Origin of the sequence: Microbacterium sp. NPDC087589, from assembly GCF_044743635.1 — a bacterium.
In the GTDB taxonomy this organism is placed as follows: domain Bacteria; phylum Actinomycetota; class Actinomycetes; order Actinomycetales; family Microbacteriaceae; genus Microbacterium.
The window spans coordinates 1-56428 of the sequence record NZ_JBIUWV010000010.1 but is presented as its reverse complement, the minus strand read 5'-3'; the positions used below and the strand labels follow the sequence as shown (position 1 = coordinate 56428).

The 56428-nt window shown below is 67.1% G+C and carries 54 protein-coding genes (1 of these 54 cut by a window edge); 18 read left to right on the top strand and 36 right to left on the bottom strand.

Annotated features, from left to right (window positions below; translation table 11 throughout):
• Positions 1–249 carry the start of a TetR/AcrR family transcriptional regulator gene (locus ACIOU8_RS18075; protein ID WP_400792578.1) on the bottom strand. The gene continues 315 nt to the left of window position 1, outside the view, so only the first 249 of its 564 coding nucleotides appear in the window; the start codon lies at positions 247–249; its stop codon lies beyond the left edge, outside the window.
• A 96-nt stretch (positions 250–345) separates the two neighbouring features.
• Here ACIOU8_RS18075 and ACIOU8_RS18070 point away from each other — a divergent pair, with 96 nt between their 5' ends.
• On the top strand, positions 346–1188 hold the full coding sequence (locus ACIOU8_RS18070) for an alpha/beta fold hydrolase (protein WP_400792575.1): 843 nt from the start codon (positions 346–348) through the stop codon (positions 1186–1188).
• A gap of 196 nt (positions 1189–1384) precedes the next feature.
• On the opposite strand, the gene ACIOU8_RS18065 is transcribed toward ACIOU8_RS18070, so the two are convergent.
• The 5 genes from ACIOU8_RS18065 to ACIOU8_RS18045 form a co-directional block, all read right to left on the bottom strand.
• Positions 1385–4153 carry a glycosyl hydrolase 53 family protein gene (locus ACIOU8_RS18065; protein WP_400792571.1) on the bottom strand — a complete coding sequence of 923 codons (2769 nt, stop codon included), beginning with the start codon at positions 4151–4153 and terminating at the stop codon, positions 1385–1387.
• A 109-nt stretch (positions 4154–4262) separates the two neighbouring features.
• On the bottom strand, positions 4263–5174 hold the full coding sequence (locus tag ACIOU8_RS18060; RefSeq protein WP_400792568.1) for a sugar ABC transporter permease: 912 nt from the start codon (positions 5172–5174) through the stop codon (positions 4263–4265).
• Positions 5174–6796, bottom strand: a complete 1623-nt coding sequence (locus ACIOU8_RS18055) for an ABC transporter permease subunit (protein WP_400792565.1) — start codon at positions 6794–6796, stop codon at positions 5174–5176. The genes ACIOU8_RS18060 and ACIOU8_RS18055 overlap by 1 nt, the downstream gene beginning before the upstream one ends.
• Before the next feature lie 64 nt (positions 6797–6860).
• The gene (locus tag ACIOU8_RS18050; RefSeq protein ID WP_400792563.1) at positions 6861–8087 is read right to left on the bottom strand and encodes an extracellular solute-binding protein; all 1227 of its coding nucleotides are present in this window, start codon (positions 8085–8087) and stop codon (positions 6861–6863) included.
• A gap of 103 nt (positions 8088–8190) precedes the next feature.
• Entirely contained in the window at positions 8191–10212 is a 2022-nt protein-coding gene (locus tag ACIOU8_RS18045) for a beta-galactosidase (RefSeq protein WP_400792560.1), read from the bottom strand.
• A 214-nt stretch (positions 10213–10426) separates the two neighbouring features.
• On the opposite strand from ACIOU8_RS18045, the gene ACIOU8_RS18040 reads away from it, so the two are divergent.
• Positions 10427–11434 (top strand): LacI family DNA-binding transcriptional regulator, encoded by a 1008-nt coding sequence (locus tag ACIOU8_RS18040; protein ID WP_400792558.1) that lies wholly within the window; start codon positions 10427–10429, stop codon positions 11432–11434.
• Positions 11435–11609: 175 nt separating this feature from the next.
• A complete protein-coding gene (locus ACIOU8_RS18035) occupies positions 11610–12020 on the top strand; it encodes a hypothetical protein (protein WP_400792555.1) in 411 nt (136 codons plus the stop codon).
• 193 nt (positions 12021–12213) lie between these two features.
• Here ACIOU8_RS18035 and ACIOU8_RS18030 read toward each other — a convergent pair whose 3' ends face one another.
• The 13 genes from ACIOU8_RS18030 to ACIOU8_RS17970 all read right to left on the bottom strand — a co-directional run bounded on the left by ACIOU8_RS18030 (position 12214) and on the right by ACIOU8_RS17970 (position 24728).
• A complete protein-coding gene (locus tag ACIOU8_RS18030) occupies positions 12214–12924 on the bottom strand; it encodes an alpha/beta fold hydrolase (protein WP_400792552.1) in 711 nt (236 codons plus the stop codon).
• Between the two features lie 108 nt (positions 12925–13032).
• Complete coding sequence (locus ACIOU8_RS18025; protein ID WP_400792550.1) at positions 13033–13671, bottom strand: ABC-2 transporter permease; 639 nt, start codon at positions 13669–13671, stop codon at positions 13033–13035.
• Entirely contained in the window at positions 13668–14516 is an 849-nt protein-coding gene (locus ACIOU8_RS18020) for an ABC transporter ATP-binding protein (RefSeq protein WP_400792547.1), read from the bottom strand. The genes ACIOU8_RS18025 and ACIOU8_RS18020 overlap by 4 nt, the downstream gene beginning before the upstream one ends.
• On the bottom strand, positions 14509–14892 hold the full coding sequence (locus ACIOU8_RS18015) for a GntR family transcriptional regulator (protein ID WP_400792544.1): 384 nt from the start codon (positions 14890–14892) through the stop codon (positions 14509–14511). The genes ACIOU8_RS18020 and ACIOU8_RS18015 overlap by 8 nt, the downstream gene beginning before the upstream one ends.
• A 215-nt stretch (positions 14893–15107) precedes the next feature.
• Complete coding sequence (locus tag ACIOU8_RS18010; protein WP_400792541.1) at positions 15108–16064, bottom strand: siderophore-interacting protein; 957 nt, start codon at positions 16062–16064, stop codon at positions 15108–15110.
• A complete protein-coding gene (locus tag ACIOU8_RS18005; protein WP_400792538.1) occupies positions 16054–16854 on the bottom strand; it encodes an ABC transporter ATP-binding protein in 801 nt (266 codons plus the stop codon). Before ACIOU8_RS18005 ends, ACIOU8_RS18010 begins: the two co-directional genes overlap by 11 nt.
• Complete coding sequence (locus ACIOU8_RS18000; protein WP_400792607.1) at positions 16851–17921, bottom strand: FecCD family ABC transporter permease; 1071 nt, start codon at positions 17919–17921, stop codon at positions 16851–16853. Before ACIOU8_RS18000 ends, ACIOU8_RS18005 begins: the two co-directional genes overlap by 4 nt.
• A gap of 5 nt (positions 17922–17926) precedes the next feature.
• Positions 17927–18949: a FecCD family ABC transporter permease gene (locus ACIOU8_RS17995; RefSeq protein ID WP_400792604.1), complete on the bottom strand. Its 1023-nt coding sequence runs from the start codon at positions 18947–18949 to the stop codon at positions 17927–17929.
• Positions 18950–19002: 53 nt separating this feature from the next.
• Complete coding sequence (locus ACIOU8_RS17990; protein ID WP_400792535.1) at positions 19003–20037, bottom strand: iron-siderophore ABC transporter substrate-binding protein; 1035 nt, start codon at positions 20035–20037, stop codon at positions 19003–19005.
• 478 nt (positions 20038–20515) lie between these two features.
• The gene (locus tag ACIOU8_RS17985) at positions 20516–20719 is read right to left on the bottom strand and encodes a cold-shock protein (protein ID WP_042538190.1); all 204 of its coding nucleotides are present in this window, start codon (positions 20717–20719) and stop codon (positions 20516–20518) included.
• A 77-nt stretch (positions 20720–20796) separates the two neighbouring features.
• On the bottom strand, positions 20797–23682 hold the full coding sequence (locus ACIOU8_RS17980) for an AAA family ATPase (RefSeq protein ID WP_400792531.1): 2886 nt from the start codon (positions 23680–23682) through the stop codon (positions 20797–20799).
• Positions 23683–23750: 68 nt separating this feature from the next.
• Positions 23751–24089, bottom strand: coding sequence for a hypothetical protein (locus ACIOU8_RS17975; protein ID WP_400792528.1), 339 nt, complete (start codon positions 24087–24089; stop codon positions 23751–23753).
• Between the two features lie 183 nt (positions 24090–24272).
• Entirely contained in the window at positions 24273–24728 is a 456-nt protein-coding gene (locus ACIOU8_RS17970; protein ID WP_400792525.1) for an SRPBCC family protein, read from the bottom strand.
• 121 nt (positions 24729–24849) lie between these two features.
• Here ACIOU8_RS17970 and ACIOU8_RS17965 point away from each other — a divergent pair, with 121 nt between their 5' ends.
• Positions 24850–25884 carry an aromatic acid exporter family protein gene (locus tag ACIOU8_RS17965; RefSeq protein WP_400792523.1) on the top strand — a complete coding sequence of 345 codons (1035 nt, stop codon included), beginning with the start codon at positions 24850–24852 and terminating at the stop codon, positions 25882–25884.
• 112 nt (positions 25885–25996) lie between these two features.
• Here ACIOU8_RS17965 and ACIOU8_RS17960 read toward each other — a convergent pair whose 3' ends face one another.
• The gene (locus tag ACIOU8_RS17960; RefSeq protein WP_400792520.1) at positions 25997–26185 is read right to left on the bottom strand and encodes a hypothetical protein; all 189 of its coding nucleotides are present in this window, start codon (positions 26183–26185) and stop codon (positions 25997–25999) included.
• 104 nt (positions 26186–26289) lie between these two features.
• Here ACIOU8_RS17960 and ACIOU8_RS17955 point away from each other — a divergent pair, with 104 nt between their 5' ends.
• The 3 genes from ACIOU8_RS17955 to ACIOU8_RS17945 all read left to right on the top strand — a co-directional run bounded on the left by ACIOU8_RS17955 (position 26290) and on the right by ACIOU8_RS17945 (position 30397).
• Entirely contained in the window at positions 26290–26958 is a 669-nt protein-coding gene (locus ACIOU8_RS17955) for a DNA alkylation repair protein (protein WP_400792517.1), read from the top strand.
• Between the two features lie 34 nt (positions 26959–26992).
• Entirely contained in the window at positions 26993–27706 is a 714-nt protein-coding gene (gene deoD / locus ACIOU8_RS17950) for a purine-nucleoside phosphorylase (protein ID WP_400792514.1), read from the top strand.
• A gap of 129 nt (positions 27707–27835) precedes the next feature.
• Positions 27836–30397 (top strand): DEAD/DEAH box helicase, encoded by a 2562-nt coding sequence (locus ACIOU8_RS17945; protein WP_400792511.1) that lies wholly within the window; start codon positions 27836–27838, stop codon positions 30395–30397.
• A 69-nt stretch (positions 30398–30466) separates the two neighbouring features.
• Here the strand turns inward: ACIOU8_RS17945 and ACIOU8_RS17940 are convergent, their stop codons facing one another.
• From ACIOU8_RS17940 to ACIOU8_RS17925, 4 genes are read right to left on the bottom strand one after another with little or no spacing between them, the layout of a single operon-like run.
• Positions 30467–31501 carry an acyltransferase family protein gene (locus ACIOU8_RS17940; RefSeq protein WP_400792508.1) on the bottom strand — a complete coding sequence of 345 codons (1035 nt, stop codon included), beginning with the start codon at positions 31499–31501 and terminating at the stop codon, positions 30467–30469.
• Entirely contained in the window at positions 31498–32454 is a 957-nt protein-coding gene (locus tag ACIOU8_RS17935) for a D-alanine--D-alanine ligase (protein WP_400792505.1), read from the bottom strand. Before ACIOU8_RS17935 ends, ACIOU8_RS17940 begins: the two co-directional genes overlap by 4 nt.
• Entirely contained in the window at positions 32451–33608 is a 1158-nt protein-coding gene (gene alr, locus ACIOU8_RS17930) for an alanine racemase (protein ID WP_400792502.1), read from the bottom strand. The genes ACIOU8_RS17935 and alr overlap by 4 nt, the downstream gene beginning before the upstream one ends.
• On the bottom strand, positions 33605–34213 hold the full coding sequence (locus tag ACIOU8_RS17925; RefSeq protein WP_400792499.1) for a M15 family metallopeptidase: 609 nt from the start codon (positions 34211–34213) through the stop codon (positions 33605–33607). The genes alr and ACIOU8_RS17925 overlap by 4 nt, the downstream gene beginning before the upstream one ends.
• A 102-nt stretch (positions 34214–34315) precedes the next feature.
• Here ACIOU8_RS17925 and ACIOU8_RS17920 point away from each other — a divergent pair, with 102 nt between their 5' ends.
• Entirely contained in the window at positions 34316–34987 is a 672-nt protein-coding gene (locus ACIOU8_RS17920; protein ID WP_400792496.1) for a response regulator transcription factor, read from the top strand.
• 28 nt (positions 34988–35015) lie between these two features.
• Positions 35016–36164: a sensor histidine kinase gene (locus ACIOU8_RS17915; RefSeq protein WP_400792601.1), complete on the top strand. Its 1149-nt coding sequence runs from the start codon at positions 35016–35018 to the stop codon at positions 36162–36164.
• 322 nt (positions 36165–36486) lie between these two features.
• Here ACIOU8_RS17915 and ACIOU8_RS17910 read toward each other — a convergent pair whose 3' ends face one another.
• The gene (locus ACIOU8_RS17910) at positions 36487–37140 is read right to left on the bottom strand and encodes an FMN-dependent NADH-azoreductase (protein WP_400792493.1); all 654 of its coding nucleotides are present in this window, start codon (positions 37138–37140) and stop codon (positions 36487–36489) included.
• A gap of 79 nt (positions 37141–37219) precedes the next feature.
• Between ACIOU8_RS17910 and ACIOU8_RS17905 the strand changes: the two genes are divergently transcribed.
• Positions 37220–37558, top strand: coding sequence for a helix-turn-helix domain-containing protein (locus ACIOU8_RS17905; RefSeq protein WP_363572730.1), 339 nt, complete (start codon positions 37220–37222; stop codon positions 37556–37558).
• 370 nt (positions 37559–37928) lie between these two features.
• Here the strand turns inward: ACIOU8_RS17905 and ACIOU8_RS17900 are convergent, their stop codons facing one another.
• Positions 37929–39449: an SDR family NAD(P)-dependent oxidoreductase gene (locus ACIOU8_RS17900; RefSeq protein ID WP_079112081.1), complete on the bottom strand. Its 1521-nt coding sequence runs from the start codon at positions 39447–39449 to the stop codon at positions 37929–37931.
• Between the two features lie 221 nt (positions 39450–39670).
• Here ACIOU8_RS17900 and ACIOU8_RS17895 point away from each other — a divergent pair, with 221 nt between their 5' ends.
• The 4 genes from ACIOU8_RS17895 to ACIOU8_RS17880 all read left to right on the top strand — a co-directional run bounded on the left by ACIOU8_RS17895 (position 39671) and on the right by ACIOU8_RS17880 (position 41765).
• Positions 39671–40735 carry a M4 family metallopeptidase gene (locus ACIOU8_RS17895; RefSeq protein WP_400792488.1) on the top strand — a complete coding sequence of 355 codons (1065 nt, stop codon included), beginning with the start codon at positions 39671–39673 and terminating at the stop codon, positions 40733–40735.
• A complete protein-coding gene (locus ACIOU8_RS17890) occupies positions 40710–41015 on the top strand; it encodes a protealysin inhibitor emfourin (protein WP_400792485.1) in 306 nt (101 codons plus the stop codon). The genes ACIOU8_RS17895 and ACIOU8_RS17890 overlap by 26 nt, the downstream gene beginning before the upstream one ends.
• 78 nt (positions 41016–41093) lie before the next feature.
• Positions 41094–41423 (top strand): hypothetical protein, encoded by a 330-nt coding sequence (locus ACIOU8_RS17885; RefSeq protein ID WP_400792482.1) that lies wholly within the window; start codon positions 41094–41096, stop codon positions 41421–41423.
• A gap of 105 nt (positions 41424–41528) precedes the next feature.
• On the top strand, positions 41529–41765 hold the full coding sequence (locus tag ACIOU8_RS17880; RefSeq protein ID WP_400792479.1) for a hypothetical protein: 237 nt from the start codon (positions 41529–41531) through the stop codon (positions 41763–41765).
• A 20-nt stretch (positions 41766–41785) separates the two neighbouring features.
• Here the strand turns inward: ACIOU8_RS17880 and ACIOU8_RS17875 are convergent, their stop codons facing one another.
• Positions 41786–42841: a mechanosensitive ion channel family protein gene (locus tag ACIOU8_RS17875; protein WP_400792476.1), complete on the bottom strand. Its 1056-nt coding sequence runs from the start codon at positions 42839–42841 to the stop codon at positions 41786–41788.
• A gap of 84 nt (positions 42842–42925) precedes the next feature.
• Here ACIOU8_RS17875 and ACIOU8_RS17870 point away from each other — a divergent pair, with 84 nt between their 5' ends.
• Positions 42926–43795 (top strand): ribonuclease H, encoded by an 870-nt coding sequence (locus tag ACIOU8_RS17870; RefSeq protein WP_400792473.1) that lies wholly within the window; start codon positions 42926–42928, stop codon positions 43793–43795.
• 58 nt (positions 43796–43853) lie between these two features.
• Here the strand turns inward: ACIOU8_RS17870 and ACIOU8_RS17865 are convergent, their stop codons facing one another.
• On the bottom strand, positions 43854–45038 hold the full coding sequence (locus ACIOU8_RS17865) for an FAD-dependent oxidoreductase (protein WP_400792470.1): 1185 nt from the start codon (positions 45036–45038) through the stop codon (positions 43854–43856).
• A 38-nt stretch (positions 45039–45076) separates the two neighbouring features.
• Here ACIOU8_RS17865 and ACIOU8_RS17860 point away from each other — a divergent pair, with 38 nt between their 5' ends.
• Positions 45077–45634, top strand: a complete 558-nt coding sequence (locus ACIOU8_RS17860) for a TetR family transcriptional regulator (RefSeq protein ID WP_400792467.1) — start codon at positions 45077–45079, stop codon at positions 45632–45634.
• A 25-nt stretch (positions 45635–45659) separates the two neighbouring features.
• Complete coding sequence (locus ACIOU8_RS17855) at positions 45660–46076, top strand: DoxX family membrane protein (protein WP_400792464.1); 417 nt, start codon at positions 45660–45662, stop codon at positions 46074–46076.
• A 104-nt stretch (positions 46077–46180) separates the two neighbouring features.
• On the opposite strand, the gene ACIOU8_RS17850 is transcribed toward ACIOU8_RS17855, so the two are convergent.
• The 7 genes from ACIOU8_RS17850 to ACIOU8_RS17820 all read right to left on the bottom strand — a co-directional run bounded on the left by ACIOU8_RS17850 (position 46181) and on the right by ACIOU8_RS17820 (position 53951).
• Positions 46181–47158 carry an SRPBCC domain-containing protein gene (locus tag ACIOU8_RS17850; RefSeq protein ID WP_400792461.1) on the bottom strand — a complete coding sequence of 326 codons (978 nt, stop codon included), beginning with the start codon at positions 47156–47158 and terminating at the stop codon, positions 46181–46183.
• Position 47159: 1 nt separating this feature from the next.
• Complete coding sequence (locus tag ACIOU8_RS17845) at positions 47160–47564, bottom strand: ArsR/SmtB family transcription factor (protein ID WP_400792458.1); 405 nt, start codon at positions 47562–47564, stop codon at positions 47160–47162.
• A 542-nt stretch (positions 47565–48106) separates the two neighbouring features.
• On the bottom strand, positions 48107–49561 hold the full coding sequence (locus ACIOU8_RS17840; RefSeq protein ID WP_400792455.1) for a glycoside hydrolase family 43 protein: 1455 nt from the start codon (positions 49559–49561) through the stop codon (positions 48107–48109).
• Between the two features lie 188 nt (positions 49562–49749).
• Positions 49750–50793 (bottom strand): LacI family DNA-binding transcriptional regulator, encoded by a 1044-nt coding sequence (locus ACIOU8_RS17835; protein WP_400792452.1) that lies wholly within the window; start codon positions 50791–50793, stop codon positions 49750–49752.
• 60 nt (positions 50794–50853) lie between these two features.
• Positions 50854–51636, bottom strand: a complete 783-nt coding sequence (locus tag ACIOU8_RS17830) for a carbohydrate ABC transporter permease (protein ID WP_400792598.1) — start codon at positions 51634–51636, stop codon at positions 50854–50856.
• A gap of 56 nt (positions 51637–51692) precedes the next feature.
• A complete protein-coding gene (locus tag ACIOU8_RS17825; protein ID WP_400792449.1) occupies positions 51693–52634 on the bottom strand; it encodes a carbohydrate ABC transporter permease in 942 nt (313 codons plus the stop codon).
• Between the two features lie 87 nt (positions 52635–52721).
• Positions 52722–53951 carry an ABC transporter substrate-binding protein gene (locus ACIOU8_RS17820; protein WP_400792446.1) on the bottom strand — a complete coding sequence of 410 codons (1230 nt, stop codon included), beginning with the start codon at positions 53949–53951 and terminating at the stop codon, positions 52722–52724.
• Positions 53952–54269: 318 nt separating this feature from the next.
• On the opposite strand from ACIOU8_RS17820, the gene ACIOU8_RS17815 reads away from it, so the two are divergent.
• Positions 54270–55874: a glycoside hydrolase family 31 protein gene (locus ACIOU8_RS17815; protein WP_400792443.1), complete on the top strand. Its 1605-nt coding sequence runs from the start codon at positions 54270–54272 to the stop codon at positions 55872–55874.
• A gap of 137 nt (positions 55875–56011) precedes the next feature.
• Here the strand turns inward: ACIOU8_RS17815 and ACIOU8_RS17810 are convergent, their stop codons facing one another.
• The gene (locus ACIOU8_RS17810; RefSeq protein ID WP_400792440.1) at positions 56012–56374 is read right to left on the bottom strand and encodes a hypothetical protein; all 363 of its coding nucleotides are present in this window, start codon (positions 56372–56374) and stop codon (positions 56012–56014) included.
• Between the last annotated feature and the right edge of the window lie 54 nt (positions 56375–56428).

Sequence of the window (56428 nt, the reverse complement as noted above, 5' to 3'; positions counted from 1 at the left end):
CAGTCGATCGCGCGGGTCAGCGCCGGCATCCGCCACCGCTCCCGTCAGACCTGACTCCCACTCCCCATGCTTGCGGGCGAGGACTGCCGTGACGATGTCGGTCTTCGACGGGAATAGCGCGTACAGGCGCCGCAATGACACGCCGGCCGCGGCCCTCAGCTCGTCCATGCCGACAGCCGCGTATCCCTTGCGGTAGTAAAGCTCGTCCGCCGCCGCAAGGATCTGTTCACGCACCGTTTCTTCCGTCATGTTCTCAGTGTACTTGACATGAGAACGATCGTTCTCTACAGTGAATGACATCAGCCGAGAACGACCGTTCTCATCAGACCGAAAAGGATCAGGATCATGGGTTACATCACAGTCGGAAACGAGAACAGCACCCCGATCGAGCTCTACTACGAAGACCAGGGATCGGGCCAGCCCGTCGTCCTGATCCACGGGTACCCGCTGAACGGACACAGCTGGGAGCGCCAGACCCGCGAGCTGCTCGCACAGGGCTACCGCGTCATCACCTACGACCGCCGCGGATTCGGCCAGTCGTCGAAGGTCGGCACCGGGTACGACTACGACACGTTCGCCGCCGACCTCAACACGGTGCTCGAGACCCTCGACCTGCGCGACGTCGTGCTCGTCGGCTTCTCGATGGGCACCGGTGAGCTCGCCCGCTACGTCGCGAAGTACGGCCACGACCGGGTCGCCAAGCTCGCGTTCCTCGCCTCGCTCGAGCCCTTCCTCGTGCAGCGCGACGACAACCCCGAGGGCGTGCCGCAGGACGTCTTCGACGGCATCGAGGCCGCAGCCAAGGCCGACCGCTTCGCCTGGTTCACCGACTTCTACAACAACTTCTACAACCTCGACGAGAACCTCGGCTCGCGCATCAGCCAGCAGGTCGTCGACGCCAACTGGAACCTCTCGGTCACCAGCGCCCCGGTCGCGGCCTACGCCGTGGTCTCGTCGTGGATCGAGGACTTCCGCGGAGATGTCGACGCCGTGCGCGATGCGGGCAAGCCCACGCTGATCCTGCACGGCACGAAGGACAACATCCTGCCGATCGACGCCACCGCCCGCCGGTTCCACCAGGCCGTTCCCGCCGCGACGTACGTCGAGGTCGAGGGCGCCCCGCACGGTCTGCTCTGGACCCACGCCGACGAGGTCAACGCCGCACTGAAGGACTTCCTCAGCAAGTAGTCCGCGACAACGGCGGCATCCCATCCCGAACCGGATGTCGCGGTGCTCCTCGTGCAGCGCTCGGCGCCGAACGAAGACAGGACGACCGCTCCAGGTCAGGACAGAATCGCGCAGATTCTCCTGATCCGGGGCGGTCGTCCTGTGGTCAGCAGTGTCAGCGGAAGGATGCCGCCGGGCAGGAGCCGGCCGGATGCCGTCAGCGCTCGACGGTCACCGTGAGCGTCTTGCTCTGGGTGCTTCCGGCGGGGTTCACGAACTCGACGCGGTAGGTGTGCGTCCCGACCGCGCGGTCAGCGACCGGCACTGTCACCCGCTGCGCGGCGGGGCTGTTCGCGACCATGTCGCCCTCGGAGATCAGCACGCCGTCTTCGTACAGTCGGTACGAGGTCGCGTTCGTGCCCCACCACATGTCGGCGGTGAGAGTGTACGAGCCGTCGCCGTCCCAGTTGTCGGCCGAGAGCACGGGCACGCCGGGGGCCGCATCCTTCACCTTCACCGTCACGGGCTTCACCGCCGTCACGCCCCTCGAGTTGACCAGTTCGCCGGTGTAGGAGTAGCTGCCGTTCGCCTTGCCGGTCACGGCGACCTGCGCGGTCTGCGCACCGGTTCCGCCGAAGGTGAGCGGCACCGTGTCGATCAGCACGCCGTTCTCGAACACCCGCAGCTTCGTGGCGTTCTGCCCCCACCACACGTTCATGGTGAGCGTGAAGTCGCCGTCGAGCAGGCCGGTGTCGTGGCCGTTGTCGTGCGACAGCACTCCCCGAGCCGGGGCAGCCGTCGCCGCATCCTGAAGCACGAGCGCGTCGACCGCGGCATCCAGAGCCGCCAGAGCTCCCGTCACGGCATCCACACTCGGGCTGGTCGCTGCGAGCACGATGTCAGCTCGCGCGATCGCACCCGGCACCGCATCCGTCGACACCTCGACATACGCCGTCATGTCGAGAGCCGCGGCCGCATCGCGCCGCTCGCGCAGCTGCGAGGTGTCGGCACCCGGCACCGGTTCGCGCACGAGTTCGAGGTCGTCGATCGTTCCCCACGCTCCCGCGGGGAGGGCAGCAGAGATTTGCACGGTCGCCGTGCCGTCGGCTTCCACCTGCACGGCCTCAGTCGTCGGCGTCGACCACACCCGCCAGCCGTCGAACCCGAAGACGGCATCAGCACCCGCAGCAGACGGTGCCGAGAGCGACAGCGACGCCCGCCCGTCGGCGCCCTCCCCGTCGCCCTGCAACGAGGCCCGCGCGACATACGACCCTGCCGGCAGCCCACTGACGGTCTGCGACAGGTCGAAAGAGTACCCGGATGCCGAATAGAAGTGCGCCGAGTGAGTCCCGCTGCGCGGATCGTCCCAGGCGCGCAGAGTGAGCCCGGTTCCGTTCACGCTCCACATGCTCGTGTCCGGGTCCTCGAACCCGGGGTTGCGCAGGAAGTTCCGCGCGGAGACCGTGACAGTGGCGATCGCCGCGAGGCCCGCATCCGTCACACCCGGGATCGCGTACTCGCCGATGCCCTCGATGAACCCCACGGCCGACGACCACGTGACCGCCTGCTGCTCCGACGACCCGTCGTTGTAGAGCACGGACACCTCGCCCGGCAGCTCGACGGCATCGCCCTCGACCAGCTGCAGCGCCACGGGCTGCACCGATTCAACCGAGCGCGGAGCCTGTGCCCCGGTGCGCACGTACGAGAAGATGTTCAACGCATCGGATGCCGTGCCGTCGAAGCCGAAGAGCGCCTGGTTGTCCCACGCGGATCCACCGAACCACTGGCCCGCATCATGGGGCTCGTACTCACCGGCGAAGCTCGATGCCCAGCCCGACCCGTCGCGCTCCCACAGCACCTTGTTCTGCTCGAGCTCGGCGGGCGGCCCGACCGGCAACCACGCGGGCTCCCAGTAGTAGACGCCGATGCCGGCTTCGCCCACGTCGGCCACAGCCTGCACGACCGCGCGCACCGCATCAGCCTGCCCCTGCACGCTCACGGGGTACTGCGTCGCCTCGGCGGGCAGGTCGACCACGTTGCCGTGGCCGTCTCCGTCGTCGAGCGTGAACGCCCATGAGGTCTCGGCGACCATGACCTTCTTGCCGTAGGTCGTGGCGACGTGCGAGAGCACCGACGTGAGGTTTTCGGGAGTGCCGTGCCAGAACGGGTAGTACGACGACGCGAACACGTCGTAGTCGACATCGCGGCGATCGAGTTGGGCGGCGACGTCGGCATAGAAGCCTGCCCGTTCGGGGTTCGTGAAGTGCACGGCCACGAGAGTGTCGGGCGCCTCCGCGCGCACGGCGGCCGAGCCGGCCGAGAACACCTTCGCCATGTCGTCCCAGCCGCGCACCCCGGCGACTCCGCCGTTGGTCTCGTTGCCCACCTGCACCATGCGCAGGTCGACTCCGGCATCCACCAGTCGTCGCACGGCATCCTGGGTGAAGGAGCCGACCTCGGCGGCGACCTGGTCGGCGGTCATGCCCTCCCACGCCTTGGGCACCTGCTGCTTGGCGGGGTCGGCCCAGAAGTCGGAGTAGTGGAAGTCGACGAGCACGCCGAGTCCGGCATCCGTCGCGCGCTGCGAGATCTCGATCGCGCGGGCCACGTCGACGTCGCCCCCGCCGTAGCCGTTGCCGTTCGCGTCGAACGGGTCGTTCCACACGCGCACCCGCACGTCGGTGACCCCGGCGTCGGCGAGGATCTCGAACAGATCGCCCGGTGCGCCGTCGGCGTCGCGGAAGACGACCCCTGACGCCTCGAGCGACAGAACCGACGACACATCGACACCGCCGATGAAGTCAGCGGGCAGGTTCTCGACCCGAGGGACGGTGATGGTGGCATCCACCGGCTCGACGGATGCGACGGCCGCGGGCACGGATGCCGGGTGCGACGCCGCCGATGCCGGCACCGAGACGCCGATCAAGGCGACGGCGGTGACCGCTGCGAGGGCGGTGGAGAGAAGGGAACGCGTGCGACGGTGCATGACGGCCTTTCGAGCGGTGTGGCCCTTCGACAAGCTCAGGGACCGGAGAGGAGGAAGGGACCGGAGAGGAGGAAGGGACCGGAGAGGAGGAAGGGACCGGAGAGGAGGATCAGCCCTTGACGGATCCCTGGGTGAGCCCGCCGACGATGTACTTCTGCAGCGAGAAGAACAGCGCGAGCACGGGCACGGCGGCGACCACGACACCGGCGGCGAACAGGCCCCAGCGCGAGGTCAGCTGGTTCGAGACCCACTGGTACATGCCGACGGCAAGGGTCCAGTTGTCCTCGGACGTGAGGATGATCTTCGACAGGATGAAGTCACCGAACGCGGCGAGGAATGCGAGCAGCGCGACGACCGCGAGGATCGGCACGACCAGCGGCATGATGAGCCGCCAGAAGATCTGCGCATGGCTGGCGCCGTCGATCTTCGCCGACTCGTCGATCTCGACGGGGATCGTGTTGAAGAACCCGTACATCAAGAAGGTGTTCGCACCGAGCGCGCCACCGAGATAGACGCAGATCAACGCGATCTTCGAGTTGATCCCGAGTGCGGGCACCACGTCGCCGATGGTCTGCAGCATCAGGAAGATCGCGATGAAGGCGAGCGCCTGCGGAAACATCTGCAGCACGAGCAGCGTCGTGAGGCTCGCGCGTCGCCCGCTGAAGCGGAACCGAGAGAACGCGTAGGCGCCGCAGGCCCCCATGAGCACCGAGCCGACCGCGGTCACGCCGCCGATCAGCAGCGTGTTGCCGAACCACACCCAGTAGCGGGATTCGCCGAGCGCGATGTAGTTCGCGGGGTCGAACGCACTGAACAGAGCGCTGGATGCCGCGAGGCTGCCGTTCGGGTTGAGCGATGCCGACAGCACGTAGACGAGCGGGAACGCGGCGAAGAACAGCACCCCGGCGGCCAGGATGTACTTCCAGCCGACCTCGCTCCACCAGCGACGCCGACGGGCGCCTGCGCGCGCGGCATCCGCACCCTTCGATGAACCGGTCACGATGACTCTGGTCTCACTCATCACTGGTACTCCTCGAGCTTGCGGGTCTGTCGGAAGCTCAGCGCTGAGATGAGACCGACCACGATGAAGGCGATGATCGACAGCGCGCTCGCGAGGCCGTAGTCGGCCGCACCACCCGAGACGCCCGAGACGTCGTAGATGGCCGAGACGAGGATGTCGGTCGAGCCCAGTGCATACGGAGCGCCGGCGATGGCCGGCCCTCCGTTGTTGAAGGTGTAGATCACGGTGAAGTTGTTGAACGCCACTGCGAACGAGGCGATCAGCAGGGGCGCGGTCGACACGAGCAGCAGCGGCAGCACGATCGCCCGGAAGCGCTGCAGCTTGTTGGCACCGTCGATCTCTGCGGCCTCGAGCGTCTCGCCCGGCAGTGACTGCAGCGCGCCCGTGCACACGAGGAACCAGTACGGGTAGCTGAGCCACACGTTCACGAAGATCACCGCGGCTCGGGTCAGCCACGGGTCGCCGAGCCAGTTGATCTGCGAGCCGAAGAAGATCAGGTCGTTGATCACGCCGAACTCGGCGTTGAACATGCCGCGGAACAGCAGCGCGGCCATGAACGCGGGGAACGCGTAGGGAAGGATGAACAGCGCCCGCAGGAACCGGCGACCCTTGACGCGGGGGTCGTTGTAGACGATCGCGAGACCGAGTCCGACGGCGAAGCTGAGCACGACCGAGAGGATCGCGAAGGCGAAGGTCCACACGGTGACGCTCAACAGGGTGCCTGCGAGGTTCGCGTCGGTGAAGAGCTTCACGAAGTTGGCGAAGCCGACGTTCACCGACCAGCCGGTGGGCAGGGCCGTGCCGTCTTCGGCCACGAACGCGCCGAGATCCGTGGCCGTGTAGACCGTGCCCGACTGCGTGTCGGTGATGGTCTGCGCCGCGGCATCCCACACCAGCGTGGGTTCGTAGACCGAGCCGGTGGATCCTTCGCGGGTGCGGATCGACCCGTCGTTCGGATCGTCGGAGACCGGCACCCTGAGGTCTTGGATCGTCGCGCCGAGTGTCGAATCGGTGAGCACCGACGCCCGCGGAACGACCGTCCACCCCGGCACCTCGCTGGGCGCGCCGTTGGTGCCGACCTCAGCACCGGAGATGTCGGCCAGCGGTTCGGTCGCGGATCCGACCTGCACGTCGCCGTCGTCGTCGACGATCGCGAAGCCGAGCTCGCCGCCGCGCTCGACGATCGACAGCGGGTACTCCGACGAACCCTCGATGCGACGCTCGCCCTGGATCAGCGCGGCTTCGACCGCCTGCTCCTGCGTGCCGACATGACCGGTTCCGTAGTTGGTGAAGGCGATGTATGCCGTGTAGCCGAAGATGAAGACCTGGAACACGAGCAGGAAGATCAGCCCGGGCAGCAGGTACTTCAGCGGCAGCGCCTTGCGGGTGAAATACACCCAGTCGGCGATGATCACCAGCAGCACGACGACGCCGAGCACGATCCACGATTCGGCGCTCCAGGCCGAGATCGCGGTCATGATCCCGAAGGCGTTGACCAACGCCATCAGCGCGAGCTTGATGAGGAAGCCCCAGCCGAGGCCGCGGAAGCGGCGGGCGTGGGATTCGCGCGAGGGCTTCACCACGGGGGTGGGGGCCTCGGCCGGAGGTGCCTGGATCGTCATGTGTGCGTCCTGTCTGAGGATCGCGAGACGGGGAGGGTTTCGGGCCCCTCCCCGTCCGGCGGGGTCAGCCGGCGAGAGTCGCCTCGAGGTCGGTGACCATGGTGTTCCACGTCGACACGGGGTCGGCGCCGTTGATGATCTGCGCCTGCGCGGCGTTCCACAGATCCCAGACCGAGCCCATCTCGGGGATCGACGGCATCGGGACGCCGGACTGAGCGGATGCCACGAAACCGGCCGTGATCGGGTCGGACGAGACCTCCTCGGCGAGAGTCGACCACGCGGGGATGCGAGGGTCGGCCTCGTAGAGTGCGCGCTGCGCGTCTTCGGTGCCGAGGTAGTTCACGAGGAACTCCTGCGCGAGCAGAGCGTTCTTGCTCTTGCTCGAGAGGTAGAAGCCCTGCACGCCGACGAACGGCGCCGCGGTCTCGCCACCGGCCGACGGGATGGGGTTCACGGCGACGTCGATGCCCTCGAACGCGCTGATCGCCCACGGACCCTGGATCGTGTACGGGGCCTTGCCCGACGCGAAGAGCTCGTTGTTGATGTCGTAGTCGATCGTGGTCGAGATGTAGCCGGTGCCGTTGGCACCGTTCGCGCCGAGCCAGCTGGCGAATGCTTCGCCGGGAGCCCCGCCCATGCCGACCTCGCTCGTGTACGAGCCGGTGTCGTCCTGCACGAAGACGGGGGCGCCGAACGAGGTCTGCAGTCCGTACATCGTGTAGCCGTCGCCTGTCTCGCCGGCTGTGTTGATGACGAACGGACGCTCGGTGCCGGCACCGACACCCTTGGCGATCATGTCGTCCCAGGTGGCCGGGGCCTCAGCGCCGACGAGGTCGACGTTCTGCACGAGGGCGATGGTCTCGAGGGAGTACGGCATCGCGTAGAGCTGGCCGTCGTAGGTCATGGCGTCGAGCGCGACCTGTTCGAACTCCGACGCCTTGTCGCCGAGGTCGATCGTGTCGACGACACCGGCGGCGACCATCGCGCCGAGCCAGTCGTGGGCGCCGACGGTGATGTCGGGTCCCTCGCCGGTCGGGACCTGTGCGATGAAGTCGTTGCGGAGGTCTTCGAAGTTCTTCTGCACGAGCGTGACCTTCGCGCCGGTCTCCTCTTCGAAGGCGTCGGCGGCTGCGGTGATGGCGGCTTCGCGCTCGGCATCCGTCCAGATGACGAGCTCAGCGCCGTCGCCGGATGCGGCGTCGTCGCCGCCTTCAGGTGCGCCGGCGGAGCAGCCCGCGAGGACCACGGCCGCGGCCAGAGCGAGTGCGCCGACTCCGATGTGCTTGCGCATGCGTTTTCCTATCTGTCGTGGCCGACGATGCGCTGCGCGTCATCGCGACCGGGGTGGGTGTTGCTGTGTGATTCGAGGTGGTGCAGGGTGTCCTTCGACAAGCTCAGGAACCCGACGAAGGAGTGGACGTGCGGATGACGGCGACGCCGCCCGCCGCGATGGTCAGGGCGCCCGAGATCTCGGCGCCGCTGAGGAGCTCGACGCCTGCGGCTTCGAGCTCGACGTCGTCATCACGGTGGTTCACGGCGATGCGGTACACCGCGTCTGCGCCGTGGCGGGTGATGACCTCGAGGCCGTCGGCGACAGTCGACGGGGTGACGTCGGCATCGGCGTAGACCTCGTGCAGGAGTGCGCGCATGCCCGCGCCATCCAGACGCGTGCCGACATACCAGCCGGTGCCCGCACCGTGGCGGTGCCGCGTGATCGCCGGCTCGCCCTCGCCGGGGCCGCCCGAGAAGTTGGCGACGACCTCGGCTCCTTCGAGCGCGATGTCCTCCTGCCAGACGTCGGCGACGATGCCCTCGTGGTCGACCCAGTCGAGTCCGTGGCTCTCGCCCTCCCGCAGCGGCAGGAACTCCTCGACCGTGAGGCCGAGCGCCTCGCGCAGCGGGGCGACGAAGCCTCCCGCGTGCACGGCGTCGTTCTCGTCGACGATCGCCGAGAAGAACGACACGAGCAGCGTGCCACCGTCATTGACGTAGGCGGTGAGGTTCGCGGCATCCGCGGTGCTCAGCAGGTACTGCGCCGGTGCGACGACCAGGCGGTAGCCCGAGAGGTCCTGCCCCGGAAGAGCGAAGTCGACCGTGATACCGTCACGCCAGAGCTGCTCGTAGAAGCGACGAACCTGGGCCGCGTGCGTGACGTCTTCGGACGGGCGCCATTCGAGGTCCTGTGCCCAGAACGACTCGAAGTCCCAGAGGATCGCGACGTCGGCCTTGACCGTGCTGCCCTGCACCTCGTCGAGGCGGCCGAGCGCGGCCCCCAGATCGACCACCTCGCGGAAGACCCGCGACTCGGTGCCGGCGTGCGGCAGCATCGCGGAGTGGAACTTCTCGGCCCCCGAACGGCCTGCGCGCCACTGGAAGAACAGGATGCCGTCGGCCCCACGGCCGAGGTGCGTGAAGGAGTTGCGCTTCATCTCGCCGCGACGCTTGGCGATGTTGCGCGGCTGCCAGTTGACGGCCGAGGTCGAGTGCTCCATGAGGATCCACGGCTTGCCGCCGCCGACCGAGCGGCTGAGGTCGGCCGCGATCGCCAGGCCGATGTGCGCGTCTTCGTCGGCGGCCCACAGGTAGTGATCGTCCGAGACGATGTCGACCTCGCGGCCCCAGGCCCACAGGTCGGTGGTCCAGCTCTGGTTCGCCATGAAGTTCGTCGTGACGGGTTGCGTGGCGTGCGCGCGGATCGCATCGCGCTCGGCGATGAAGCAGGCGCGCAGCTGGTGATCCGTGAAGCGTGCGAAGTCGAGGCGCTGGGCCGGGTTCACGACGCTGGGGGCGATGGCCGGGGCTCCGACGTGCTCCCATGCCGAGTAGTGCTGCCCCCAGAAGGCGGTGCCCCATGCGCCGTTCAGCGCGTCGAGCGAGCCGTACTTCTCCTGGAGCCAGAGTCGGAAGGCGGCGACCGCGTTGGGCGAGTAGTCCTCGCCGACGGGAACGCCGTATTCGTTGTGCACGTGCCACAGCACGACGGCCGGATGCTGCGCATAGCGCGCCGCGAGAGCATCCGCGATCCGCACGATCGCCTCACGGTAGGCCGGCGACGAGTGCGAGGCCATTCCGCGCGAACCGAAGCCCATCGTGCGACCCTCGCGGTCGATCACGTGAGCGTCGGGGTGGTTCGCGAAGAACCACGCGGGCGGGGATGCCGTGGGGGTGCCGAGGTCGACCTTGATGCCGTTCTCATGCAGCAGGTCGAGCAGCTCGTCGAGCCAGGCGAAGTCGAATTCACCCTCGGCGACCTCGATGAGCGCCCACGAGAAGATGCCGACGCTGACCAGGTTGACCCCGGCCTCGCGCATCAGGATGACGTCTTCGCGCCACGTCTCGGGCGACCACTGCTCGGGGTTGTAGTCGCCGCCATAGGCGATTCCACCCAGATCGGGCCAGGCGTGGGGGGAGGTCATCGGCACTCCATCGGGTCGGTGCGGTCGTGGTGCGGTCCCGGCGTGCTGTCGCTCATTCGACTGGGACCGGTCTCAGTCTGACTCAGGAGAGCGACTGGGACCGGTCTCAGTTCTACCCCAGGTTCGTCGTCGATCACAACCGTCGTTACCGAACTGAGACCGGTCCCAGGTTGGACTACCACTGGACGGGATGCTGTGGGTAGAGTCACAGGCGATGAGTGATGTCAGCGCGAAGCGCAAGCCGACGATCCGCCAGATCGCGGCGCAGGCGGGGGTGTCCCGCAGCACGGTCTCGCGCGTGATCAACGGCGGGCACTGGGTGTCCCCCGACGCCAGGCAGGCCGTAGAAGAAGCGATCCTCGCCACCGGCTACACCGCGAACCACCACGCCCGCAGCCTCGCGACCGGTCGCGCCGGTTCACTCGCCTTCCTGCTCACTGAGCCGCAGCAGCTGCTGTTCGACGACCCGACCTTCGCACTGCTGCTGCGCGGGGCCGCCGAAGCTCTGGCACAGCGGGCGATGACGCTGGTGCTGCTGGTGGCCGGCACTCCCGCCGAGCGCGAGAGCGTCGCACAGTTCCTCAGCGCCGGCCACGTCGACGGCGTCATGCTGATCTCGTCACACGAGTCCGACCCGCTGCTCGACCAGCTGATCGACGTCGGCATCCCGACCGTCTGCTGCGGCCTGCCGCTCGGTCACGAGCGCGAGCTCTCGACGATCTCGGTCGACGAGGTCGCCTCGGCCCGCACGATGGCCGCCCACCTCGTGGCGCAGGGCCACCGCCGCATCGGCATGATCACGGGCCCCGACGACACCCCCGGCGGGCGCTACCGTCTGGTCGGATTCCGCGAAGAGCTCGGCGAGCAGTTCGACGAGAGCCTGGTCGAGGTGGGCGACTACTCGTACGAGTCAGGACAGGCGGCCATGACCCGGATGCTCGCGCACGACGTCGACGCCGTGTTCGCGGCATCCGATCGAATGGCCGCAGGCGCTATCGCCGCCGCCCGCCGCGCCGGACGCCGGGTGCCCGAGGACATCGCGATCGCCGGGTTCGACGACTCCGGACTCGCGGCGACCCATGAGCCGCCGATCACGACCATGCGCCAGCCCTGGGATCAGATCAGCGCGAAGATGGTCGCCGTGCTGCTCGAGGTCATCGCCGGCGCCTCCCCCCGCTCCGTCATCCTCGACACCGAGCTCGTGGTGCGCGAGAGCGCGTAGGCTCTGGAGTCGAGTCCGCTCACGCGCCGACTTCCATCGGCGGGGCCCCGCCCACCAGCGGACACCGATGTCGGGCGCGCAGCGGAGATTCGCCACCGAGACTCGCCCAGGCTCCGCTGATGACGGGGCCTCCGAAGCTGTCGCGCCAGCACTCAGCATGCGACAGGATGGGGCGATGCGCCATCCTTCATTGCTAGTCGCTTGTGTGTTCGCCGTCATCGCGGCCACGACCATGACGGGTTGCAGCTTCTCGTCTTCCTCCCTGTCGGTTCTCGAGACCGACCGGGCGGCCGAAGATGAACTGCCACTGCTCGAAGCCCATGCCTACGAGTCGGTCGACACCGCGACGAGTCGCTTCGTCGGAGAGCACGAGGGCGTGTTGCTCTGGGTCGCACAAGGCACGGAATCACCGGCCTGTCTGGTGGCCGTATTGAATGATGGTGATGCCGGACCCGACTGGATCCTCAGCTGCGGCGGACTGCCGATTCGGATGAGCGGGGTCGGCCACACCTTCGAGCTCCGACCCGACGGAGCACCCACGACTGAAGACCTGACCCGCGTCTCGGAGAACGTCTTCGCTGACTAGCTGAGCCTCATCCGAGGTTCCCGTCCTGCCGCAGCTGTCACGCCCGGTCGAGCACCTCGCGGAGCTTGGCCGCGAAGGCCACGGGCTGACCGGCATAGCCGAACTCTCCGCCCATGAAGCCGCCATGGTGACTGGGGAAGACCGTCACCTGCTGGCCGAGCTGCTCGGCCAGGGCGATCGCAGTGCGACCGGTTTAGACCTTCAGCGACTCCTCGCCGACGGCCACGACGATCCGGGTAGGCGACGCCTTCAGAGCATCGATGTGGGGCTCATAGAGGGGCACCGCCCACGACAGTTCTGACAGCAACGGGTCATCCCGCGAGCCGTCGTCTTCGGTCGGCATCCCGAATGCGGCGGGGTCAGGTGCGGGCTGAGAGAGGTAGTCGTCGGTGACTTCGCCCTCCCACGACGTCATCGCGATGAACGCCGCCATCCCCGCTCCCCAGCCCTTGTCCTGATACACCTGCGTGTAGGCCACCCGCGCACGATGGACGGCGTCGGCATCCGGCAGCACCCTGTCGATCGGCGGCTCGTGCGCGACCAGAGTCGCCACGTCGTGTGGGTGTGCGGTGACCAGAGCGAGGGCGCTCACTGCCCCGCCGCTGCTCGCGAGCATGTCGACGGGTCCAACGCCGAGCGCCTCGATGATCGCGTGGACGTCCTCGGCCTGAGTCTCGGGCTCGTTGGTCACGCCGCCGTCCTTGCGCGTGCTCCGACCCAACCCCCGCGGGTCGTAGGTCACGACGGTGCGATCGTCGAACAGCTTCACCTGGGCCCGGAATCCGCTCGCGTCCATCGGCTGCCCGATCATCACCAGCGGAGGGCGGCCATCCACGGTCGGAAGAGGCCCGTGAACGTCGTAGACCAGATCGACCTCCGGTAGCTCGAGCGTGTGCTGCGTCACTGCGGCCTCCTCCATCGGCGAACGATCTCACTGGATGCTACGGCGGGGAATCGTCGATGCACCAGGGGCCTTTGCGTGCGGTCGCTCGACCTGCGTCGCGCGCAGCCCTCAGCCGAGCTCGCGCGTCGAGTACAGGCGGACGGCCAGGACCGTGCCGACGATGATGCCGAGGGCGCCGATCGCGGCGCAGACGCCCACGACGAGTTCGAGCGGGATCGAGGCGAGGGCGGTGCTGTCGATCAGCCCCAGACTCTGCGCGGCCCACGCGGAACCGCCGATGAGGAGGGTCGGCGCGTAGACCATGAGTCGGCCTCGGGAGTATCCGACGCGGAAGAGCACCGGCAGCTGCACGCCGAGCGACAGACCGACGACCGCGAACGCGGCGGCATAGCCGATCGCCAGCAGCTCGGGGGCGATCGCGGTGCCCCGGGCAGCTGCGACGCCCAGCGTCGCGACCGTCGCGATGATCATCGCGACGACGCCGTAGAGGAGGATCGAGAGCGCCCTGCCGACGACGACGGCGCGGCGCGAGATCGGCAGCACACCGTAGAGCGTGTCGAGGTGATCGCGTTCGTCGCCGAGGAACGGCGCCGAGAGCATCAATGACGTGACGAACGCGGATGCGGCGATCGCCATCCCGGGAACCGGCAGGAGGATCCCGACCACCACGATGAACGCCAGCGGCAGCAGTGTCTGCCTGCGAGGGAACCAGGACATGAGGTCGAAGCGGGTGAATGCGAACGTCATGCTGCTGCCTCCTCGTGCGCGGCGGCCAGGTGGATGATGATGTCGTCGATGGTGGCCTCGTCGATCACGACCTCGGGTCCGAATTGGGCCGAGTCGTCGGTGCGGATCAGAGCGGTCCAGTGCTCTCCGGTGCGCTGAGCACCGAGAACAGCGCCCGGCACCTCGCCGGTCCCTCGCGCCATCGCGAAGTCCTCCTTCGCGTCGGGAAGCACACCCTGGTGGGCGATGCGGCCACCGACGAACACGATGAGCTGGTCGGCCAGGTCGTCGAGGTCGGTCGTGATGTGGGTCGAGAACAGCACCGCGTGTTGCGGATCGACCATGAACTGCCGGATGACATCGCTGACCTCGCGGCGCGACGCCGGATCGAGACCGCTCGACGGCTCGTCGAGTATCAGCAGCTCCGGACGCTGCGCGAGTGCGGAAGCGAGCGAGAGTTTGACCCCCTGACCGCGGGAGAGCTCACCGACGCGTCGATCGCGCGGCACGCCGAGCCTGTCGAGGAGCTCGGTGAACTGCGCTTCATCCCAGTCCGGATAGAACGGCGCGAGGCGGCGCCCGATGGAGCGGACCCGCCACTCACTCGCGGCAGTCGGCTGGTCCAGCACGATGCCGATCCTGGCGAGGGCCGTGCTGGCACCCGCCGGCTCGCCGAGCACCTCGATCTGCCCTGCATCCGGAGCGCGAAGCCCGAGGAGTGAGCGGATGACCGTGGTCTTGCCGGCTCCGTTCGGACCGACGAGTCCCACGACCTCCCCACGCGGGATCGTGAATGAGATGTCGCTGACCTCGAAGGCCCGCCGGGTGATGCGCAGATTCGACACCTGCACCATGTGATCAGTCATCAGTTTGCGTCCTCCATACCTCGTCGAGGCGTCGGTGCACCTCATCGATGTCGATGCGGGCGTGGCGCGCAGCCACTCGCAGTTCGGTCAGCGCTGCTTCCACGCGCTTCTCCAGCCCGCCGGCGGCGACAGCCGGGTCGATGTCGCGCACTACGAACCCGCGTCCGTGCTCGTTGCGAACCAGCCCCTCGGCCACCATGTCGTTGTATGCGCGAGTGACCGTGATGACGCTCACCCGCAGGTCGGCGGCCAGCTGTCGCAGCGACGGGAGCGTGCTGCCTGTCGGAACATCTCCGGACAGGATCGCCGAGCGTACCTGGGTCTTGATCTGTTCATAGATCGGTACCGTCGTGCTCGACGAGATCACCACGCGCATAGGTGCTCCTTCTGTATATAAACACCATAACACCAGAACAGTGCGCGACACCATGCCGCCCTCACGCAGCGATGGTCACTCCGGGTCGTTCTCGCTGTGCGGCGACTCGACGCTGAAACGCCGAGAGAACGACTAGCGTGCCCCGATCCGGCATCCGGCTCGCACAGCGAAGGACGAGCGCAAGCGCGAGCCGGAGCGAACCTGGAGGAGACTCCTCAGCCGCGCATGGCGACGCCGCGGCGCCAGTAGCCCATGAAGGCGACCTGTGAGCGATCGATGCCGAGATCCTTGACCAGGTGACGGCGCAGCGTCGTGACGACGCCGCTCTCGCCGGCGATCCAGAAGTAGCGCTCGGCGGGAGCATCCGCCGCTGCGATCTCCTCGCCCAGACCCGAGTAGTCAGGCGTCTCCCAGAGCAGGTCCTCGGACTCGATGTCCGTCACGTCGAGCTCGTCAGAGGCATCCGCATCGCCGAGGTACTCGAGCACGGCGGGGATGAGCCGCACGCCGTGGGGCTCGCCCGCATCGCGGGGCAGCCAGTGCACCTCGACTCCCGCGGGAGCGTCGATGCGCAGGATGTCGGCGGGCGACGGCACCTCGATGAAGGCGCAGCCTCGCAGGCCGCGCGGGGCATCCTCGAGGATGCGGGCGATCGCGGGAGCCGCAGTCTCGTCACCGGCGAGAAGGACCGACACCGCGGTGCCGGGTTCGTACTCGGCCCCGCCGTGAGCGGCCGCGGCGACCCCGCGACGGGGTCCGACGATGAAGAGCTCATGTCCGAGGGCGGCAGCATCCGCCCAGCGCGATGCGGGTCCCGTGAGGCCAGGGGCCAGGTGCAGCACGAAGTCGACGTCGAGCTCGGTGCCGGCATCCGTCACCCGCAGCTCGCGCACCGAGTAGGTGCGCATGGATCCGCGCTCCTCCTCGGGCACGGCGAGGAACGACCCCCACCAGTCGTCGGTATCCCGATCGAGTTCGGGAAGGATGCCGGATGCCGGCGGGAACACGATCTTGATCCGCGAGTCGAAGACATCGCCCGGCGTGCCGAACTCGACCAGGTCGTCACCGCCGAACGTGACGCGCACGAAGTTCGGCGACACCCGTTCGACCGCGCGCACCTCGGCGCGGGCCAGCACGTAGGTGGGGCGTTCGGTCGTCGTCTCAGCGGACATGGTGCCTTCCGATCGGGGTGACCATCGGCTTTCCCGAGACCGGGTCGATGGTGATCTGGTTCGCGAGGTCGAAGACCTCTTCGACGAGCTGGGCGGTCACGACATCCTGCGGAGCGCCGGTGGCGTGCACCCTGCCCTCCTTCATCGCGACGAGCTCGTCGGAATAGCGTGCGGCGAGATTCAGGTCGTGCAGCACCATGACGATGGTGGTTCCGCGCGAGACGCTGAGGTCTGTGAGCAGGTCGAGCACCTCGACCTGGTGCGCGACATCGAGGAACGTCGTCGGCTCGTCAAGCAGCAGGATGTCGGTCTCCTGCGCGAGAGCCATCGCGATCCATACGCGCTGACGCTGGCCGCCCGAGAGCTCGTCGACGCTCCGGTCGGCGAGCTCGGTGGTGCCGGTCGCCGCGAGGGCATCAGCCACGATCTCGTAATCGTGAGTGCTCCAGCGGGCGAGCATTTTCTGATGCGGATGCCGACCACGACCGACGAGGTCGGCGACGGCGATGCCCTCGGGCGCGACGGGCGACTGCGGCAGCAGACCGAGAACGCGAGCGACCTCTTTGGTGGGGCGGGCGTGCACCGACTTGCCGTCGAGCACGATCTGGCCGGCGGTCGGCGAGAGCAGACGCGCGAGCGAGCGCAGCAGTGTCGATTTTCCGCATCCGTTCGCCCCGACGATCGTCGTGATCTTGCCCGGGGCGATCGCGAGGTCGAGGCCGTCGATGATCGTGCGGTCGCCGTAGGCGAGGGTGACGGACTCGGCCGTCAGGGTGTGCGCCTCGGTCACAGGGAGCCTCCCGAGCGGTTGGTGCGGATGAGCAGATAGATGAGATACGGGGCGCCGAGCACACCGGTGATCACGCCGACCGGGTAGCGCTCGCCGAACGCGAACTGGCCGATGAGGTCGCCGCCGAGCACCAGCACGGCACCCACGAATGCGCTCGGAAGCAGCAGGTTCGCGCCGGGGCCGGTGATGCGGGCGGCGATCGGACCGGCCATGAACGCGACGAAGGCGATGGGGCCGCAGGCCGCGGTCGCGAAGGCGAGCAGGGCGACGGCACCCAGGATGAACAGCAGGCGGGTGGTGTTGACCCGCACTCCGAGACCGGATGCCGAGTCGTCGCCGAGCTGCATCGCGCCGAGCGCCCGCCCCTGCGAGAGCAGCAGCGGCATCAGCACGGCCGCGGCGATCGCGAGTGGCATCACACGCTCCCACGAGGCATTGTTCAGGCTGCCGGTGAGCCACTGCATCGCGGTCTGGATGTCCCAGCTCGCCGCTCTCGACAGCATGTACGAGATGATGCTCTGCAGCATCGCGGCGATGCCGATCCCGATCAGGATCAGGCGCGTCCCCGCGAAGCCGTTCTTGATCGACAGCAGGTAGATGGCCCCTGCCGTGACGATCGCGCCGCCCAACGCGAGCAGAGAGACGACCGGGCCGTTCAGCGACAGCACCACGATGCCGAACACGGCGGCAGCGCCCGCACCGTTCGAGATGCCGATGATGTCGGGCGAGGCGAGCGGATTGCGCAGCAGCGTCTGGAACGAGACGCCCGCGATGCCGAACGCGAACCCGGCGAGGATCGCGAGCACCGCACGGGGAAGGCGCAGCTCGCCGACCGTGAATGAGGCTCCGGGAACCGTCTCGCCGAGGATGACACGGATCACCTCGTCGAGCGGATAGAACGTGTTGCCGATCATCAGCGCGACAGTGAACAGCACCACGAGCATCGCACCGAGCACGATGGTGGCGACAGCGTGGCGGCGGTGGCGCGAACGACGGCCGGCGACGATGGCTGCGATCTTGTCGCGCGCGTCGGCGACGGGCGGGGTCTCGGAGGCAGCCCGGTCGATGGTGCTCACAGTTCACGCACCTTCTGACGACGGACGATCCAGATGAAGAACGGTGCGCCGATGATGGCGGTGATGATGCCGACCTGGATCTCCTCCGAGGTCGGCGAGATCACGCGGCCGACGATGTCGCTCGCAAGCAGCAGCGCCGCGCCTGCCATGGCGGAGAACGGCAGCAGCCAGCGGTGGTCGGTGCCGATCAGCATCCGGCACACGTGCGGAATGACGAGACCGACGAAGCCGATCGGCCCCGCGATGGCGGTGGCCGCTCCGGCGAGGATCACGGCGCCGAGTGCCGACATGAGGCGCGTGCGGAACACGTGCTCACCGAGCCCCTTGGCCATGTCATCGCCGAGGGCGAGGGAGTTCATGCCGCGGGCGCTGATGAAGCAGATCAGCGCTCCGAGTGCGAGCACCGGTGCGGTGATCGCGATGCGCGGCCACTCAGCACCGCCGACGCCGCCGATCTGCCACGACTGGAAAGCCTGCAGCAGATCGACGCGGGGCAGCATGACGGCGCTGATCAGCGAGGCGAAGGCGGCCGAGGTGGCCGCGCCCGCGAGCGCGAGCTTGAGAGGTGTGGCGCCGCCGCGTCCGAGCGAGCCGACCGTGTAGACGAAGGCCGCGGCGAGGGCGGCGCCGATGATGGCGAGGGCCATCTGGCTGTAGGCGTCGGTCAGGCCGATGAACGCGAGTCCGAGGACCACGGCGAGCGAGGCGCCGTTCGAGACGCCGAGGATGCCAGGGTCGGCGATCGGGTTGCGGGTGACCGCCTGCATCGTCGCGCCGGAGAGGGCGAGAGCCGCGCCGACGAGGATCGCGAGCACGGTGCGCGGAAGGCGCTTGATGATCGCGGCCTGGGCGAGAGTGTCATCCTGCCCGCTGAGCGCCGCGAAGATCTCGTCGACGCTGACGGCGCGCACGCCGAAGCAGATCGACAGGATGGAGAGCGCGAGCAGCACTCCGAGGCCGACGAGCAGCCAGATCGAGCGCGCCCATGCCGGACGCCGCAGATCTGCGGCGCCCGGCATGGGCATGGTGACAGCGGTCACGGGAATTCAGTGCGCGAGGGTGACGCTGAAGGTCACTTCGCGGCGAGCGGTGCCGCCAGCAGGCCGAGGTAGTCGGAGAGACCCCACGGGATGGACAGCGGCGAGGGGTTCGCCGACGCGGCGATCGGAGTGGCATCGGGGAGGATCGCGATGCGGCCCTCGGCGATGGCCGGGATCTTCGACAGCAGGGGGTCTGCCTGCAGGGTCGCGATGAGCGAGTCGTCGCCGTAGGTCACGAAGACGTCGACGTCGGCGAACTTGTCGGCCTCTTCAGAGCTCACGGTCAGGTAGAACTGGTCGCTGTCGGCGTTCTCCTCGACGACGGACGGCAGCGGAAGGCCCAGGTCGTCGTGCAGGTAACCGGGGCGCGTGTCGATCGCGGTGTAGTAGCCGACCTGGCTCAGGTCGCTCGGGTCGATGTAGGCGAACAGGACTTTCTTGTCCTTGAGCGCGCTGTTCTCCTCGAGAGCGGCCTCGGCGTCGGCGTGCAGGTCCTCGATGAGGGCCTCACCCTCGGCCTCGAGACCGAGCGCCTTGGAGTTCATCTCGATCATCTCGTCGACCGGGGTGCCCCAGGCGACCTCGGGGTACGCGACGACCGGGGCGATCTTCGAGAGAGTGTCGTACTCCTCCTGCGTCAGGCCGGAGTACGAGGCGAGGATCACGTCGGGCTGGGTGTCGGCGACGGCCTCGTAGTCGATGCCGTCGGCCTCGTCGAACAGCACGGGCTCTTCGCCACCGAGCTCGTCGAGCTTCTCTTCGACCCAGGGCAGGATGCCGTTGTCGTCGTCGTCGCCCCAGCTCGCCTTGCTCATGCCGACCGGCACGATGCCGAGAGCCAGCGGCACCTCGTGGTTAGCCCAGGCGACCGTCGCGACGCGCTCGGGCTTCTCCTCGATCGTGGTCTCACCGTAGACGTGCTCGATCGTGACGGGGAAGGCGCTGTCATCAGCAGGGCTTCCGCCGGCGGAGTCGGAGTTCGAGTCGTTCGACGACGTCGCGCAGGCCGTGAGGCCGAGGGCGAGGGCGGCGGCGACACCGGCGGCGAGAAGACGAGAGGTGCGCACAGGCATTCCCTTCGGGTTGGGATGAGGGGGTGCGGCGCGGAGGGGCGCCAGGGCTTTGGTAAGCCTGGCCTAATCTAACAGAAAGTTAGGCAAGCCTCATCTCGAGTCTGGGCGTCGGGCGGCATCCGTAACCCGCGTGCGGGGTCAAAAACGCATCCCCCACGCCCGATTCGGATGCGTTGTTGACCACGCACCGGCATCCGGATGCGGAACTGACCCCGCACCGGCGTCGCGCGGGGTGCGTCCCGCACCGACCGGCACCCTGTCCCGCGTGCGGGGTCAAAAACGCATCCCCCACGCCCGATTCGGATGCAGTTTTGACCACGCACCGGCGTCCGGATGCCGAACTGACCACGCACCGCCGCCGGAGCCGCGCGGAGTGCATTCCGCTCATGCCCGCGTCGGAAAAGCCCCGGGGCATGCAGAAAGCCGGCCGGATCCGTGAGGATCCGACCGGCTTCAGGAAGTCTGCTCGCGCTCAGAGAGCGCGGATGTTCGCAGCCTGCATGCCCTTGGGGCCACGCTCAGCGTCGAATTCGACCTTCTGGTTCTCACGGAGCTCCTTGAAACCGGAGCCGGTGATTGCCGAGTAGTGGGCGAAAAGGTCGTCCGTGCCGTCATCGGGAGCGATGAAGCCGAAGCCCTTTTCAGCGTTGAACCATTTCACAGTGCCAGTGGCCATGTGTTTTCTACTTTCTGTTTTCAAACGGCCGCTTGCGCGGCCTGCGCCGTGACGGAACGTCCGACATACGCGCAAGCTCAACGTACCACGGCATCCTGACGTGAAACCCCGAAGTTCTGATTCTTTTGAAGAACCGCCGCTTCGGTGCGTGTGCTGACGCCGAGTTTTCGCAGCACAGCCGACACATGAACGCTCACCGTCTTGACGCTGATGAAGAGCCGCTCACCGATCTGGCGGTTGCTCAGCCCCTCGGCGATCAGGTCGAGCACCTGCCTCTCGCGCGCCGTGAGCGGGTCGGCATCGGCCGCGGCACTGACGACGCCGGATGCTGCGGAAAGTCCCGCAGCCACGGAGAACGCACTCACCATGCGCAGGAGCGGAACGTGACCGAGCCGCTCGGCCTCCTGCAGAGCACGGCTGAGAACGGCGCCCGCTTCGGCCCGCTCTCCTGCCCCGACCAGCAATCGCGCGAGTTCGAGCCGCGTACTCACACGGAAGATCACCGGCACGTCGTCTGAATCCGCCACGTCGACGGCGGCCCGCAGCGCCGGAGCCGATGGCGACAGCAGAGCATCGAGAATCGACCACCACGCATCGTCGAGCAGCTGCTCCGGCTGAGCGAGCCACGCGGCTCGGACTTCGTCGCTCGGCTCACCGACGTCGTCGCCCGCCGCCCGGAGCTCGGCGATCAACCGGCCCGCCTCGAGAAGAAGCCTTCTCTGGTGCAGGAAGACCGGACCCTCGTCGGCGAGCATCGCGCGGATCTCGCCGAGCGCACCCGCGAGGTCACCCCGCCCCTCGGCCACGGCGACGCGCATCATCACCTCGTCGTACCAGATCTGCCGCTCGACCCGACCGGTCTCCTCGAACGCGGGGTGCCACTCGCGCAGTATCTCGGCCGCCTCGTCGTATCGCCCTCGCCACGAGAGCACGCGCACTCGGGTCATCGTGGAGTACATGTGAGAGATGCGCAGCGTCCTCTGTGCGCTTTCGCGGGCCAGCAGCGCCTCGACGCGCTCGATCTCGCCCATCTCGAGAAGCGGCACGGCCATGTTCTGCGCCATGATCGCACCGGTTGTGCGCTCGACGCCGAACGCTCGCGCTCTGGCCAGACCGTCTTCGGCGACCGAGACGGCATCGCGGTAGCGCCCGAGCAGCCCGAGCAGGTCGGAGTAGTTGACGCGATATCGCATCTCGGGGCTCGCACCGCGCGCCAGACGGAGTGCGACCGCATACTCCCGGTGTCCGGCCTCGAGATCACCCAGGTGTGCCCGCGCACCGCCGCGCACGTTCGCGGCGATCGACGCCTCGTCCTCGGCGCCTGACCGCTCGGCGCGCTCGCCCGCTTCGGTCGCCAGGGCGATCGCCTCATGGAGTCGTCCGGCGATCATGTAGCGACTCGCGAGCTGGTTGAGCACCGATGCGCGCAGTCGATCGTCATCGACCTGCCTCTCGAGGATCTCCAGTGAGTGCTGCAGCAGCTGAATGGGCCCTGATCGACCGAGGTGCATCATGTAATAAGCCTTGTCGCGCAGCAGTCTGGCGTACATCCGCGGGTCGACGGCGTCGGGATCGACCTCGTCGAGCGCGAGATTGACCACGGCAAGTGCCCGCTCGCCGTCTCCGGCATTGCGCAGCACCGAGCCCAGAGTGCGGAGGAGCTCGATGCGATCGAGACCCACGACGCTCTCGGCGTCTGGCACTTGGATCCACAGATCGAGAGCGAGCTCTCCGAAGCGGGCAGCGCTCGCGAACGCGAACCGCGACTTGGCATCGAACATCGCGGCGACGGCCGCGGCGAGCGCGCGACGGTCGTCTTGCGCGAGCTGCCAGTGATACGCGAGCGCGGCCGAATCGGCCGTGTCGGAGCCGTCGCAGTTCTCCTCCAGCGCCTCGGCATACGCTCGGTGCAGCCGCGCCCTCTCGCCCGGAAGCAGATCGTCGTGCACGGCCTCGCGCAGCAGCGCGTGCCGGAATCGATAGTCGTCGTCGGCCACGACGAGGATGCCGCTGAGCGTCGCCTCGCGGATCGCCTCATCGAGGCGCGTCTCGGTCAGACCTGCGAGCTGGGTGACCAGCGGATGCGTCAACGGGCGCTCGGCCCCGGAGACCACCTGCACCACCCGCCTCGCGTCATCTCCGAGTCGGTCGAAACGGGCCAGGAGCAGATCACGCAGACTGCCGGGGAGCGGCCCCGAGGAGCATCCGGCGAGCTCCTCGACGAAGAAAGGGACTCCTTCGGCGCGGTCTTGGATGCGCTCGAGTGCCGCGTCGTTGAGGGGCAGTCCGGTGATCGATTCGGCGAGCTGGCGAACCGCCGACGGCTCGAGCCGTTCGACCGCGACCCGCTCGAGCAGGCGCGCGCGAGTGGCCTCGCCGATGAATCGGCTGACCGCGTCTCCGCGACGGACGTCGTCGGAGCGGCAGGTGAGCAGCAGAAGGATGCGCCCGCGCGTCAGTGTGCGCAGCAGGAAGGAGAGCAGGGCGAGGGTCGATTCGTCTGCCCAGTGCAGGTCTTCGACGACGAGCACCTGCGGCGCGTGCTCGGCAGCGGCCTCGATGAGGGCGGCGATCGCATCGCGCAGCCTGTCGGGGCTGGTCTGCGAGCGCTCGGTGGGATTGAGTTCGGGCAGCAGCATGCCCAGAGCCTCGACGCCGACGCCGAGCTCTTCGCGCACGCGATCCGCGCCCATGCGCGTGACGATCGAACGGAGGATGCCGGTGATCGGCCCGAACGGCGTGCGCGACGCTCCGAGATCGAGGCACCAGCCGACATGCACATCGGCTCGATTGACCACCTCGGCGCCGAACTCGCGCACGAGCCGGGACTTGCCTATGCCGGCCTCGCCCTCGATGAGCGCGGCGAGTGGAACCTCTTCGGCGACTCGGTCGAAGAGCCCGCGCATCACTGCGATCTCGGCCTCGCGGCCGACCATCGCAGCGCCCGCGGCGGAGAGTGACATGGACTCATCGTCCCATTCCCCTCCGACATTCGGGCGGGGTGCCGCGGCCTGCGGCAAGGGTGTCGAACTCACCGAGCCGGCACGGGGTCGCAGCCGATGGCGGCGCACCGGTCGACTGGTGCGCCGGTCGTGATCGCGGGGATCGCGGCGGGCGCGGCGACCCGCGCCACTCGCGGAGCGATCGCGACCGAATCGTGCGCGGCATCCGCGACAGCATCCGGCGCATTCGACCGCGGACGGGCGATGGCGCGCAGCATCCGGCGTCCCAGACGTCTGACCGCGCCCGGAGCCCGCGGGACGATCTGATCGGCGTGCTCGGCGAGGAAGCGACGGCGTTCGGCCGCCCGCTCCAGACGCTCGTTCTCGAATTCGGCGACCTTCTCGGTGAAGTAGGGGTGCTCGTACATGACATCTCCTCGGTTGGGATGTCCCTACACTCCGCTCTGAGGTGCCCCGGCGACATCGGGAGGATGCCCTATCTTCTGAGTCGCGAGCGCCCTAGACGACTGCAGGCCGGCAGCGAGCAGACAACGAAAGAGGCCCGGGCGGTGATGGGGGCACCACCGCCCGGACCTCGGATCAGGGGTCGATCAGGCGTCGACGTCGCCGCGCCAGGCACCGGTCTCGGCGCCGCGCTTCTCGATGAACTCCTTGAAGTTCTTGAGGTCCTTCTTCACGGCGTGCGAGCCGGCGCCCACGAGCGAGCCGACCGTCTCGAGAAGGCCCTCGGGCTCCCAGTCGATCTGCACCGTCACACGAGTCGTGAGCTCCTCGAGCTTGTGGAAGGTCACCACGCCCGCGTGTGCGGTGTCGCCGCCGACGCTCTTCCAGGCGACGCGCTCGTCGGGGTGCTGCTCGGTGATCTCGGCGTCGAACTCACGCGTCGCACCGCCGACCTTCACGGTCCAGCGGTTGTGGGTGTCGTCGATCTGGACGATCGACTCGACCTCATCGAGGAAGTGCGGGAAGCTCTCGAACTGCGTCCACTGGTTGTAAGCGATGTCGACCGGAACGTGTACGTCGATGGTCTCGATGATCTGCGCCATGTGATGCTCCTCACTGTTCGTCCTTCGTGTGACCCCATTCAGCTGCATGCGCCTGGGATGCGCGACGGGGTTGACATCGACGGCGCCACGACCGAGCATGCGCACGAGTAGCGTTGAGTGCATGCGCATCCATGCCGCGATCCGCGCCTCGAAGCGCTCGCCCCTGCTGCAGGTGGTGAAGTCCGCCGCGGCGACGATCGCGGCGTGGCTGCTCGCGGGATGGGTCGTGCCGGGACAGCTGCCCGTCTTCGCAGCGATCGCCGCGTTGCTCGTCGTGCAGCCGAGCGTCAACCAGTCGCTGTCGAAGGCGCTCGAACGCAGCATCGGCGTGATCGTCGGCGTGCTCATCGCCGTGGCACTCGGCCTGCTGCTGGGTTCGCCGAGCTGGATCGTGCTGCTCGCGATCGTCGTTGCGATGCTCGTCGCGTGGGTGTTCAAGGCGACCCCCGGCACCGGCAACCAGGTCGCGATCTCGGCGATGCTCGTGCTGGCGCTCGGTTCGACGCCCGACTACGCGATCGCGCGCATCTTCGAGACCCTGATCGGCGTCGCGATCGGCATCGTCGTCAACGCGCTCATCGTGCCGCCGGTGCTGGTCGCCCCCGCCCGCCGCGATCTCGGACTGCTCGGCGCCGAACTCGCCGCGAGCCTCGATCGGCTCGCCGAGGCGCTGCCCGAACCGCAGACCCCGGCCCGATTGCAGGAACTCATGCTCGAGGTACGGCTGCTGCGCCCGATGAAAGAGGCTGCAGAGGCGTCCATCGCGGCGGGCGAAGAGTCGCTCACCCTCAACCCTCGGCGCTCGACGCACCGCGAGGAGCTCCGCGAGATGCGGGAGCTCCTCGAGCGGCTGTCGCCGATCGTGACGCAGACCATCGGCATGACCCGCGCGTACTTCGACCACTACGACGATTCGATCGGCGAGGAACCGGCGGTCGCGGCGATCGCGGAGCAGCTGCGGCGTGCGGGCCACGACGTGCGACTCGCGGTGCAGATCGCCGATGTCTCGCCCGAGCCCGAAACACTCACCTCGGCGATTCCCGCACTCACTGCGCCGCTCGTCATCCGGCCGCCGTCGTCGACGCACTGGATCCTGATCGGCTCGCTGATGGAAGACCTCCGGCGCATCCGCGGCGAGCTCGTCGACGAGGAGTGAGCGCCGGTTCGCGTTCACAACTCAGGACATCCGTCGGCAGCCGGGACCTTTCGGGGCGATCACGGCGCGAATCGCGCGATCGATCCTGAGTTGTGAACCGGCAACCAGGCGTTCAGTCCTGTTCGGGGTCGTCGGCGAGCACGTCGCCGTCGTCGTCAGAGGCCGGGCCGGAGGGGACGGCCGTCGTCGGCTCGCCCTTGTTGTCCTCGCTGCCGAGGTTGTCGTTCTCCTCGGCACCGGGCGACGGCTCGGTGCTGATGTCGTTGCGGTCGGTGCTGATGTCATCGCTGTCGCGGGTCATGCGCGTTCCTCTCGTCGGCGTTCGGTCTGCGTGCACGCGAGATTAGAGCCCGATGCTCGCGGAAGCCCGGGCCTTGACAAGCGCCCGAGGCCTACCCTGGTCTCATGTCTGACCTCACCGTGCCCGAAGCCCTCGCCGAACTGGCCGCGCTCGAGGACCCGAAGATGCGGGCCGCCAACGAGAAGCGCGGCGACGACCATGGCATGAATCTCAGCCGGCTGCGCACTGTGGCCAAGCGCATCAAGACCGACCAGCCCCTTGCGAAGGAGCTGTGGGCGACCGGCGAGACATCCGCGCGCCTGCTCGCCCTGCTCATCTGCAAGCCTCGTGACTTCTCCGCCGATGAACTCGACGCGATGCTGCGCCAGACAGAGGCTCCCAAGGTCAACGATTGGTTCGTCAACTACGTCGCCAAGAAGACTCCGCTCGCTGAAGAGCTGAGGCTGCGCTGGTTCGACGACTCAGACCCCACAGTCGCCGCGGCGGCGTGGTCGCTCACGACCGTGCGCGTGGCGAAGAATGCCGACGGCCTCGACCTCGACCACTTGCTCGACGTGATCGAGCGCGACCTGGTGGGTGCGCCGAAGCGCCTGCAGTGGGCGATGAACGAGACGCTCGCGAACATCGGCATCTTTCACCCGGCGCTGCGCGCCAGAGCGCTGGAGATCGGCGAACGCCTGCAGGTGCTGGCCGACTACCCCACCGCCCCCGGCTGCACCTCGCCGTTCGCGCCCGCCTGGATCGGCGAGATCGTCAGGCGACGCGAGGGCTGAGCATCCTCATCGGTTGCCCTCGTACGCTGATCCCATGAGCACGCACATCGCCGCACAGCCCGGTCAGATCGCCCCCATCGTCCTGTTCCCCGGTGACCCGCTGCGCGCGAAGTGGATCGCCGAGACGTTCCTCGACGACGCCGAGCTATACTCCGAGACCCGCGGGATGCTGGGCTACACCGGCACGTGGCAGGGCCACCGCGTGTCGGTGCAGGGGTCGGGCATGGGCCAGCCGTCGATGGCGATCTATGCGAGCGAGCTGTTCGAGGAGTACGACGTGCAGACGATCGTGCGGGTCGGCTCGTGCGGTGCGCTGACCGAAAAGCTGAAGGTGCGCGACATCGTCATCGCGAACGGTGCCTGCACGGATTCGGGCATCAACCGGGTGCGCTTTCACGGGCTCGACTACGCACCCGTCGCGGACTTCGGCCTGCTACGAGCCGCAGTCGAGGCGAGCGAGGCAGAGTCGCTGGACTCGACCGTGCACGTCGGTCTGGTGTTCTCCAGCGACCAGTTCTACAGCACACGCCCCGAGCTGACCGAGCCGTTCGTGCAACACGGCGCACTCGGGGTCGAGATGGAGGCCGCGGGCCTCTATACGCTCGCCGCGTTCCACGGGCGCCGTGCCCTCGCCATCTGCACCGTGTCGGATCACATCGTCACGGGTGAGCAGACCACGGCTCAGGAGCGCGAGCAGACGTTCGGCGACATGATCCGCATCGCGCTGCACGCCGCGACCTCGGTCTGAGGCGTTCAGAACTCAGCATGAACGTCGGCTGATCGCTCGGGTTCGCCCGATCACGGTGGCATCCGACGGTTCCATGCTGAGTACCGAACGCGGCCAGCGGGCGACTCGAGATGGGATGATCAAGGGACCATGCCTGCGATCCTCGACCACACCACGCTGACAGACGGATCCGATGCGGATGCCGTCTACACGGCGTTCGTCGAGTGGGCGGAGTCGACCGGCATCAGCCTGTACCCCGCGCAGGACGAGGCGGTCATCGAGATCGTCTCGGGTAACAACCTGATCCTGTCGACGCCCACCGGCACCGGCAAGTCCCTCGTCGCGGTGGGCGCGCACTTCGCCGCGCTCGTCGAGGGTCGTCGCTCGTTCTACACGGCACCGATCAAGGCGCTGGTCAGCGAGAAGTTCTTCAGCCTCGTCGACGTGTTCGGCGCCTCGAACGTCGGCATGATCACCGGCGACTCCTCGGTCAACCCCGATGCGCCGATCATCTGCTGCACCGCGGAGATCCTCGCGAACCTCGCTCTTCGCCAGGGCACGGATGCCGCGGTGCACCAGGTCGTCATGGACGAATTCCACTTCTACGCCGATCCCGACCGCGGGTGGGCGTGGCAGGTGCCGCTGCTCGAGCTGCCGCAGGCGCAGTTCATCCTCATGTCGGCCACGCTCGGCGATGTCTCGCAGCTGTCGAGCGACCTCACCCGCAGGACCGGCCGCGACACGGCATCCGTCACGGGCGTCGAGCGCCCGGTGCCGCTGCACTACTTCTACGAGACGACGCCGATCCACGAGACGATCGACGACCTGCTGGGCACCGGTCAGGCTCCCGTCTACGTCGTGCACTTCTCGCAGGCCGCCGCGATGGAGCGGGCGCAGGCTCTGTCGAGCACCAAGGTCGCCACACGGGAGCAGCGCGACGAGATCGCGGCGCTGATCGGCGGATTCCGGTTCACCACCGCCTTCGGCAAGACTCTCTCGCGCTTCCTGCGCGCAGGCATCGGCGTTCACCACGCGGGGATGCTGCCGAAGTACCGACGCCTCGTCGAACAGCTGGCTCAACGAGGACTGCTGCGCGTGATCTGCGGCACCGACACCCTCGGCGTCGGCATCAACGTGCCCATCCGCACGGTGCTGCTCACGGCGCTGACCAAGTTCGACGGCACCCGGATGCGGCAACTCAGCGCCCGCGAGTTCCACCAGATCGCCGGGCGAGCGGGCCGCGCGGGCTTCGACACCGCCGGCACCGTGGTCGCGCAGGCGCCGGAGCATGAGAGCGACAACATCGCCGCGATCAAGAAGGCCGGCGACGACCCGAAGAAGAAGCGGAAGATCATCCGCAAGAAGGCCCCAGACGGTTTCGTGTCGTGGGGAGAGCCGTCTTTCCGCAAGCTGATCGACGCCGAGCCCGAGACACTCACCTCGCATATGCAGATCACGAGCGCCATGATGCTCAACGTGATCGGCCGCGGTGGCGACGTGTTCGGCAATATGCGTGCCCTGGTCTACGACAACCATGAGCCACGGAAGAGACAGCGCGAGCTCGCCCTCCGTGCGATCGGCATCTACCGCACGCTGCTCGAATCCGGCGTCGTCGAGCAGACGGATGACGGTGAGATCCGCCTGACGGTCGACCTGCAGCCGAACTTCGCGCTGAACCAGCCGCTGTCGCCTTTCGCCCTCGCGGCATTCGAGCTGCTCGACCCTTCGACAGGCTCAGGGACCCACATCCCTTCGACAGGCTCAGGGACCGAAGAGGCGACGAGGGGAGTCGGCACCGGGTCGTACGCTCTCGACATGATCTCGATCGTCGAGTCGACGCTCGACGATCCGCGGGCGATCCTCGGACAGCAGGAGTTCCTCGCGCGAGGAGAGGCCGTCGCCGCGATGAAGCGCGAGGGCATCGAATACGACGAGCGCATGGAGCTGCTCGAGGAGATCACCTACCCGAAGCCCCTCGATGAACTGCTCACGGCCGCGTTCGAGACCTTCAGCGCCGCGCAGCCGTGGATCCGCGACTTCGAACTGCATCCGAAGTCCGTCGTGCGCGACATGTACGAGCGGGCCATGTCGTTCGGGGAATATGTCGCGTACTACAAGATCGCCCGCTCCGAGGGCGTCGTGCTGCGATACCTGTCGGACGCGTATCGGGCGGCGTCGCAGACGATTCCCGAAGAGGCGAAGGACGAGGATCTCCGCGACCTCATCGAGTGGCTCGGCGAACTCGTGCGCCAGGTCGACTCGAGCCTGCTCGACGAGTGGGAGGAGCTCGTCAACGGTGTGCTGCACGGACCGGACGACGAGCCCATCGTGCCGCCGGCCCCGAAGCGCCTGACGTCGAACACCCGTGCCTTCCGCACCCTCGTGCGCAACGAGCTCTTCCGCCGCGTACAGCTCGCCGCCCGCGAAGACGTCTCGGCGCTCGCAGAGCTCGACCCGTCCTTCGGTGCGGATGCCTGGTCGGACGCACTCGACGGCTACTTCGCCGACCACGACGAGATCCTGACCGGGGCGAACGCCCGCAGTGCACAGCTGCTGCTCATCACCGAAGGCGCGACCGAGTGGTCCGTCCGTCAGATCCTCGACGACCCGGCGGGTGACCACGACTGGGGCATCTCTGCCACTGTCGACCTCGGCGCCTCCGACGCTGAGGGGGCCGCTGTGCTCACGGTGACGGGCGTCGATCGGCTCTGAGCCGGCCGGATGGCCGGCCTTCGCGCGGATGGCTGACCGCCCACGCCTGTTCAGTCAGCCATCCGGGCTTCAGCCAGCCATCCGGCCTTCAGCCATCCGGTCGATCGGCTGCAGCGGGTCGAACAGCACCCCGAGCCCCACGCGCACGAGCACCGCGTGCACCGCGAGACAGATCGTGATCACCACCGCGGTGAGCACGATCGGCCAGACGACCTCAACCACCGGGGTCGCGACCCAGCCCGCCCCGCGCAGTGCGCCGTCGATCATCGCGAGCGGGATCATGTGGATGACATAGATGGGCAGCGTGCGCTGCCCCACCCACCGCAGCGGACGAGCGACGACATCCAGGCGCCGATCGATCATCGCGCACGCCACGACCCCGAACGCCACCGCGACGATCGCGAGCAGCGGCCAGACGCCCGGCCACTGACGCATGCCGAGAACCCCGACCGCACCGGCAGCGGCGACATATGCTGTTCCGAGCATGAGCGTGCGCAAGCGACTGGATCCGGCGGCGAACCTCTCGATGACCGACCGCATACGCAGCCCCGCGAGGAAGAAGAACAGGTTCTGCACGAGCTGCCACAGGTTGCCGAGGTCGGGGATGACCCCCGCGGCTGCGACCGCAGCGAGCACGAACGCGACCGGCAGCACTAGGTCGGTCGGCACGTGACGCACCAGGCGCGCGACGAGCAGGTACACCGCGAGGGCGAGCAGATACCAGAGGTTCGTCGGGCTGATCGTGACCTGCGCGAGCAGCTGCCATCCGTTCTCGGCTCTGGCGGTGTCGAAGTCCGGAGTGAGGGCGAGCACGAACGTCTGGATCACGACCCAGATGACGTAGACCGCAGCGAGCCGCCCGGCCCGACGCCGCCATGGGGTCCCCGCGGGAGCGTTCACGACGCTGCCGGCGAACATCCCCGAGATCAGGAAGAACAGCGGCATCCGCAGCGGCAGCAGCTGTGCGTTGAGCGTCGCCCAGGCCTCTGTGATCGCACCCGCGCCGTGGACCTCGACCGCGTGCTTGGTCACCACATGCCAGAGCACCACCAGGATGATGCAGACGCCCTTCGCGACATCGGGCCAGCCGACGCGCGCGCTCACCGCCCCGGCACCTCGGCGGCGCGCACGAGGCGCGACACCAGCTCGACGTACGACACGTCGGCTGCCGCGAACATCCGCGGCACCTGGGATGCCGCGGTCAGCCCCGGCATCGTGTTGACCTCATTCAGCACCGGCCCCTCGGCGGTGAGGAAGAAGTCCATGCGCGCGACGCCGGCGCATCCCAGGGCGTCGAACATGGTCAGCGCCGCACGCGTGAGCGACGTCGTCTCGGCAGCCGAGAGCTGCGCCGGCACCGTGAACTGCGCGCTGCCGTCGTACTTCATCGCGGTGTCGAACAGCCCTGCCGCGTGGATCTCCAGCGGCGGTGCGGCCCAGCGCACTCCTCCGTCTTGTTTGATCACGGCGACGTCGATCTCCCTGCCGTGCACAACCTCCTCGACCAGGATGCGTCGATCGAACCGCGCCGCTTCGCGCAGCGCGGGCGCGAGTTCCCGCTCCGAACGCACGAGCAAGACGCCATAGCTCGACCCCGCCGACACGGGCTTCACGACCACGGGCCCCTCGAACTCGGAGTCTCCGCAGTCGGCCGCATCGATCAGACGTGCCCTGGCAATGCGCAGTCCCGCCGCCTCAGCGACCAGCTTCGTCGCCCACTTGTCCATCCCGATCGCCCCGGCCCGCGGACCCGATCCGACCACTCGGACCCCCGCGAGAGCGCACAGCGCCGCGAGAACCCCGTCTTCACCCAACGCTCCATGCACCGCGGGGAATACGACATCCGCGGCGGCCACCAGCGGCATCGCGAGCGCCAGGGATTCGGCGGCGGTGGCACCCTCCGAGACGCCCGCCACCCCCCAGACTCCCTCCCGAGAGATCGTGACCTCGCTCACGTCGTGTCCGCCGGCACGCAGAGCCTCTGCGACCGCCGCTGCCGATGCCAGCGAGACCTCGTGTTCGGCGTTCTGCCCTCCTCCGATGACCAGCACCCTCACGCGATCGCCCTCTCGACTCGAGATCCGATGCCCGTCACGATCGTGTGAGGAATGGTGCCCGCCCACCTCGCCCACTCCTGCACGCTCGGCACCGCGCCCCCCTCGGGTCCGAACACCACGGCGGTCGTGCCCCGTGGCACGGTCGCATCACCCGTGTCGACGACGATCTGGTCCATCGAGACCCGCCCCACGATCGGGCACCGGATACCGTCGATCGCGACGGCGGCTCCGTCGGCGAGTTCCCGTGGGATGCCATCGGCATACCCGACGCCGATCACGCTCAGGCGAGTCGTGCGCTCGGTCACATACGCGCCGCCGTACCCCACGGGAGTTCCCGCCGGTGCGAGGCTGCTGTGCACGACGGATGCTGTCAGCCGTGCGGCCCCGTTCAGCGCCACCGTCTCGGACGGATCGATGCCCACGAGCCCAGCGCCAATCCTCACCATGTCGAAGTGCGTCGCCGGGTCGGTCAGCGCGCCCGAGGTCGCCGCAAGGTGCACGATGAAGGGTCCGAATCCGGCGCGCAGCACGGCATCCCGTGCCTGTCGCATCCGCAGCACGGCAGGAGCGTTGGCCGCAGGATCAGCGGCGTCGGCGCAGGGCAGATGACCCATGACCCCGACCACCTCGATGCGGTCTCGGCCCGATCGGGCGACCCGTAGCAGCTCGGCCCAGTCCTGCAGCGGCACCCCACCGCGCGACATCCCCGTGTCCATGTGCAGGTGCACGCGCACCCGACCTGCGGTGAGCGCCACCGCATCAGCGAGGAGCTGTCTCAGCTCTTCCACCGAGCCGAGGGCGATGTCGACGCGTTCGATGACTGCGCGCGCGACGTCGATCCCCGATGGGTTCAGCCACGCGAGAATCGGCACGTCGATACCCGCGGCGCGCAGCTCGGCGGCATCATCCACGTCTGTCACGCCCAGCCACTGCGCGCCCGCGTCGATCGCCGCGCGCGCCACCGTGACGGCACCGAGACCGTATCCTTCTGCCTTCACGACGGCCATGATGCGCGCGGCGGTGACCGATCGCATCCGCTCGACGTTCGCTGCGACAGCCGTGGGAATCGTGTGCAGCGTGGGCGCGTGCATACGCGAGAGCGTCATGCTCGTGGTCGCTCGTGTGGGGCGCGGAGTGACGGGTGCGATGGTCATCGCTGGGTCCTCGGGTCGGCGGTCGGGTCGTCGTACATCAGTGGGCAGCCGTTCGCGACGGCGGCCGGGCGCAGCTCGAAGTGCCACCGCTCGTTCGCGTAGATCTGACAGAGGCCGAACTCGTCGCCGTGCTGCGCCAGCCAGTCCTGCGCGGTGAGCGGACCGAGGTCGATCGCATCCCCCGACACGTGCTCCGAGTTCTCGGGAGTGGCGACCCAGCGCGCTGCCTCCTCTTCGGAGCCGTATTCTGCGACAGCATCCTGCCGCAGCACCTGCTGGTACTCGGCCGACCGCCATCCGCTGTTCACATGCATGCGCACGCCGTCGCGTTCGGCGGCAGTAGCGGCGGCACGCACGGCAGCGAGCAGATCGGAGTCGAGGTTGGTCACGGCGGGGGTTTCGTCGAACACCGACACGGCGCCCTCATTGCGGATGATTCCGTCGGCCTCGGTGAGAGATGCAGGCGAGACGGTCGGAGGGACGGATGCCGACGCCAGCGACTGCTGGCCGATCAGCACGGCCGAGCCCGTGACGGCTGCGGCGAGCAGAGCGACACCGATGATCGCGGTGAGGCGCCGCTGTCTGAGGGCAGTGCGTGTGTTCATGTCATCAGTCAAGAAGGGGGCCTGTTGCGAGGGCGTATGCGCTTTTGCATATGCTCCCGATATGTCGGGGTGCGTAAGCTCTGAGCACATGGGAGCTGTGTCGTGAGGGTGCTGATCGTCGAAGACGAGCCCTACCTCGCAGAGGCCGTGCGCGACGGACTGCGGCTCGAGGCGATCGCCGCAGACATCGCCGGCGACGGAGACACCGCACTCGAACTGCTCAGCATCAACTCCTACGATCTCGCCGTGCTCGACCGAGACATCCCGGGCCCGTCGGGAGACGACGTCGCCCGCTCGATCGTCGCGTCCGGCAGCGGAATCCCGATCCTCATGCTCACGGCCGCCGATCGTCTCGACGACAAGGCGACCGGCTTCGAGATCGGCGCCGACGACTACCTCACCAAGCCGTTCGAACTGCGCGAGCTCGTGCTGCGACTGCGCGCCCTCGATCGCCGACGCCAGCGATCTCGACCACCTGTGCTCGAGGTGGCTGGTTTGCGTCTCGATCCGTTCCGCCGTGAGGTGTTCCGCGACGGCCGCTACGTCGCCCTCACCCGCAAGCAGTTCGCGGTTCTCGAGGTGCTCATCGACGCGGCCGGTGGAGTCGTCAGCGCCGAGCAGCTGCTCGAGAGGGCGTGGGACGAGAACGCCGATCCGTTCACGAATGCCGTGCGCATCACGGTCTCGTCGCTGCGCAAGAGACTGGGCGAGCCGTGGCTGATCCTCACGGTGCCGGGCGTCGGCTACCGCATCGGGACGGATGCCGATGGCTGACCCGACCCGCCCGAAGCGGCGCCGCGGCATGAGCGCCCGCTGGAAGCTCACGCTGAGCTATGCGGGCGTCGTCGTGGTGTCGGGAATCGGGCTGCTCGCTGCCGTTGCGCTGTACCTGCTGCGCTACGTGCCCGATGTGAACATCGCCAGCGACTTCTTCGTGCCCAACCGCTCCGACCTCATCCGCGCATTCGTCCCGGTCGCGATCGTGATGATGCTGGTGCTGCTCGCTCTGGGGCTGGGCGGCGGCTGGATCATCGCAGGGCGCATGCTGGCGCCCCTCGAGCGTATCGGGCGCGCGGCCCAGCTCGCCGCCCGAGGGTCGCTGTCGCACCGCGTCGCGCTCGAGGGCCCGCGCGACGAGTTCCGCGATCTGGCCGATGTCTTCGACTCGATGCTCGAACAGCTCGAAGCGCACCTCGCCGAGCAGCAGCGATTCGCCGCCAACGCCTCGCATGAACTGCGCACACCCCTGGCGGTCTCACAGACCATGCTCGAAGTCGCTCGCAACGATCCCGACCGCGACGTCGACGCGCTGATCGAGCGGCTGCACGAGGTCAACGCGCGAGCGATCGAGTTGACCGAGGCGCTGCTGATGCTCAGCCGCGCAGAGCGCCGCACGTTCACTCGCGAGCCGGTCGACCTCTCACTGCTGGCCGAGGAATCGGCCGAGACGCTGCTTCCGCTCGCCGAGCGTCGCGGCGTGGCGATCGACGTCGGCGGCGACACCGCGAACGTGCTCGGCTCGCCGGCGCTGCTGCAGCAACTCATCACCAATCTCGTGCACAACGCCATCGTGCACAACCGCCCCGTCGACGGGACGGTCGTCGTGCGGACGCACGCGCTGCCGCACGCCGTGGCGCTCGTGGTCGAGAACACCGGCGCCGTGCTGCCGGCACATCTCGTGGCGACGCTCGCCGAGCCGTTCCAGCGGGGCACCGAGCGTGCGCGTGGCGTGGGAAGTGTGCGTGGTGTGGGGAGTGGGCGCGATGACAAGCCCGCGCGCGACGCCGGACCCGGGCGCGATGACGATCACGCGGGCGTCGGTCTCGGCCTCGCGATCGTGCAGCGCATCGCGCAGGCGCACGACGGGTCGCTCGTGCTCACGGCTCGCGAGGGTGGCGGGATGAACGTGACGGTGTGGCTGCCGCATCCGTTCCCCGGTCCGCTCGCCTGACGGGACATCCCCGCCAACCCCGTACCGAATGCAGGACCGACGCACGGATGCAGGACCAGAAACCGTGTTCCGATCCCGCATCCGTGCCTTCGTCCTGCAGACGGCAGGGCCCCTGCCACCACACCCCACCCACCCCACACCCGACGTCTCGTCACATCACGTCACGTCACGTCACGTCACATCACGTCTGCCAACCCGTACCGAATGCAGGACCGACGCACGGATGCAGGACCAGAAACCGTGTTCCGATCCCGCAGCCGTGCTTTCGTCCTGCAGACGGCAGGGGCAAGACCTCGGTTCGAGGTTCGATCGTGCCAGGAGGTCAGGCGACCTCGCCCCGGAGTGCGGCGAGCTCGCGGCCGTAAGTGCGCGCCGACTGCTCGGCGTTCTCCTTGAGCTCACGGGCGGTGTCGGCGAAGGCGTCGAGCGCGGGGTTCACGCCCACGAGAGTGAAGGGCCGCTCGACGATGCGCAGGTCGAGACCCCAGACGTCCTCGAGCACGCGGCGGAGCCATCCGGTGGAGTGGTCCCAGCCCTCCTTCGGGGTTCCCGGCGCGTAGTTGCCGCCGAGCACGGTCACGAGGGTCGCCGGCTTGCCGCGAAGCGCGGTGCCCTGCGGGTCGATGCGCGGGTCGGTGTAGGCGAGGTCGAACCACGTCTTGAAGTGCTGCGAGACGCCGTAGTTGTAGAGCGGCACAGCGAACAGCAGCGCGTCCGCGCCGATCAGCTCGTCGGCGAAGGTGGTGGCGAGCGCGCGGGCTGCACGCTGGGCCTCGGTGCGCTGGGCCTCGTCGACGAAGCCGCCGGTCACGGCATCCGCCCACGCGGTCGCGGGCACGGGGTCGGCGGCGAGATCACGGCGGGTCACGGTGGAGTCGGGGTGGGATGCGGTCCACTCCGCTTCGACGAGGTCGGCGAGCGAACGACTGGCGGACGACGCGGGAAGGATGCTGGCATCCAGGCGGAACAGGGACATGGGAAGTGCCTTTCGTTTTTCGTAGTCACTCTGTTTTTCTTAGCGACTCGCGTTAACGTAGCACAGGTAGGATGGTCGCATGGCCGAGATCGACGAAGAGCGTCACGTGTGCGACGCCGCCGTCACACTGGCCTTCAGCGTGCTCGGCAAACGCTGGAACGGCATGATCGTCTCGTCACTCGGGGGCGGCCCTTCGACCTTCGTCTCTCTGCGACGCGCAGTCTCGGGCATCAGCGACACAGTGCTCTCCGACCGCCTGGCCGAGCTCGCCGAGGCAGGACTCGTAGCCCGCGCGGTCGATGCTGGCCCTCCGGTCACCGTCTCGTATTCGCTGACCGACAGCGGTCGCGGACTGCTGCCGATCCTCGACCAGCTCGGCACCTGGGCTTCTGCCAACCTCGAGATCCGCGCGCGCTGACGCCACTGCTGTGGACGGCTCCCGCCCATATGGCTGGCCGAATCCCGCACGGCTGGCCGGAACTCGTCTGGCTGACCGGATCCCGCCTATCGGGCTGGCCGGATCCCGTCTGGCTGATCGGTGCGCCCCACTCAGCCAGCCATCCGGGGAATCGTCAGCCGGATCACCGTGGACAAGCCGTGGTCTCCTGGGGCTGGCTGGCCCCCGCCCATATGGCTGGCCGAATCCCGCACGGCTGGCCGGAACGACATGGTCGGCCAGCCATCCGGGGAATCGTCAGCCGGATGACCGGATGCCGGATGCCGGATGCCGGACGCCGGACGCCGGACGCCGGATGCCTGACGCCGAATGTCCCTCGGACCCGCCGGGGTCACCAGGGACTGGGCTCGTAGTCCTTCAGGAAGACGCCGTGGATGTCTTCGCCGGCCTCGCCGCGCACGATCGGATCGTAGACGCGAGCGGCTCCGTCGACGAGGTCGAGCGGGGCATGGAAGCCCTCTTCGGCCAGACGCACCTTCGTGTAGTGCGGGCGCTCGTCGGTGATCCAGCCGGTGTCGACGGCGGTCATCAGGATGCCGTCGGTCTCGAGCATCTCGCCGGCGCTGGTGCGCGTGAGCATGTTGAGCGCTGCCTTCGCCATGTTCGTGTGCGGGTGTCCTGGGCCTTTGTAGCGACGCGAGAACTGCCCCTCCATGGCCGAGACGTTGACCACGTATTTGCGGTTCGACGACGACGCGGCCATCGACGCGCGCAGGCGACTGATCAGCAGGAAGGGTGCGGTCGTGTTGGCGAGCTGCACCTCGAGCATCTCGAGCGGATCGACCTGATCGATCGACTGCACCCAACTGTTCGACGTGTTCACGTCGGGCACGAGACCGCCCGCGTCGATCGCAGTGCCGTCTGCGTGCTTCTCGAGCGACGACGATCCGGGAGCCATCGCGAGACGCGCGAGGTCTTCGGCCGTCAGCGCTTGGCCGCCCTGCTCGGCGACGGTGCCGCCGAGGGCCGCGACCGACAGCAGCGGGTGCGAGTCGACCGACGCCTGCAGCGCCTGCGGATGCGGGTCGACGGTGTGACCGAACGTCTCCATCTCGGGCAGCGGGCCGTCGGGAAGCGGCTGCAGCTCGGCATCCGCCAGCAGTGAATAGGAACCCGGAGAGCGGCGCACGGTCTGCGCGGCGTTGTTGATCAGGATGTCGAGCGGCCCCTGGGCCGCGACCGAGTCGGCGAGTCCGATGACCTGGGCAGGGTCGCGCAGGTCGATTCCGACCACACGCAGGCGGTGCAGCCAATCGCCCGAGTCTGGCAGCGCCGAGAAGCGGCGAACCGCGTCGCGAGGGAATCGCGTCGTGATCGTCGTGTGCGCACCGTCGCGCAGCAGCCGCAGCGCGATGTGCATGCCGATCTTGGCGCGACCGCCGGTGAGCAGCGCACGCTTTCCTGTGAGGTCGGTGCGGGCGTTGCGCTTGCCATGGCTGAAGCGCGCGCAGTCGGGGCAGAGCTGGTGATAGAACGCGTCGACCAGCGTGTACGGCTGCTTGCAGATGTAGCAGTTGCGGGGCTTGAGCAGCTCGCCGGCGATCGGTGCGTCGACGACGCTGGTCGCCAGGTCGTGTCCGCGGGTCTCGTCGTCGATGCGGTCGGGGGCGCCGGTGGCGGTGCGGGCGACGACGGCCCTGTCGGCGTCGGCGATCGCATCGCGGATCTCTTTGCGACGCACGCGCTTGACGGCCTTGAACATCGCGGCGGTCGCGTGGCGGACGGCCACGAAGTCGGGGTGCTCATTGTCGATCTGGTGCAGTTCCGAGAGCACCCGCAGCGTGGTGGCGAGGTCTTCGGGGTCGATGCCGGGTCCGAGGTCGGGTGCAGCGTCGGAGGGAGCATCGGTCATTGTGCCGATTTTACGCGAGTTCGGGGAGTCTGTTCCTGGGAGCGCGAGGGCGGCGTCGGGCGGTTCCGGTTCACAACTCAGGAAGAACGTGCGGGCTCGATGACGGGCGCCTCGGAACGGCGCGAACCGGGTCCCGACGCCTCACGATCTTCCTGAGTTGTGAACGGCGAAGCCCCGCCCGCCCTTGCCAGAACGTCGGACCCCCGGCGTAGGGTCTGAACATGAGCAGCCACACCGAAGCACCAGGAGTCGTCCCGTCCTACCTGCTCGCGCGCCTCGCCGAGTCGGGCCGCTACCCCCGTGCCGCCGCCGCCGCGCGGCAGACGCTCACGGCCGGCAGACCGCCGTTCCGTGCACGGCTCGACCTTTCGATCGACGAGAACGGCGACCTGGTCGCCGAGTTGTCAGACGCACCGAACCGCACGATCAGCGACGCCGGCAACACGCAGAACCTCCCCGGTGCGATCGTGCGCGGTGAAGACGACGGACCCGTCGACGACGTGTCGGTCAACGAGGCGTTCGACGGACTCGGGGCCACGTTCGAGATGCTGCTCTCCGCTTTCGGCCGCAATTCCCTCAATGACGCCGGGGCACCCCTCGACGCGACCGTGCACTACGGCGTCGATTACGACAACGCCTTCTGGGACGGCGAGCGCATGGTGTTCGGCGACGGCGACGGCGAGGTGTTCGTCGGCTTCACGTCGTCGACCACCGTCATCGGTCACGAGCTCGCGCACGGCGTCGTGCAGTACACCGCCAACCTCGAGTACCAGGGGCAGCCGGGCGCACTGAACGAGTCGATCGCCGACGTGTTCGGCGCGCTCACCGAGCAGCACCTTCTCGCGCAGAGCGCGGCCGAAGCGACCTGGCTCATCGGGGCCGAGATCTTCACGGATGCCGTCCAGGGCAGCGCGCTGCGCTCCATGATCGAGCCTGGCACCGCCTACGACGACGACGAGCTGGGCAAGGATCCGCAGCCGGCGCACATGAGCGACTTCGTCCGCACGACCGAAGACAACGGCGGCGTGCACATCAACTCGGGCATCCCCAACCGCGCCTTCGCCCTGTTCGCGATCGACCTCGGCGGCAACGCGTGGGAGACCGCAGGCACCGTCTGGTACCGAGCGCTCACGGGCGGTCTGTCGAGCACCGCGAACTTCACCGAGTTCGCTGACGCGACGGTCGCTGCGGCATCCGCCATCGACGATGCCACGGGCGCAGCCGCTCGACGTGCGTGGACGACCGTGGGAGTCTATGAAGATGAGCGAGTCCCCCGCACCGACTGACCCGCAGGTCTTCATCGCGGTGGTGCGCACGGGCGGCATCGCCGGCATCCGTCGCCAGTGGCGGGTCGAACCCGACCCGGCCGAGACGAACCACTGGATCGCGATGATCGACAGCTGCCCGTGGGATGCCGACGGCGACGCCGATGCGGGCGCAGACCGCTTCGTCTGGCTGATCAGAGTGCGCACGCCGTCCGAAGAGCGCGAGCGAGAGCTTCCCGACTCCGCACTGGACGGCCCCTGGCGAGAACTCGTCGACGCGGTTCGTGAGTCATCCGCCTGACGAACCGCTGTCGGGCGAGCCCACCACGACGAACCATCGTCGCTGTGGATGATGGAATGACGACACGAGGGGAACACCATGCCGACGCAAGAAGAGGCCAACCGCCTGCTGCAACTGTCACGCGAGGCCTATGACCGAGGCGATGCAGTGCTGCACCTGCAGGCCGAGGTCAGCCGACTCACCGGCCAGCCGTCGTCGTGGGGTTCTGCAGAGAACGACTTCGTGAGTGACGACCACGTCGGCTACTTCCTCAGCGAGATCGAGCGCATCGGCTGGCGTCTCGAGCACACCGGCTACACGTTCGTGGAGTCCGGCGCGACGACCTCGGCACGCATGCTGAGCACCGGCACGGGCGTCGTCAACCACGGCCACGTCGCGGGCTATTTCACGTTCCGTCGCGTCGGCTGACGGCATCCGCCTGCGCCTGAACGACCGCCTGAACCGACCGCCCGAACCGATCAATCCGGTGTGAATCCGGCCGACCCGCCGCGCAGCAGGTCGAGAATGGGACCCATGGGACTTTTCCAGCAGCGCACCGACGAAGAAGAGAACCAGTGGACTCTGCCCTCTGAGCCGCTCGAACGCTCGGAGTCCGAGGTGCTCGACGAGGTGCCGGCCGTCGACCCGCTGTCGATCGGCCTGGGGCTGGGCTCAGGAGTGTCGGTCAGTTCTGTCGCCTTCCCCGTCGCGCCGCCCGCGCCCGAGTCGTTCTCGATCGAGGACCGCGAGCCCGAGCCCGAAGAGGACTGACCCCGCCGACCGCGCGTCGATCAGTCAGCGTCGCGCGAGGCGCTCAGGTCTACGCGCGTCCGCGGCAGCGCTTCGGGATGCTCTCGCTGCAGCCAGCCGATCATCTTCTCCCGCACCTCGCAACGCAGCGTCCACTGATCACCCGAATCCTTCGCCGACATCACGAGACGCACGGTGACGAAGCCGCCCTGCGCCTCGGTCACGGCCGCGTCGAGCGAGCGGCCGTCCCAGGCCGGCGAGGCCTCGACGATGCGCTGGAACTCCTCGCGCAGCTCGTCCATCGGCACCCGCCAGTCGAGATCGAGATATACCGTTCCGAGGATCTTGTCGGACTTTCTGGTCCAGGTCTCGATCGGCGTGGTCGTGAAGTAACTGCACGGCACGACGAGTCGCCGCTCATCCCAGATGTAGACGACCACGTACGAGAGGTTGATCTCGCCGATACGCCCCCACTCGCCCTGGATGACCACGACGTCGCCGACCTTGACGGCGTCGGTGAATGCCACCTGCACGCCTGCGATCAGGTTGCCGAGGATCGACTGCGCAGCAAGGCCCGCGATGATGCTGACGATGCCGGCTGATGCGAGAAGGCTCGTGCCGACCGCACGCATCTCGGGGAACGTGAACAGTACGGTGCCCAGCGCGAGGACGCCGATCGTGACCAGCACGAGGCGATGGATGACGAGGAGCTGCGTGCGACGACGACGCGCCTCCGGCCCCACGAGCACGGTCTCTTCGCGGTCGATGAGTCTTTCGAAGCCGAACGAGACCGACGCGGCGAGGAGCCACGACCCGGTCAGGATCGTGGCGATCAAGAAGATCCTCGACACCGCCGGCCACCACGACTGCTCTGCGGGTTCGGTGACGGACGCCGCGATCCAGATCGCGACCACCGCTGCCGTCACGATCATCGCGTTGCGCACCCGACGGGCGAGATCACGCACCCACGGCACTCGCCGGCTGATCAGGGCAGCGACCAGAGCAAGCAGCGCGAGTGCGGCTGCGGCGACGACGATCGCGGTGCCGATCGCCACCGCGCTGCCGATCCAGGAATTCCAGGTGAAGTCGGAAGGCATCACTCCACACTATGCCGCGGCAGGGCAGCACGCGAAAGGCGCAGGCCAGCGGGCGGTGTCGCCGGTCGCGGCTACGGTTGAGGGATGACGATCACCGCCGCCGCAGACGGCTCCGCCCTGGGCAACCCCGGCCCCAACGGCTGGGCCTGGTACATCGACGACGACAACTGGGCTGCGGGCGGTTCGCCGCACGGCACGAACAACCAGGGCGAGCTGCGAGCCGTGCTCGAGCTGCTGCTCGCGACATCGGGCATCTCGGAGAAACTGATGATCGAGTGCGACAGTCGCTACGTGATCGACTCGGTGACCAAGTGGATGCCGGGGTGGAAGCGCAAGGGCTGGCGCAAGTCAGACGGCGGACCGGTGCTCAACCGCGACCTGCTCGAGGGCATCGACGAGGCCATCCGGGGCCGCGACGTCGAGTTCTCGTGGGTCAAGGGCCACGCAGGTCACCCGCTCAACGAAGCGGCCGACGAGCGCGCGAACGCGGCGGCCAAGGCTTACCAGGCGAAGCAGGAGCCCCGCCGCGGGCCCGGTTTCACGATGGCGACGGATGCCGGGGCAGCCGTCGCGGCATCCGCCCCCATCGCCGCGGCCGCAGGACGATCGGACTCGGCGGGCAACCCGACCGATGATGACACCGCGTGGGCTGACGCCGTCGAGGCGGATGCCGCACTGGTCGCGTCGAGCGACGCCGGCACCGACCCGTGGGCCACCGCATCGCAGGGCACAGGCTCCGCAGCGCCATCCCGCACATCTCCCGCCGCAGCCGTCTCGGCCGCCGAGCCGCTCTGGGCCGAGGCCGCGGATCTGTTCGACGGGCTCGACGACGAACCGGCGATCGACCCGGTCGAGTTGACGATCTCGCTGTCGGGTGCCGAGCGCGCTCGCCTCTCCGACCGCGCAACGGCGCAGGGCATCTCGCTCGAGGAGGCGCTCCGCCGTCTGATCTGACGACGGAACGCACGCCGTGTCCCGCCCACGCAGGCCGACTCGCGACCGAACCGACGCCTCAGCGGAGTCGCTCGGATCGCACGCCGAGGCCGACGAAGCGGCCGGTCAGCCGGGTCAGGGCAGGATGCCGACGCAGCATCCGGAGCGGCAAGGGCAGCGGCGCTCCCGGTCGAGTCGTCGACAGGAGCGGCCGCTGCAGCGCGCGTTGCACGGCCTGGGTCACGACGACCGGCCAGGCGCGGCGGCGCTGGACGCGGCGCAGATCGGCGACGTCGGGAATGCCTCGGGCGAGCGCGGGTCCGAGGATCCGGGCCGCCGCGACGGCATCCTGAATCGCGAGGTTGATCCCCACGCCACCCGCGGGCGACATCGCGTGTGCGGAGTCGCCGATGCACAGCAAGCCGTCGAGATACCAGCGACGGAGCCGTTCGAGCCGCACCCGCAGCAGGTGCACGTCATCCGCGACGAGGTCCGTGGCAACCCGACCGAGTCGAGGCGAGATCGAACGGATGCGCTCCTTCATGTGCGCGAGGTCGTCGTCCGACCTCGTCCAGGTCCCTGCAGGAATGACGTGCGCGATCTGGAAGAACTGCTCCCGGTCGATGGTGATGAGCATCCCGGCGCCGGCCTGCACGAACGGGTAGGCCTCGTCGCCGTTCTTCGGCAACCGGAACCAGAGCACGTCCATGGCCGCGGCGACGCCCGACGGCGTGAGCCCTGCCGCGTCGCGCACGGCCGAGTCGCGCCCCGACGCGTCGACGACGAGCCGTGCGCGGATGTCGAGCGAGCCGTCGACACCGGTCGCGACGACGCCGCCGATGCGCCCGCCGTCATGAGTGATCCCGTCGACGCGGGTCGACCGCAGCAGATGGAAGCCGGGATATCTGCGTGCTTCAGCGGCAAGCAGATCGAGGAAGTCCCACTGCGGCATGAACGACATCACCTTGCGAGCCGTCGGCAGGTGCGAGAAATCGGCAAGGGTGAGTTCGATGCCGTGCCAGCTGAGCATGACCCGCTGCATGTCGGCGTGCGGCTTCGCGAGGAACTGATCGAGCATGCCGAGCTCACCCAGCAGCTGCTGGCTCGAGGGGTGGATGGTGTCGCCGCGGAAGTCGCGCAGGAAGTCGGCGTGCTTCTCGACCACGGTGACATCACGACCCTGACGGGCGAGCAGCAGACCGAGCATGAGCCCGGCGGGGCCGCCGCCGACGATGACGCAGTCGGTGTCGATTCGCGTGTTCATGGGTAGAGCTTCACGCCGCGGAGTGCGACCATACGAGCATGGTCAATAAAAGACCCGGTCGCCCTCGCGGCCATGCCACCGCGCGCCAGCGCCTGATGGACGCCGCACAGAGACATTTCGACGCGGGTGATCTGGCCTCGGTCTCGTCGCGCGAGCTGGCCGCGGAGACCGGCGTCAGTCATACTCTGGTCAATTATCATTTCGGCTCTCGCGACGGACTGGTGGCGGCAGCGATCGCTCTACGGGTCGCTCCGCACGACGTCATCGCCCTGTCTCGCGACAGCCACGGGCGTATCGACGTCGACCGCCTCGCTCACGGCGTCCTCGCGGTGTGGGAGGATCCGGAGCACGGCGCTCGACTCGCCGGATCCGCCCGCCAGCTGGCATCCGGCAGCGGGTCGTCCGAGGCGATCAGCGACTACATCCAGAACTCCGTCTTCGAACCGCTGGTCGACGACTTCGGCCGCGCCCGTGCGCACCGGATGGCGACCGCCATCGTCGGGTTCCTCTTCGGCCGATATGTGCTCGCGCTGCCGATGTTCGCGAATCTGTCGCGAGACGACGCAGGAAACCTGCTTCTCTCGATGCTCCGCTGACGTCGCCCCCGCGTACACTCGCACCATGTCGAAGAAGAGTGTCGCGCGTACCGTCGGTCGGATCTTCCTCGGTTCCTTCCTGCTCTTCGCCGGCATCTCGCACCTGACGTTCGCGAGAGACGAGTTCCAGGCGCAGGTGCCGGATTGGGTGCCGCTGGATCCGGACGTGACGGTGCTCGCCTCGGGTGTCGTCGAGGTCGGTCTCGGTGCGGCCCTGCTCGTCGCGCGCAAGCGTCGCGGGCTGGTCGGGGTGATCACCGCGCTGTTCTTCGTCGCGGTCTTCCCCGGCAACATCGCGCAGTGGGTCGAGCACCGTGATGCGTTCGGCCTCGACACCGACATGAAGCGCTTCGTGCGGCTGTTCTTCCAGCCGGTGCTCATCGCGCTCGCGATCTGGTCGACGCGCGCCCCGCGCCGCGCCGCCCGCAAGGCTGCGCTCTGACCTCGTGGACGCTGCTCGTTCACGATTCAGCATGAACGCGGGCATGACGTCAGATGAGGGGGCGGTTCTCGAAAGAACCGCCCCCTCATGCTGAATTGTGAACGTCAGACCGCGAGCAGCTCCCGCTCGAGGCGTGCGTACGAGGTCTCCATGCCGTCGGCCATGCCGGTGGCGAGGATCATGTCGCGCGTCTCCTTGTCGGGGTATTCGATGTAGAGGGTGATCAGCGTCGCCCCGTTCTCTTCGTAGAGGTTGAGGTCGTTCAGCGTCTCGACCGGCATCCCGACCATCCGCTCGGTCTGCACCGATCGGCGCGGTGCATCGATGAGCAGCGCCTCGCCCTCGAATCCGAACGCCTGCCCCTCCGTGTCGCCCACGGGCGCCCACGAGTTGCGGTACGTCTGGCCGACCTCGGTGGCGACGACGCACTCGGTCATCTCCCACCCGTCGGGTCCGAGCAGCCACTGCTTTATGAGCTCGGGGTCGTTGTGCGCACGCCAGACGAGCTCGCGCGGCCCCTCGACGAGACGCGTGATGCGCACGTGGACGTCGTCGAGCAGTTCGACCTGGGTGCCCTTGCCCTGTGCGTAGTCGCGGAGGTCCTGCAGCACGGCGTCGAGCTGGCTCATCGCGAGCTTCGTGCCCTCGACCGCGCCCATCGCGACGATCTGCTCGAGCGCCTCGAGCGAGTCGAAGTAGCTCGTGTTGACCATCCGGGCCCCCTCGGCGGTCGACTCGAAGGTGAACGTCATGCGCATCGACGGCAGGTCGGCGTCTGGAGTGCCGCTCTCATCGGCGAAGGCGTCGAGCACCTCGAAGCTGCGCGGGGCGTCGATGCGGAGAAACTCCCAGGTGCCGGAGGCCTTCTCGCCCCGGGGGCCGTTCATCGTGTAGTCGGCTTTGCCGCCCACGGTGTGGTCCCACCGGGTGAAGGTGGCGGGCCATCCGGGAGGACCCCAGAAGCGCTCGAGCTGGCGCGGGTCGCTGTAGGCGGCCCAGACGCGCTCGATGGGAGCCGCCAGGTCGGCGGCGACCGTCATGGTGAGGTTCTCGGTATCGGTGATGACGTCGGTGACAGGCATGTCAGTCTCTCTCTTCGGTTCGTGGATCATCGGTGGTGTCGTCGTCGGACCGACCGGTCTCCGAGCTCGTCGAAGGGCCGGCCAGCAGGTCGTCGAGTCGGGCGATGCGCGACCGCCACAGCTCTTCGTATCGGGCGAGCAGCGCCCTGGCGCGGGCGATCATCTCGGGGTTCGCACGGACGAGCCGCTCGCGTCCCTCGGCGCGCTTGACGATGAGGTTCGCTGCTTCGAGCACGGCCACGTGCTTCTGCACCGCGGCGAACGACATGTCGTATTCGGAGGCGAGGGTCGAGACGGACTGCTCCCGCTCGATCGTCCGGCGCAGGATGTCACGCCGGGTCGACGTCGCCAGTGCGTGGAACACACGGTCGACCTCCGCTTCGCTCAGTTCTCTTTGTGCAACCATTTGGTTGTACGTTATGCCTGGGCGGAGCGGATGTCAAGAGGTCGACTGAATTGTGAATCGCGTCCTTAGATCGGACTACCCGCTTTACATCGGACTACCCGAAGTTGGATCGGACTGAGTCCGATCCAAACCGTAACCCCGGGAGCGTGACAAAGGTGTGCGGTCCTGGGCGCAGGTCATAACAGTCGTGCCTACCGAGACGCTCGCCACCGCTCAGAGTGGCGACAAAGCCAGCTGAGGTCGCGCGGGTAGGTCAGATCGTAGGGCTGGCTCGTGTGCGACGACGGTCAACCCGGGAAGGAAACTCTGAACCTCGAAATACGACAGGTTCGTTGAAGGCAGAAGCTGCGCCGATTCCTACGACTCACGTTCCTGGACCCACGATTTCGGCAGGGGCCCGCAGCTCGGCGTGTCGCGACTTCCTCCGCGCCACCACGAGGACCGGGTCGCGTGCCCGCATCATTAGCGAGGGCGCCTCGGCGGAAAAAGAGCGAGATCGTCGCCCTCATCTTGAAACGTCATCTTGCCGACCGTGATGCATGTCATAGTCGCGCAGCACTGCTGTCGAGCTCGTGCAATCGGAACGATCGGAGCATTGCGATCCCACTTTCGGTCCGGATCCCGACGACTCGGCCGGAAAAGCCGCCGACGACCTCCGTCGAAAGATATCGGCCGTCCACTACTGCGAGCGTCGAGCGTCCAGATCCGGCCAAAACGACAAGATCATCCGGACCGCCAGTTGCGGAAGGCACCGAGCCGATGGCGACCCAGCCATCATGCGGAACCTGCGGCCCAATGTCGACTTCGACTCCACCGATGGTGAGCAAGGCTTGGACGCCACCCCCTGATATGCGTGCACCAAAGCGGTGACGATCGTCGACACGCACTTCCACTACTGCAACGGCATCGGATGCGCTCATCTCGAACGCCGCCTCCCAGTGAAGGGGCTGGACTCGCACATAAAGCCCGGAGGTGTCGGACGCCCACACTTGTAGACCGTCGCTTCCGGGCTGGCAGAAGGTCTCGGGCCGAGCCGCCGGCGAAATCCAGCGGGGGTGCAAGGATTCAGACGTGAAGCTTTCCTGGAAATCCCACCGCTCGGACTTGAAGGAGATAGAGGACGGGCGGATGACCGGCCAATCATCGATCCAAGCGACGTCCACCAGGAACACTTCTCTGCCATTCGTATGAAAACCGGGGGTGATCCCGCGTGCTCTAACTCCGAGATGCACCCCAACCCAGGAGCCATCGCTACTTTGAACCACGTCGAGGTGGCCCACATTTTGCACGGGGTGGTCGGTGCTGCGATGGGTGTACAGAGGCTCTTCCGGCGCGGGCACGAACGGCCCATGAGGTGCTCGTGACCGCGCAACCGATACCACGTGACCGCGTTCGGTACCCCCTTCGGCAACGAACAGGTACCACCAGTCGTTTCGTTGCACGAGGTGCGGAGCTTCAGTATGTGAAAGCCCCGTTCCGCGCCAGATCCACTGTGGTTCGGTTAGCGCTCTGCCCGTATGTGGATCGATTTCCGCTTGTCGGATTCCGGCCCCCTCGTCGTTCCAGGCGCAGTAGGTTACGAGGCATCGACCATCCTGCGTCCAGGCGATGTCCGGATCGATTCCGACAAGTTCCGGTATTTCCACGGCCTCGGACCATGGCCCTTCGGGGGCGTCGGCCATGAAGAGTCTCTGGCCTCGCTGACTGTCGGAGTCAGTGGTGATGAGCCAGAACCGTCCTGCGTGATGCCGGAGAGTGGGCGCCCAGATTCCACCCCCCGCCCTGGACCGTGCCGATTGGAACTGGGAGTCCCGGTCTAGTGCGTTGGCGAGGAGCGTCCAGGTCTGCAAATCCCGGGAGTGCCAGATCGGGACGGATGGGGAGTACTCGAAGGACGACATGGCCACGTAGTAGTCCTCCCCGACGCGACAGATCGTTGGGTCGGGGTGGAAGCCTGCAATTGCGGGGGAGGTTTCGGCGGATTCGTCTCGGGTCATTATCGTTCCTTTCCTGACCGAACCGATCCCGGTGTCCGAGTCCGTGCGGTGGAGCTGCGCTTTGGGTATGGGCATGTCGTAATCTGAACGGATTCCGGTCGGATCGAGGCTTACTGCTTTGTCACGGAGCTCGTCCTTGGAGGGTCAACAACGTTGCGTGTGAGCAGCACGCAAACGGGCGAGATCCGCTAGGAGAATTGCGTGGTGCTCTGGCGGCGGCTAACTTGAGCCGGCTGCACTAGTTCCAGGCGTGTGGGGTCCGCGTCACCCTCTATTCGCTTGAACAGGACGCGCATGGCCAGTCGGGAGAGGTCGCGAGGTTGCGGTGAAACGTTGGTGATGGCGGGTTCGAACTGACGCGCGGTGGCATCTGTGCACAGGCTGAGTAGGGAGATGTCTCGGCCGATGGTCAAAGCGGTGAGACGGGCAAGTTGGATGAGCCATTCGGTAACCCGGGGGGTTCGTGCGATGAGCCCGAGTCGGTTTGTGTGGTTCGCGAAGATGTCACTGGCAGCCTCTTCGATGCCGGCCCACCCGCCGCGCTGAGGATGAACGAGGGAGAACTCAAGGTTGTGATGAGCCGCGCGATGCCGGGCGCCCTCGTGGAACTCGTGGATGAACCTCAGTTCGTGCGCGTCGATCTCTGGTTCGTTTCCGACCACGACGACGCGCCGGTGCCCGGTCGTGGCGAGCTCGTCGACGAGAAGTTCCGCTGCGCGTCGTGTGTCGAAGTCGACGGCATCCAGTCCGTGCGGGTCCTCGGGACGTCCGAAGAGCACGACGGGAAGGCCTAGTGCTGCCGCCGATTCGAGACGGGGGTCCGCGGTGCGCACATCCATCAGGACGAATGCGTCGGCGACGCGTCGCGCGGCGAGTCGTTCGAGCCCTTGCGGACCTTCGTCTGTGGTGACAAGGACGACGTCGTAGTCACGGCCGCGTGCTTCCTCGACGATTGTGTCGATGTAGGGAGACGTCTCGCTAACATCGGCGCCGGCGCCCAGGTGGACCACCAGAGCAATGACGTTGGTCTTGGAGCCACGTAGCGCGCGGGCTCCCGCGTTGGGTTGATACGTCAGTTCCCGGATAGCGTCTTCGACCCGCCGTCGCGTTTCGGGGGTGATCGCGCGTTTGCCGCTCATCACGTACGACACGGTGCTTTGAGATACGCCAGCGAGTGCCGCTACGTCTTTGCTTGTGGGCAGAGACCGCGGGGGCCGTCTCTCGGTCGTCATAGTGGTTAGCCTACTGATGGGGGTGGTCATGCGCCCTCGTTCTCTCTGCGAGCGGTGGCGTCAGCCCTTGACGGAACCGGCGACCAAGCCCGCGACGATCCAGCGTTGGCACACCACATAGAAGATGAACACCGGGATGAGCGCCACGACGGTGACGGTCATGAACTGTGGCCAATCCGTCGTGAATTGCCCCATGGCGTTGTACACCTGGAGTACGACGGTGCGGCGGTCACTGGAGGACAACAACAAGTTCGGCCAGACGAAGTCGTTCCAGGTGGCGAGGGTCTGGAACACGATGACGGTGGTCAGGATCGGTCGTATCAATGGGAGCACGATGGACAAATAGATTCGCCAAGGACCGGCACCATCGATGCGTGCCGCTTCGAGCAACTCCATCGGCAGCTTCCGCATGTAACCGACGATCAGGAAGTAGCTGAAGATCGCACCACCCAGGTAGATGATGATCAGTCCCGTCAGGGAGTTGACCAGCCCTAGCCGGGCTTCCATCTGGTAGAGCGGGATTAGCGTGGCCTGCATCGGGATGCAGAATGCAATCAGCATGATGGCACCGATTGCGGCGGTCAGCCGAGAATTGCGCAGGATCATCCCGTAAGCGGCCATCGAACCGACAACGACTTGGAGGAAGACGCTGATCACGGTCACGATCAGGGTGTTCAGAAAGCTCTGCCAGATTGAGCCGCTCATCAGAAGCGTGGCGTAGTTCTCCAGCCGCCATTCTGCAGGCAGGCCGAACGGTGAGGCTGACATGTCGGCCTGGGTCTTGAAGGTGCTGATGACGACGTAATAGAGCGGGATCGCAATGAGAACGGTAAGGCCGATCATCACCACGGAGCGAATTGTGAACTGCGTGCGAGCCCGTGCACGCTGACTGAGAATACTCACGAGAACCTCCGTGTCAAGGCGTTGGCTGCAGTCAGTTGTACGAGTACAACCACCAGGCAGGCGATCGTGAAGAGCACAGCCAGTGCGGAACCGACTCCCACGTCGAACTGGGAGAGGCCCTGCAGGATTATTTGCTGTGTGATGGTGTTCGTCGAGTATCCCGGACCACCCTTCGTCATTGTGAAGGGAAGGTCATAGATTTTTAGACCGCTGGTGACAAGCAAGAATGTGGAAACCACCAGAGCAGGGATCAGTTCCGGCATTGTGATCGCCCAGAACTGCTGCCTGCCGCTAGCGCCATCAATCTGCGCCTGTTCGTAAAGATCCGCTGGGACCGCCTGCAGGTAGGCCAGGTAAAGGGTTGCGTGCCATCCGACCTGGGCCCATACCGCCACAAATATGACGCAGAACCGTGCCAGGTCCGAGTCGGCCAGCCAGGGAACTGCCTCCAGGCCGAAGTTGCCGAGCACGACGTTAATTGCACCGTTGTCGAGGGGCGAGAAGATGTATTGCCAGATCAGTCCGATGATCGCCTGGGCCGGCACCCCCACAAAGAAGAACAGTGAGCGCGCGAACGTACGGCCCGCGAATCGCTTGTTGAGCGCGATAGCTAGCGGGATGGCGAGCACCGTGATAGCGACGGTGGTGGACACCGTATAGAGCAAAGTGAAACTCAGCCCGGCCAGCAGTGTGGGGTCTGAGAACACAGCGGCATAGTTGTCGAGACCCACCCAGTCGTGGGTCGGTACGAAACCCGCAGAGTCGGTGAAGGAGTAATAGATGGATTGACCGGTCGGTATCGCGAAGAGCGCGATGAAGATCGCGACGATGGGGAGCAAAAACATCGAGGAGGCGAACCCATCGCCGCGGAGTCGTCCGCGCGATGGTCGGATCGCGCGGCGCGCGGCGACCGGCGGCGCTTCAAGAGTGATGGCCATGATGTGCCGTTCTTCGAGGGGGTGGGAGTCCGCTAAGTCACACAGCGCCCTGGGGGTTCAAGCAGAACCCCCAGGGCCGGTGTTCTACTACTGAGATTCCCACTTAGCGTCGAGGGCGGAAGTGACGTCTTCCGGCGTTGCCTGGCCCTGGATGAACAGCTGGAACTGTGCGGCCAACTCCTGACCCATGACGGCACCGTTGGCGGGCCAATTGATCCAGTAGTACTTACCCTCCTGGACGTAGTTCTTATACACGTCCTCAATCTGAGGAGCGACCTTGGCATCATATTTGGCCGACGTGGAGACCTGGTTGGTGTACTTCTCGGCCAGCTCGAGGCCCTCAGCGCTGTTGATGAAGCTCAGAAACTTCTGGGCGGCAGCGAGCTTGTCGCCCTCGAGGGAGCCGCTCAGCGCGAACGGTGAATCGGGACCGCCGCCGATAAACGGCTCACCCCCGTCGATGGCAGGGAATGGTGCAGTTCCGAAGTCCACTCCTGCCGCTTCGATATCGGCGAAATCCCAAGGACCCGAGCGATACATCGCGACCTGTCCGGAGAGGAAGTTCTGCTTGACCTGGTCGCCGCTGACCCCGACAACATCGGTCGGGAGAACACCGGAATCCACGAGCTTCTGCCACTGCTCCATGACAGGGATCCAGGAAGAGAACGACTCGCTCCCGTCGAAGATCTCCGCATCTGTCGTTCCCGAGCCGGCGTACCAACCGCCCAACATAGGAGCGAACGACGGCGAACCGCTTGACTCGTCTTCCAAGTATGGGTCGATCCCGGCCCCCTTCAGCGTCAGGCCAAGCTCGATGAAGCCATCCAGATCAGTGGGCACTTCCTCGAATCCGACCTGCTCAAGCAAGGCCTTGTTATAGATGATCACGCCCTGCCACGCACCGGTGGACATACCGTAAGTCTTATCGTCCACGGTGAACATCTCCGACGCCGTGGCGTCAATGCCTTCCATGAACGGTTCGTTCGTGATGTCGCGCACCACTCCGCCCTCGATGAGTTCGTTGCGGGTTTCCAGCGACAGGTGAAAAACGTCCGGCAGCTGGTTACCCGACGCGCGGGCCAACAGAGTCTGCGCGTACTCGGCGGCGCCGCCGTTCGCGGAGCTCATGTCGATGGTGATGCCGGGGTTCGCCTCTTCGAAAGCATCGATGATCGGCTTCATGGACTCCTGGTTATTCCACGAGTAGTAGGTCAGCGTCGTCGAGCCATCGCCGGCCTGACCAGCGCAGGCTGCCAGGGGGGCTGCCGTTGCAGCAATCGCTACCACGGCGGCAAGGGCGCGGATGGAGTTGTTCATGTTTGCTGTCTCCTCATTGAGCTCTGCTGCTCGGGTCGGTGATAGGCACAGGCGCGCGAATCATTGGTGCTGGGGCGTCCTCGGGCGTCGATCGTCGATACGTATCCGCGGAACTGGGAATACCCTCGCATACGTATCGACAATCCACAAGTATTTCCGGCCAGAGTTCTTCGACCGCGCTTGCCTTACACGGAAGGGTCACCTACTCTGAACGCAGCCAAGGAGATACGTATCGACGATCGTTCGACGCCGCGAACTGGGCATCCCCAGCACCAACGCGGAGCTGTCTCCCATCTCGTCGCAACCCAAAGGATCCATGTGACTGTCTTGTCCGATTCCACCGTCGTTTCTTCTCGCTCACGGCTTGAACTGGCAGTCGAGCCAGGCGAGCGATGGTGGGGAGGCGCGATCGAGGACGGAGCCGCGATGCCTTTCGGCCAGACGCCGTTCGAACGCAACCTCGGCGTCCCCGAGTCGATCGACAACTCCCTCGCGGGGCGGCCGTCCAATCAGAGCGCCCCCCTCCTCTTGTCCACCGCAGGTCGATTCGTGTGGTCAGAGCACCCGTTCGAATTCTCATTCCAAGCTGGGCTTCTGCAGGTCACGGGCCACGAGCTTCAAATGTTCGAAACCGGGGGCACACTGCGGGATGCGTTCCTGGCCGCGTCCGACCGATTCTTCCCCGCATCCGGATCAGCGCCGGCGCGCGAGATGTTCTCGTCGCCGCAGTACAACACATGGATTGAACAGCCCTATCTCCCCACCCAGCAGTCGGTCCTCACCTATGCTCGCGCCCTCCTCGACTCCGGCCAGAAGCCAGGAGTCCTCATCATCGACGACTCCTGGGCGACGGGATACGGCACATGGTCGTTCGATGAGGGACGGTTTCCGCAACCCCGACAGATGGTAGACCAGCTGCACGACTGGGGATTCCGCGTCATGCTCTGGCTGGTGCCGTTCATCAGCGCTGACTCCGCCGCTTTCCGACACCTTGAACGGGAGGGCATGTTGGTGTGCGGCAGCAATGGACAGACAGCGCTCCGACGCTGGTGGAACGGGGTCAGTGCACTGTTGGACGTGTCTAACCCGGCTGCTGTGACTTGGCTCACGGACCAGCTTGACGCGCTCGTCCGAGAGGTCGGCATCGACGGCTTCAAATTCGACGGCGGCGACGTCCGGGACTTCTACCCCGATGACATCACCCTGCAGGCATCCGATCCAGTGGAAAAGACTCAAGCATGGGCAGCCATCGGTCTGCGCTATCCATTCAATGAGTTTCGCGCGTGCTGGCGCATGGGCGGTCAGCCCCTTGCCCAGCGACTACAGGACAAGCGCCCAGTTTGGGGCCCTGAAGGGATTGGATCGCTTGTGCCAGAGATGCTGGCACAAGGAATGATCGGCCACGCGTTCACCTGTCCCGACATGATCGGGGGCGGAGAAATCGACGCTATGACCGGCCAAGCTACGATCGACCAGGAGTTCTTCGTCCGGTACGCGCAGATCGCAGCCCTTTCCCCTATGGCGCAGTTCTCAGTCAACCCAAGCCGGGTGCTCGACCCAACTCATCTCGGTGCAGTCGAGCAAGCGTTTGCACTTCGGGACAAGCTCCTTCCCGAGATACTGTTGCTCGTAGAGCACGCGGCCCGAACTGGCGAGCCCATCATCCGCCCCATGGCGTATCACCAGGCAGGAACCGAGCACCTCAACGACCAGTACTTCCTCGGTCCCGACCTCTTCGTCGCTCCCATCACCGAGAAGGGAGCGGCTCAAAGAACCGTCTTCGTTCCGGAAGGCAGGTGGGAGCAAGACCGAACCGGCGTTGTTTTCGAAGGACCAGCCATTTTCACCATCGAAGTGGACCTCGCAACCATTCCACTGTTCTCGCGTGAGAGCCGAGCGTTGGCCCCCTCTGGAGCGCACTGAGCGCTCGAGATCATCCGCGAGGACGCTAGTCCGCGCGGACTATTACGCCCTGCCACGACCTCGCTGCTGCCTGCGCGCGCCTAAACCATCGTTTACGGCAGGGAACTTCGCACGGCGGCGGTCGGCTAGATTCCGGGCTACTGCCTCGTCGTGATGACGCGCATGCGATCCTCGGGGTGAATGAGGTGGTCGTGTGCGTGCGCGTCGTCGCCGAGGTCGATCTGCACGCGGTGGACCCGGCCGGTGAAGATGCTCCCGCGGCTGGTGTAGTCGTCGCTGACCGGTGTGCCGGTGTCGGAGCCGACATCCATGGTTTCGTCGCCGGAGAATGCGAGCGGCACGGTCGCGTCGATGCGCACGGTCGCGACTTGCTCTCCATCGAGGTACAGATCTGCGGTGGCACCCTTCCCCAGCCCGCCGCCGTCGTACTCGAACTCGAGTCGGACCTGATGATCACCCGCAGCTGCATGCGCCTCGGGAGGACCGTGTGGTGGTTCCACCCGATTCGGAGCTGCACTGGGTGCCGCGCGATCACACTTCTCCAACTGGCTTTT

Excerpts from the sequence above, each read along its gene's own strand:
- ACIOU8_RS17845 (WP_400792458.1), bottom strand. The coding sequence starts at position 47,564 with ATGGTTGCACAAAGAGAACTGAGCGAAGCGGAGGTCGACCGTGTGTTC.
- ACIOU8_RS17850 (WP_400792461.1), bottom strand. The coding sequence starts at position 47,158 with ATGCCTGTCACCGACGTCATCACCGATACCGAGAACCTCACCATGACG.
- ACIOU8_RS17895 (WP_400792488.1), top strand. The coding sequence starts at position 39,671 with ATGAGCAGCCACACCGAAGCACCAGGAGTCGTCCCGTCCTACCTGCTC.
- ACIOU8_RS17865 (WP_400792470.1), bottom strand. The coding sequence starts at position 45,038 with ATGAACACGCGAATCGACACCGACTGCGTCATCGTCGGCGGCGGCCCC.
- ACIOU8_RS18065 (WP_400792571.1), bottom strand. The coding sequence starts at position 4,153 with ATGCACCGTCGCACGCGTTCCCTTCTCTCCACCGCCCTCGCAGCGGTC.
- ACIOU8_RS18010 (WP_400792541.1), bottom strand. The coding sequence starts at position 16,064 with ATGTCCGCTGAGACGACGACCGAACGCCCCACCTACGTGCTGGCCCGC.
- ACIOU8_RS17890 (WP_400792485.1), top strand. The coding sequence starts at position 40,710 with ATGAGCGAGTCCCCCGCACCGACTGACCCGCAGGTCTTCATCGCGGTG.
- ACIOU8_RS17985 (WP_042538190.1), bottom strand. The coding sequence starts at position 20,719 with ATGGCCACTGGCACTGTGAAATGGTTCAACGCTGAAAAGGGCTTCGGC.
- ACIOU8_RS17965 (WP_400792523.1), top strand. The coding sequence starts at position 24,850 with ATGCGCATCCATGCCGCGATCCGCGCCTCGAAGCGCTCGCCCCTGCTG.
- ACIOU8_RS17840 (WP_400792455.1), bottom strand. The coding sequence starts at position 49,561 with ATGACCCGAGACGAATCCGCCGAAACCTCCCCCGCAATTGCAGGCTTC.
- ACIOU8_RS17835 (WP_400792452.1), bottom strand. The coding sequence starts at position 50,793 with ATGACGACCGAGAGACGGCCCCCGCGGTCTCTGCCCACAAGCAAAGAC.
- ACIOU8_RS18035 (WP_400792555.1), top strand. The coding sequence starts at position 11,610 with ATGCGCCATCCTTCATTGCTAGTCGCTTGTGTGTTCGCCGTCATCGCG.
- ACIOU8_RS18020 (WP_400792547.1), bottom strand. The coding sequence starts at position 14,516 with ATGACTGATCACATGGTGCAGGTGTCGAATCTGCGCATCACCCGGCGG.
- ACIOU8_RS17880 (WP_400792479.1), top strand. The coding sequence starts at position 41,529 with ATGGGACTTTTCCAGCAGCGCACCGACGAAGAAGAGAACCAGTGGACT.
- deoD (WP_400792514.1), top strand. The coding sequence starts at position 26,993 with ATGAGCACGCACATCGCCGCACAGCCCGGTCAGATCGCCCCCATCGTC.
- ACIOU8_RS18060 (WP_400792568.1), bottom strand. The coding sequence starts at position 5,174 with ATGAGTGAGACCAGAGTCATCGTGACCGGTTCATCGAAGGGTGCGGAT.
- ACIOU8_RS17830 (WP_400792598.1), bottom strand. The coding sequence starts at position 51,636 with ATGATCGGCCTTACCGTTCTCATTGCGATCCCGCTCTATTACGTCGTC.
- ACIOU8_RS17900 (WP_079112081.1), bottom strand. The coding sequence starts at position 39,449 with ATGACCGATGCTCCCTCCGACGCTGCACCCGACCTCGGACCCGGCATC.
- ACIOU8_RS17925 (WP_400792499.1), bottom strand. The coding sequence starts at position 34,213 with ATGAACACACGCACTGCCCTCAGACAGCGGCGCCTCACCGCGATCATC.
- ACIOU8_RS18055 (WP_400792565.1), bottom strand. The coding sequence starts at position 6,796 with ATGACGATCCAGGCACCTCCGGCCGAGGCCCCCACCCCCGTGGTGAAG.
- ACIOU8_RS17995 (WP_400792604.1), bottom strand. The coding sequence starts at position 18,949 with ATGCCGGGCGCCGCAGATCTGCGGCGTCCGGCATGGGCGCGCTCGATC.
- ACIOU8_RS17910 (WP_400792493.1), bottom strand. The coding sequence starts at position 37,140 with ATGTCCCTGTTCCGCCTGGATGCCAGCATCCTTCCCGCGTCGTCCGCC.
- ACIOU8_RS18040 (WP_400792558.1), top strand. The coding sequence starts at position 10,427 with ATGAGTGATGTCAGCGCGAAGCGCAAGCCGACGATCCGCCAGATCGCG.
- ACIOU8_RS18015 (WP_400792544.1), bottom strand. The coding sequence starts at position 14,892 with ATGCGCGTGGTGATCTCGTCGAGCACGACGGTACCGATCTATGAACAG.
- ACIOU8_RS17960 (WP_400792520.1), bottom strand. The coding sequence starts at position 26,185 with ATGACCCGCGACAGCGATGACATCAGCACCGACCGCAACGACATCAGC.
- ACIOU8_RS17915 (WP_400792601.1), top strand. The coding sequence starts at position 35,016 with ATGAGCGCCCGCTGGAAGCTCACGCTGAGCTATGCGGGCGTCGTCGTG.
- ACIOU8_RS17970 (WP_400792525.1), bottom strand. The coding sequence starts at position 24,728 with ATGGCGCAGATCATCGAGACCATCGACGTACACGTTCCGGTCGACATC.
- ACIOU8_RS17955 (WP_400792517.1), top strand. The coding sequence starts at position 26,290 with ATGTCTGACCTCACCGTGCCCGAAGCCCTCGCCGAACTGGCCGCGCTC.
- ACIOU8_RS18045 (WP_400792560.1), bottom strand. The coding sequence starts at position 10,212 with ATGACCTCCCCCCACGCCTGGCCCGATCTGGGTGGAATCGCCTATGGC.
- ACIOU8_RS17820 (WP_400792446.1), bottom strand. The coding sequence starts at position 53,951 with ATGAACAACTCCATCCGCGCCCTTGCCGCCGTGGTAGCGATTGCTGCA.
- ACIOU8_RS17975 (WP_400792528.1), bottom strand. The coding sequence starts at position 24,089 with ATGTACGAGCACCCCTACTTCACCGAGAAGGTCGCCGAATTCGAGAAC.
- ACIOU8_RS17945 (WP_400792511.1), top strand. The coding sequence starts at position 27,836 with ATGCCTGCGATCCTCGACCACACCACGCTGACAGACGGATCCGATGCG.
- alr (WP_400792502.1), bottom strand. The coding sequence starts at position 33,608 with ATGACCATCGCACCCGTCACTCCGCGCCCCACACGAGCGACCACGAGC.
- ACIOU8_RS17855 (WP_400792464.1), top strand. The coding sequence starts at position 45,660 with ATGTCGAAGAAGAGTGTCGCGCGTACCGTCGGTCGGATCTTCCTCGGT.
- ACIOU8_RS17875 (WP_400792476.1), bottom strand. The coding sequence starts at position 42,841 with ATGCCTTCCGACTTCACCTGGAATTCCTGGATCGGCAGCGCGGTGGCG.
- ACIOU8_RS18050 (WP_400792563.1), bottom strand. The coding sequence starts at position 8,087 with ATGCGCAAGCACATCGGAGTCGGCGCACTCGCTCTGGCCGCGGCCGTG.
- ACIOU8_RS18025 (WP_400792550.1), bottom strand. The coding sequence starts at position 13,671 with ATGACGTTCGCATTCACCCGCTTCGACCTCATGTCCTGGTTCCCTCGC.
- ACIOU8_RS17885 (WP_400792482.1), top strand. The coding sequence starts at position 41,094 with ATGCCGACGCAAGAAGAGGCCAACCGCCTGCTGCAACTGTCACGCGAG.
- ACIOU8_RS17980 (WP_400792531.1), bottom strand. The coding sequence starts at position 23,682 with ATGTCACTCTCCGCCGCGGGCGCTGCGATGGTCGGCCGCGAGGCCGAG.
- ACIOU8_RS17905 (WP_363572730.1), top strand. The coding sequence starts at position 37,220 with ATGGCCGAGATCGACGAAGAGCGTCACGTGTGCGACGCCGCCGTCACA.
- ACIOU8_RS17860 (WP_400792467.1), top strand. The coding sequence starts at position 45,077 with ATGGTCAATAAAAGACCCGGTCGCCCTCGCGGCCATGCCACCGCGCGC.
- ACIOU8_RS18070 (WP_400792575.1), top strand. The coding sequence starts at position 346 with ATGGGTTACATCACAGTCGGAAACGAGAACAGCACCCCGATCGAGCTC.
- ACIOU8_RS17870 (WP_400792473.1), top strand. The coding sequence starts at position 42,926 with ATGACGATCACCGCCGCCGCAGACGGCTCCGCCCTGGGCAACCCCGGC.
- ACIOU8_RS17825 (WP_400792449.1), bottom strand. The coding sequence starts at position 52,634 with ATGGCCATCACTCTTGAAGCGCCGCCGGTCGCCGCGCGCCGCGCGATC.